The sequence below is a fragment of the uncultured Maribacter sp. genome, assembly GCF_963975365.1.
GTDB lineage: Bacteria > Bacteroidota > Bacteroidia > Flavobacteriales > Flavobacteriaceae > Maribacter.
The window spans coordinates 115,343-173,013 of the sequence record NZ_CAXBGF010000006.1 but is presented as its reverse complement, the minus strand read 5'-3'; the positions used below and the strand labels follow the sequence as shown (position 1 = coordinate 173,013).

General features: G+C 34.7%; 59 protein-coding genes (2 of these 59 running past the window's edge). 25 read left to right on the top strand and 34 right to left on the bottom strand.

From position 1 onward, the window contains the following. The 7 genes in view from AACZ49_RS09485 to AACZ49_RS09455 are tightly spaced (at most 10 nt apart) and all read right to left on the bottom strand, a layout consistent with a single transcriptional unit that may run on beyond the window. Positions 1 to 345, bottom strand: partial view of an ABC transporter permease gene (locus AACZ49_RS09485; protein WP_099569351.1) — the 5' end (the start) only. Its footprint begins 762 nt before the window's first position; only the first 345 of its 1,107 coding nucleotides appear in the window; the start codon lies at positions 343 to 345; the stop codon falls past the left edge of the window. Next, on the bottom strand, positions 342 to 1,070 hold the full coding sequence (locus AACZ49_RS09480) for an ABC transporter ATP-binding protein (RefSeq protein WP_099569352.1): 729 nt from the start codon (positions 1,068 to 1,070) through the stop codon (positions 342 to 344). The genes AACZ49_RS09485 and AACZ49_RS09480 overlap by 4 nt, the downstream gene beginning before the upstream one ends. Continuing rightward, positions 1,070 to 1,972: an ABC transporter ATP-binding protein gene (locus AACZ49_RS09475; RefSeq protein WP_339653950.1), complete on the bottom strand. Its 903-nt coding sequence runs from the start codon at positions 1,970 to 1,972 to the stop codon at positions 1,070 to 1,072. Before AACZ49_RS09475 ends, AACZ49_RS09480 begins: the two co-directional genes overlap by 1 nt. Then, the gene (locus tag AACZ49_RS09470; RefSeq protein ID WP_339653948.1) at positions 1,973 to 2,443 is read right to left on the bottom strand and encodes a hypothetical protein; all 471 of its coding nucleotides are present in this window, start codon (positions 2,441 to 2,443) and stop codon (positions 1,973 to 1,975) included. A 10-nt stretch (positions 2,444 to 2,453) separates the two neighbouring features. Further along, complete coding sequence (locus AACZ49_RS09465) at positions 2,454 to 3,356, bottom strand: HlyD family efflux transporter periplasmic adaptor subunit (RefSeq protein ID WP_339653946.1); 903 nt, start codon at positions 3,354 to 3,356, stop codon at positions 2,454 to 2,456. A 10-nt stretch (positions 3,357 to 3,366) separates the two neighbouring features. Then, on the bottom strand, positions 3,367 to 4,617 hold the full coding sequence (locus tag AACZ49_RS09460) for a TolC family protein (RefSeq protein WP_339653943.1): 1,251 nt from the start codon (positions 4,615 to 4,617) through the stop codon (positions 3,367 to 3,369). 1 nt (position 4,618) lies between these two features. Next, complete coding sequence (locus AACZ49_RS09455; RefSeq protein WP_099569357.1) at positions 4,619 to 5,233, bottom strand: TetR/AcrR family transcriptional regulator; 615 nt, start codon at positions 5,231 to 5,233, stop codon at positions 4,619 to 4,621. Between the two features lie 1,302 nt (positions 5,234 to 6,535). Here AACZ49_RS09455 and AACZ49_RS09450 point away from each other — a divergent pair. Then, a complete protein-coding gene (locus AACZ49_RS09450; protein WP_339653936.1) occupies positions 6,536 to 7,006 on the top strand; it encodes an FKBP-type peptidyl-prolyl cis-trans isomerase in 471 nt (156 codons plus the stop codon). On the opposite strand, the gene AACZ49_RS09445 is transcribed toward AACZ49_RS09450, so the two are convergent. The 4 genes from AACZ49_RS09445 to AACZ49_RS09430 all read right to left on the bottom strand — a co-directional run bounded on the left by AACZ49_RS09445 (position 6,999) and on the right by AACZ49_RS09430 (position 10,281). After that, positions 6,999 to 8,261, bottom strand: coding sequence for a hypothetical protein (locus AACZ49_RS09445; RefSeq protein ID WP_339653933.1), 1,263 nt, complete (start codon positions 8,259 to 8,261; stop codon positions 6,999 to 7,001). The genes AACZ49_RS09450 and AACZ49_RS09445 overlap by 8 nt on opposite strands. Next, positions 8,261 to 8,770 (bottom strand): TlpA disulfide reductase family protein, encoded by a 510-nt coding sequence (locus tag AACZ49_RS09440; protein WP_339653930.1) that lies wholly within the window; start codon positions 8,768 to 8,770, stop codon positions 8,261 to 8,263. The genes AACZ49_RS09445 and AACZ49_RS09440 overlap by 1 nt, the downstream gene beginning before the upstream one ends. Before the next feature lie 17 nt (positions 8,771 to 8,787). After that, positions 8,788 to 9,675: a DUF1080 domain-containing protein gene (locus tag AACZ49_RS09435; protein WP_339653927.1), complete on the bottom strand. Its 888-nt coding sequence runs from the start codon at positions 9,673 to 9,675 to the stop codon at positions 8,788 to 8,790. 177 nt (positions 9,676 to 9,852) lie between these two features. Beyond that, entirely contained in the window at positions 9,853 to 10,281 is a 429-nt protein-coding gene (locus AACZ49_RS09430) for a peptidylprolyl isomerase (protein ID WP_339653924.1), read from the bottom strand. A 264-nt stretch (positions 10,282 to 10,545) separates the two neighbouring features. On the opposite strand from AACZ49_RS09430, the gene AACZ49_RS09425 reads away from it, so the two are divergent. Beyond that, positions 10,546 to 12,057: a biopolymer transporter TolR gene (locus AACZ49_RS09425; protein WP_339653922.1), complete on the top strand. Its 1,512-nt coding sequence runs from the start codon at positions 10,546 to 10,548 to the stop codon at positions 12,055 to 12,057. Positions 12,058 to 12,075: 18 nt separating this feature from the next. On the opposite strand, the gene AACZ49_RS09420 is transcribed toward AACZ49_RS09425, so the two are convergent. Together AACZ49_RS09420 and AACZ49_RS09415 are read right to left on the bottom strand one after the other, a co-directional pair. Then, the gene (locus AACZ49_RS09420) at positions 12,076 to 12,624 is read right to left on the bottom strand and encodes a DUF4251 domain-containing protein (protein WP_339653920.1); all 549 of its coding nucleotides are present in this window, start codon (positions 12,622 to 12,624) and stop codon (positions 12,076 to 12,078) included. A 99-nt stretch (positions 12,625 to 12,723) separates the two neighbouring features. After that, a complete protein-coding gene (locus AACZ49_RS09415; RefSeq protein WP_339653918.1) occupies positions 12,724 to 13,056 on the bottom strand; it encodes a hypothetical protein in 333 nt (110 codons plus the stop codon). A gap of 231 nt (positions 13,057 to 13,287) precedes the next feature. On the opposite strand from AACZ49_RS09415, the gene AACZ49_RS09410 reads away from it, so the two are divergent. Then, complete coding sequence (locus AACZ49_RS09410; RefSeq protein WP_091619746.1) at positions 13,288 to 13,590, top strand: HPF/RaiA family ribosome-associated protein; 303 nt, start codon at positions 13,288 to 13,290, stop codon at positions 13,588 to 13,590. A gap of 18 nt (positions 13,591 to 13,608) precedes the next feature. On the opposite strand, the gene AACZ49_RS09405 is transcribed toward AACZ49_RS09410, so the two are convergent. Further along, entirely contained in the window at positions 13,609 to 13,950 is a 342-nt protein-coding gene (locus AACZ49_RS09405; RefSeq protein ID WP_339653913.1) for a hypothetical protein, read from the bottom strand. A gap of 396 nt (positions 13,951 to 14,346) precedes the next feature. Between AACZ49_RS09405 and AACZ49_RS09400 the strand changes: the two genes are divergently transcribed. Beyond that, on the top strand, positions 14,347 to 15,285 hold the full coding sequence (locus tag AACZ49_RS09400) for a TerC family protein (protein WP_339653911.1): 939 nt from the start codon (positions 14,347 to 14,349) through the stop codon (positions 15,283 to 15,285). 8 nt (positions 15,286 to 15,293) lie between these two features. Here AACZ49_RS09400 and AACZ49_RS09395 read toward each other — a convergent pair whose 3' ends face one another. The 10 genes from AACZ49_RS09395 to AACZ49_RS09350 all read right to left on the bottom strand — a co-directional run bounded on the left by AACZ49_RS09395 (position 15,294) and on the right by AACZ49_RS09350 (position 24,458). Further along, on the bottom strand, positions 15,294 to 15,548 hold the full coding sequence (locus AACZ49_RS09395) for a phosphopantetheine-binding protein (RefSeq protein ID WP_339653908.1): 255 nt from the start codon (positions 15,546 to 15,548) through the stop codon (positions 15,294 to 15,296). A 61-nt stretch (positions 15,549 to 15,609) separates the two neighbouring features. Further along, positions 15,610 to 16,884: a beta-ketoacyl-[acyl-carrier-protein] synthase family protein gene (locus AACZ49_RS09390; RefSeq protein ID WP_339653905.1), complete on the bottom strand. Its 1,275-nt coding sequence runs from the start codon at positions 16,882 to 16,884 to the stop codon at positions 15,610 to 15,612. Next, the gene (locus AACZ49_RS09385; protein ID WP_339653902.1) at positions 16,877 to 17,329 is read right to left on the bottom strand and encodes a hotdog domain-containing protein; all 453 of its coding nucleotides are present in this window, start codon (positions 17,327 to 17,329) and stop codon (positions 16,877 to 16,879) included. Before AACZ49_RS09385 ends, AACZ49_RS09390 begins: the two co-directional genes overlap by 8 nt. Positions 17,330 to 17,339: 10 nt before the next feature. Next, positions 17,340 to 18,122 carry an SDR family oxidoreductase gene (locus AACZ49_RS09380; protein WP_339653899.1) on the bottom strand — a complete coding sequence of 261 codons (783 nt, stop codon included), beginning with the start codon at positions 18,120 to 18,122 and terminating at the stop codon, positions 17,340 to 17,342. Between the two features lie 21 nt (positions 18,123 to 18,143). After that, positions 18,144 to 19,199: a type III polyketide synthase gene (locus tag AACZ49_RS09375; RefSeq protein ID WP_339653896.1), complete on the bottom strand. Its 1,056-nt coding sequence runs from the start codon at positions 19,197 to 19,199 to the stop codon at positions 18,144 to 18,146. Positions 19,200 to 19,222: 23 nt separating this feature from the next. After that, positions 19,223 to 19,930: a methyltransferase domain-containing protein gene (locus tag AACZ49_RS09370; RefSeq protein ID WP_339653894.1), complete on the bottom strand. Its 708-nt coding sequence runs from the start codon at positions 19,928 to 19,930 to the stop codon at positions 19,223 to 19,225. Then, positions 19,930 to 21,054, bottom strand: coding sequence for an FAD-dependent monooxygenase (locus AACZ49_RS09365; protein WP_339653891.1), 1,125 nt, complete (start codon positions 21,052 to 21,054; stop codon positions 19,930 to 19,932). The genes AACZ49_RS09370 and AACZ49_RS09365 overlap by 1 nt, the downstream gene beginning before the upstream one ends. A 77-nt stretch (positions 21,055 to 21,131) precedes the next feature. After that, entirely contained in the window at positions 21,132 to 21,824 is a 693-nt protein-coding gene (locus tag AACZ49_RS09360) for an OmpA family protein (protein ID WP_339653889.1), read from the bottom strand. A 30-nt stretch (positions 21,825 to 21,854) separates the two neighbouring features. Beyond that, positions 21,855 to 22,334 (bottom strand): lipocalin family protein, encoded by a 480-nt coding sequence (locus AACZ49_RS09355; RefSeq protein ID WP_339653887.1) that lies wholly within the window; start codon positions 22,332 to 22,334, stop codon positions 21,855 to 21,857. A 147-nt stretch (positions 22,335 to 22,481) separates the two neighbouring features. Continuing rightward, a complete protein-coding gene (locus AACZ49_RS09350; RefSeq protein ID WP_339653885.1) occupies positions 22,482 to 24,458 on the bottom strand; it encodes a dehydrogenase E1 component subunit alpha/beta in 1,977 nt (658 codons plus the stop codon). Between the two features lie 121 nt (positions 24,459 to 24,579). Here AACZ49_RS09350 and AACZ49_RS09345 point away from each other — a divergent pair, with 121 nt between their 5' ends. From AACZ49_RS09345 to AACZ49_RS09325, 5 genes are all read left to right on the top strand, one after another. Next, positions 24,580 to 25,530, top strand: coding sequence for a 2-oxoglutarate and iron-dependent oxygenase domain-containing protein (locus tag AACZ49_RS09345; protein WP_339653883.1), 951 nt, complete (start codon positions 24,580 to 24,582; stop codon positions 25,528 to 25,530). A gap of 3 nt (positions 25,531 to 25,533) precedes the next feature. Continuing rightward, positions 25,534 to 25,866 carry a translation initiation factor gene (locus AACZ49_RS09340; RefSeq protein WP_339653881.1) on the top strand — a complete coding sequence of 111 codons (333 nt, stop codon included), beginning with the start codon at positions 25,534 to 25,536 and terminating at the stop codon, positions 25,864 to 25,866. A 107-nt stretch (positions 25,867 to 25,973) separates the two neighbouring features. After that, the gene (locus AACZ49_RS09335; protein ID WP_339653879.1) at positions 25,974 to 26,906 is read left to right on the top strand and encodes a DUF1835 domain-containing protein; all 933 of its coding nucleotides are present in this window, start codon (positions 25,974 to 25,976) and stop codon (positions 26,904 to 26,906) included. Between the two features lies 1 nt (position 26,907). Beyond that, positions 26,908 to 27,774, top strand: a complete 867-nt coding sequence (locus AACZ49_RS09330; RefSeq protein WP_339653876.1) for a nucleoside phosphorylase — start codon at positions 26,908 to 26,910, stop codon at positions 27,772 to 27,774. Positions 27,775 to 27,939: 165 nt separating this feature from the next. Next, positions 27,940 to 28,785 (top strand): substrate-binding domain-containing protein, encoded by an 846-nt coding sequence (locus tag AACZ49_RS09325; protein WP_339653874.1) that lies wholly within the window; start codon positions 27,940 to 27,942, stop codon positions 28,783 to 28,785. A 7-nt stretch (positions 28,786 to 28,792) separates the two neighbouring features. Here the strand turns inward: AACZ49_RS09325 and AACZ49_RS09320 are convergent, their stop codons facing one another. Both AACZ49_RS09320 and AACZ49_RS09315 read right to left on the bottom strand, forming a co-directional pair. Further along, on the bottom strand, positions 28,793 to 29,215 hold the full coding sequence (locus tag AACZ49_RS09320; RefSeq protein ID WP_339653872.1) for a response regulator: 423 nt from the start codon (positions 29,213 to 29,215) through the stop codon (positions 28,793 to 28,795). 81 nt (positions 29,216 to 29,296) lie between these two features. After that, positions 29,297 to 29,962, bottom strand: a complete 666-nt coding sequence (locus tag AACZ49_RS09315; RefSeq protein WP_339653869.1) for a uracil-DNA glycosylase — start codon at positions 29,960 to 29,962, stop codon at positions 29,297 to 29,299. Positions 29,963 to 30,168: 206 nt separating this feature from the next. Between AACZ49_RS09315 and AACZ49_RS09310 the strand changes: the two genes are divergently transcribed. Continuing rightward, on the top strand, positions 30,169 to 32,340 hold the full coding sequence (locus AACZ49_RS09310; RefSeq protein WP_339653866.1) for a DNA mismatch repair protein MutS: 2,172 nt from the start codon (positions 30,169 to 30,171) through the stop codon (positions 32,338 to 32,340). A gap of 189 nt (positions 32,341 to 32,529) precedes the next feature. On the opposite strand, the gene AACZ49_RS09305 is transcribed toward AACZ49_RS09310, so the two are convergent. Continuing rightward, positions 32,530 to 34,083: a thiol-activated cytolysin family protein gene (locus tag AACZ49_RS09305; protein WP_339653865.1), complete on the bottom strand. Its 1,554-nt coding sequence runs from the start codon at positions 34,081 to 34,083 to the stop codon at positions 32,530 to 32,532. 312 nt (positions 34,084 to 34,395) lie between these two features. Between AACZ49_RS09305 and AACZ49_RS09300 the strand changes: the two genes are divergently transcribed. From AACZ49_RS09300 to AACZ49_RS09285, 4 genes are all read left to right on the top strand, one after another. After that, a complete protein-coding gene (locus tag AACZ49_RS09300) occupies positions 34,396 to 36,297 on the top strand; it encodes a hypothetical protein (protein ID WP_339653864.1) in 1,902 nt (633 codons plus the stop codon). Positions 36,298 to 36,337: 40 nt separating this feature from the next. After that, complete coding sequence (locus AACZ49_RS09295) at positions 36,338 to 36,742, top strand: DUF393 domain-containing protein (protein ID WP_339653861.1); 405 nt, start codon at positions 36,338 to 36,340, stop codon at positions 36,740 to 36,742. Positions 36,743 to 36,868: 126 nt separating this feature from the next. Beyond that, positions 36,869 to 37,102, top strand: a complete 234-nt coding sequence (locus AACZ49_RS09290; protein ID WP_339653859.1) for a DUF1206 domain-containing protein — start codon at positions 36,869 to 36,871, stop codon at positions 37,100 to 37,102. Positions 37,103 to 37,220: 118 nt separating this feature from the next. After that, on the top strand, positions 37,221 to 37,592 hold the full coding sequence (locus AACZ49_RS09285) for a hypothetical protein (RefSeq protein WP_339653857.1): 372 nt from the start codon (positions 37,221 to 37,223) through the stop codon (positions 37,590 to 37,592). 154 nt (positions 37,593 to 37,746) lie between these two features. Here AACZ49_RS09285 and AACZ49_RS09280 read toward each other — a convergent pair whose 3' ends face one another. Both AACZ49_RS09280 and aroC read right to left on the bottom strand, forming a co-directional pair. Beyond that, entirely contained in the window at positions 37,747 to 39,054 is a 1,308-nt protein-coding gene (locus AACZ49_RS09280) for a dicarboxylate/amino acid:cation symporter (RefSeq protein WP_339653854.1), read from the bottom strand. A 61-nt stretch (positions 39,055 to 39,115) separates the two neighbouring features. Continuing rightward, positions 39,116 to 40,180, bottom strand: coding sequence for a chorismate synthase (gene aroC / locus AACZ49_RS09275; protein ID WP_339653851.1), 1,065 nt, complete (start codon positions 40,178 to 40,180; stop codon positions 39,116 to 39,118). A gap of 227 nt (positions 40,181 to 40,407) precedes the next feature. Here aroC and AACZ49_RS09270 point away from each other — a divergent pair, with 227 nt between their 5' ends. Then, positions 40,408 to 41,268: a UDP-2,3-diacylglucosamine diphosphatase gene (locus AACZ49_RS09270; RefSeq protein ID WP_339653848.1), complete on the top strand. Its 861-nt coding sequence runs from the start codon at positions 40,408 to 40,410 to the stop codon at positions 41,266 to 41,268. Here the strand turns inward: AACZ49_RS09270 and AACZ49_RS09265 are convergent. Further along, positions 41,265 to 44,183, bottom strand: coding sequence for an FAD-linked oxidase C-terminal domain-containing protein (locus AACZ49_RS09265; RefSeq protein WP_339653845.1), 2,919 nt, complete (start codon positions 44,181 to 44,183; stop codon positions 41,265 to 41,267). The two genes, AACZ49_RS09270 and AACZ49_RS09265, sit on opposite strands and share 4 nt — an antisense overlap. Before the next feature lie 90 nt (positions 44,184 to 44,273). Between AACZ49_RS09265 and AACZ49_RS09260 the strand changes: the two genes are divergently transcribed. Next, a complete protein-coding gene (locus AACZ49_RS09260) occupies positions 44,274 to 44,768 on the top strand; it encodes a hypothetical protein (RefSeq protein WP_339653842.1) in 495 nt (164 codons plus the stop codon). 103 nt (positions 44,769 to 44,871) lie between these two features. Next, positions 44,872 to 45,990, top strand: a complete 1,119-nt coding sequence (locus AACZ49_RS09255; RefSeq protein WP_339653839.1) for a TlpA disulfide reductase family protein — start codon at positions 44,872 to 44,874, stop codon at positions 45,988 to 45,990. Positions 45,991 to 46,058: 68 nt separating this feature from the next. On the opposite strand, the gene AACZ49_RS09250 is transcribed toward AACZ49_RS09255, so the two are convergent. Further along, entirely contained in the window at positions 46,059 to 47,681 is a 1,623-nt protein-coding gene (locus AACZ49_RS09250; RefSeq protein ID WP_339653836.1) for a hypothetical protein, read from the bottom strand. A gap of 164 nt (positions 47,682 to 47,845) precedes the next feature. Further along, complete coding sequence (locus AACZ49_RS09245; RefSeq protein ID WP_339653834.1) at positions 47,846 to 48,496, bottom strand: rhomboid family intramembrane serine protease; 651 nt, start codon at positions 48,494 to 48,496, stop codon at positions 47,846 to 47,848. Positions 48,497 to 48,510: 14 nt separating this feature from the next. Between AACZ49_RS09245 and AACZ49_RS09240 the strand changes: the two genes are divergently transcribed. Then, positions 48,511 to 49,449, top strand: a complete 939-nt coding sequence (locus tag AACZ49_RS09240) for a lysophospholipid acyltransferase family protein (protein WP_339653832.1) — start codon at positions 48,511 to 48,513, stop codon at positions 49,447 to 49,449. Positions 49,450 to 49,504: 55 nt separating this feature from the next. Here AACZ49_RS09240 and glmM read toward each other — a convergent pair whose 3' ends face one another. After that, complete coding sequence (glmM, locus tag AACZ49_RS09235) at positions 49,505 to 50,893, bottom strand: phosphoglucosamine mutase (RefSeq protein WP_339653829.1); 1,389 nt, start codon at positions 50,891 to 50,893, stop codon at positions 49,505 to 49,507. A gap of 94 nt (positions 50,894 to 50,987) precedes the next feature. Between glmM and AACZ49_RS09230 the strand changes: the two genes are divergently transcribed. The 5 genes from AACZ49_RS09230 to AACZ49_RS09210 all read left to right on the top strand — a co-directional run bounded on the left by AACZ49_RS09230 (position 50,988) and on the right by AACZ49_RS09210 (position 55,323). Further along, entirely contained in the window at positions 50,988 to 51,590 is a 603-nt protein-coding gene (locus AACZ49_RS09230) for an ACP phosphodiesterase (protein WP_339653826.1), read from the top strand. Between the two features lie 55 nt (positions 51,591 to 51,645). Then, positions 51,646 to 53,337: a gamma-glutamyltransferase gene (gene ggt, locus AACZ49_RS09225; protein WP_339653825.1), complete on the top strand. Its 1,692-nt coding sequence runs from the start codon at positions 51,646 to 51,648 to the stop codon at positions 53,335 to 53,337. A gap of 74 nt (positions 53,338 to 53,411) precedes the next feature. Beyond that, entirely contained in the window at positions 53,412 to 54,113 is a 702-nt protein-coding gene (locus AACZ49_RS09220) for a hypothetical protein (RefSeq protein ID WP_339653824.1), read from the top strand. Positions 54,114 to 54,262: 149 nt separating this feature from the next. After that, entirely contained in the window at positions 54,263 to 54,859 is a 597-nt protein-coding gene (locus tag AACZ49_RS09215) for a hypothetical protein (RefSeq protein ID WP_339653822.1), read from the top strand. 38 nt (positions 54,860 to 54,897) lie between these two features. Beyond that, complete coding sequence (locus AACZ49_RS09210; protein WP_339653819.1) at positions 54,898 to 55,323, top strand: GNAT family N-acetyltransferase; 426 nt, start codon at positions 54,898 to 54,900, stop codon at positions 55,321 to 55,323. Positions 55,324 to 55,332: 9 nt separating this feature from the next. On the opposite strand, the gene AACZ49_RS09205 is transcribed toward AACZ49_RS09210, so the two are convergent. Further along, complete coding sequence (locus tag AACZ49_RS09205; RefSeq protein ID WP_339654019.1) at positions 55,333 to 56,100, bottom strand: S24 family peptidase; 768 nt, start codon at positions 56,098 to 56,100, stop codon at positions 55,333 to 55,335. 140 nt (positions 56,101 to 56,240) lie between these two features. Here AACZ49_RS09205 and AACZ49_RS09200 point away from each other — a divergent pair, with 140 nt between their 5' ends. Together AACZ49_RS09200 and AACZ49_RS09195 are read left to right on the top strand one after the other, a co-directional pair. Then, positions 56,241 to 57,500 carry a putative DNA modification/repair radical SAM protein gene (locus AACZ49_RS09200; protein ID WP_339653816.1) on the top strand — a complete coding sequence of 420 codons (1,260 nt, stop codon included), beginning with the start codon at positions 56,241 to 56,243 and terminating at the stop codon, positions 57,498 to 57,500. A gap of 27 nt (positions 57,501 to 57,527) precedes the next feature. Further along, positions 57,528 to 57,671, top strand: the 5' portion of a protein-coding gene (locus AACZ49_RS09195; protein WP_339653813.1) for a hypothetical protein. Its footprint extends 27 nt past the window's final position; the window shows 144 of its 171 coding nt (coding positions 1-144); it begins with the start codon at positions 57,528 to 57,530; its stop codon lies off the right edge, out of view.

Genomic DNA, 57,671 nt, shown 5'->3' with positions numbered 1-57,671 from the left:
CGATGCTTTGTGTTCTTTAATTAGGTTTTTACTGAAATCTTTTTCAAAGTTTAAAACCGCTTTCACATGACCTTTTTGAAAAACGGAAGCAATATCTGCTTCACGAGTTACTATTTGTTTGATACTGAAATATTTTGATGCAGAAATTTTATTAATGATTTCTTTTGTAGTTGCATCTTTTGAATGGTCTAAAATAGCAATATCAACATTGTTGATTTCATTGGTAATAGCGAAACCAAACAATAAAATTTGGGCAATTGGCATACCGAAGAGAATAAACAATGAGCGTCTATCTCTAAAAATATGGTAGAATTCTTTTTTTATAAAGCCTATAAAACGTTTCATCCTCTTGCTAGTTTTAAGAACACATCATTCATATTTGCAGCTTTGAACTTCTCTTTTAGTTTTTTTGGTGTATCTAAAGCTTCTATTTTTCCATTTACCATAATAGATACGCGATCACAATATTCAGCTTCATCCATATAATGTGTGGTCACGAAAACGGTTGTTCCTTGGTTAGCTGCTTTGTAAATCATTTCCCAAAACTGTCGTCTGGTAATTGGGTCAACGCCTCCTGTTGGCTCATCTAAAAACACAATTTTAGGATCATGTATTAAAGACACTGAAAAGGATAATTTTTGCTTCCAACCTAAAGGCAAAGATCCAACCAATGTATTGGCTACTTTCTCTAATCCTAATTCTTGAATCAATATTTCTGATTTTTCTTTGATACGTTTTATTGACAAGCCATAAATACCTCCAAAAAACGTAATATTTTCTTTTACTGTTAAATCGTCGTACAAAGCAAATTTCTGACTCATATAGCCAATGTTCTTCTTGATATCCTCAGCATTTGTAAACACATTAAATCCTGCAACATTGGCTTTTCCTGACGTAGGATTAGAAATACCAATTAGCATTTTCATGGCTGTCGTTTTTCCTGCACCATTGGCTCCTAAAAATCCAAATATTTCACCTTTTTCAATGTCGAATGTAATGGCGTTTACAGCTGTGAAATCACCGAACATTTTGGTTAATCCTTCTACTTGTATGACTTTGTTATGATTCATTATTTTGCTAATTCCATAAAGGTATCTTCAATTGTAGCTATTGTTTTTTCAATTTCAATATCAGTTAAGTTTTTTGTTTCTAAATACATCTTTAATTCTTTCTGATTAAAATCTGCTCTCTTATCTGTATAATGAACGAACTCACCAAATGGATATACACTATGGTTATATTCATAATCATTTAAACTATTAATTAGCTGATACATATTATTTGCACGTACGTTATAAATTGGTTTGGAATAGTGTTTTACAATCGCTTTTGGTGTATCAATTTCTAGAATTTTGCCATCTTGAATAAGTGCAATTCTATCACACAAAGCCGCTTCGTCCATATAAGGCGTTGATACTAATATGGTAATTCCTTTTTGTTGCAAACGTTTCAACATGTCCCAAAATTCTTTTCGGGAAACTGGGTCAACTCCAGTTGTAGGTTCATCTAAAAACAACACTTTTGGTTTATGAATTAACGCACAACACAACGCTAATTTTTGCTTCATTCCTCCAGATAATTTACCTGCACGACGATCTTTAAAGGGTTCAATCTGTACGTAAATGTCTTTTATTAAATCGTAGTTTTCTTCGATTGTAGTTCCGAAAATAGTTGCGAAAAAGTTTAAGTTTTCTTCAACAGTTAAGTCATGATACAATGAGAATTTCCCTGGCATGTAACCAACACTATTTCTAATCATTTTATAGTCTGAAATCACATCAAAACCTGCAACTGTTGCAGTACCTTCATTTGCTATTAAAAGCGTAGTCAGAATTCTAAATAATGTTGTTTTTCCTGCTCCATCAGGACCAATCAATCCAAAAAGTTCATTTTCTTTTACTTCAAAAGAAATATCTTGTAAAGCTTTTACGTTTTTATAGGATTTTGATATGTTGGAAATTGTAATACTCATTTATTCAAAATAATCAGAATATGCATTCAAATTTTCAACTATACTTTGCTTTATTTTTGAAGCATCACTAATATCATTGGTTTCTGTTAAAGCAGTAACTTTTTCTATGAGTGGATACAACCAAATGTGTAAATTATCATGAGAAGCACCTTTCATTGTGCACTCTTTTACTACTTTGTTTTTCATTGCGTTTAGTTTGTTTGCTAAGAGATGATATTCTTCAATAGTTGTAGTTGCTTGTGTTTTTAATAACTTTTGCATTTTAATGACACCTTCAGTAGTTTCAATGTTTGCTTCCCATTTTGAACCATCATTTAATTGAATATCATTCATCCATTGCGTGCTTAAAATGGCATCTACTTGTTCTTGTACAGGTTCTTCAGAATTACTGTTTTTCTCTTTCTTTTCTGTGTTTTTACAACTTGCAACTACTGTTGTAATTATTAAGATAATGAATACTGACTTTTTCATAATTATATAATTAATTGTTATTAGAATTTTCGATCCATAGTTCTGCTGGCATACCAATTTTTAAGCTTCCATCATTGGTAACATCTATTTTCACAGCATAAACCAAAGCCACACGTTCTTCTTTAGTTTGAATAATTTTTGGCGTGAATTCGGCTTCTGAAGCGATCCAACTCACAACACCTTTGTACGATTTTATTTCGTCTGCATCATCAATTTTCACAGTAACTTCTTGACCTATTTTTAAGTCTGCTAATTGCGTTTCGCTAATGTAGACTCGTAATTGCATTGTGTTTAAATCGGCAATTTTATAGAGTGGTTTTCCAAAAGAGGTAATCTCATTTGGTTCGGCATATTTGGTTAAAACTGTGCCGTTTATTGGATTTTTAATTTTACTTTTTTCAATTTGGTCATCAATTTGTTTTAGCTGAACATCAATTGATTTCAATTCGTTAACAACAGGAGCATTCTGGATTTCTACACTTCTTATTTGATTTTTAATCACATCAATTTCTCCAGTAACATCATCTAATTGTTTTTGTGTGCCTGCATTATCTTTAATGAGATTTTCAGTTCTTGCTTTATTCGTGTTTGCCGTTTTCAATTTGGAATTTAAAACAGCTATTTGTGAGAGTACACCTTTAGATTTTGAACTAATTACAGCTTTTGAAACTTCTAATTGCTCTTGTTTTAATGCTAATGGAATCGTATCGATATAACCAATAAATTGTTCTTTTTGAAGAACGTCACCTTCATTAACATCAAACTGCATTAATTTTCCATTATTTTCTGCTGAAATAGTGATTTCTGTAGCTTCAAAATTTCCGTAACCATCTGCTTTTTTGTTATCGTTTCCGCAGGAAAACAAGCTAAAAGTTATGATGCTTAATCCTAATATATAGTTGTGTTTTTTCATTTTAATAAATTTACTGTCCTTTTATGACGTTGTAATTTACTTTAGCAAGTTGTAACTGAATTTGATGTTTTACCAAGGTGTTCTCATCTTCGTATAAGTTGGTGAGTTCTGTAATATATGCAGAAGACGTAATGACTCCATTTTTAAGCTGTGAATCTGCAATTTGTAAGACTTCTTTTCTAAGATTAATAATCTGAGTATCTGATGCAATAATGGTCTTCATTTTATCAATTTCTTTTTGTTGTTGATTCAATTTAATATTGGTATTTAGTTTGAAAGTTTCAGTTTCAGTATCTATAACGTCTTTGTTAATTGTTAATGATTTGCGCTGTTTTTTGTTAGAATTCCAATCGAAAACATTCCAATTCAATTTAACACCAACTGTATAAAATGTTTGAAATGAATTATCAAGCATATTTAATCCTGGGTTACCATAACCACCTACTGCAAAACCTTGAAATTTTGGAGCATTTTGTTTAGACATCAAGTTTTCTGAATTTTCAATTTCTTCTTTTTTAAGTTGAAATAATTCCAGTTCAGGTCTTTTTAGTTCCGTTTGCAATTGCGTTTCTATAAGAGGATTTTGAAATAGGGTAGAAGTACCCAATGGTTTACTTATTAAACTTGAAAGCGTTTCTATGAGTACTATTTTATTGCTTTCCAATTCTTGAAATTGTTGACTTATTTTCAATAATTCAGCTTCCAAAATTTTATCAGAAGAAGGTGAAATAACACCAAATTTAATACCAGATTGAACTTCTTTAAGTTTAGCTTTTAATTGTGTTTCTTTAGCGTTCAATAATAACTCAGATTCCTGAGACAATAGAATAGAAAAATAAAGTTGGTTAATTTGCTGTTTGAGTTGGTACAAACTCACTTCAACTTGTTTCTGCTTGGATTTTAACTGCGTAGATTTTACCTTTATTGAAGCATCGACTAAACCTCCATTATAAATCAACTGATTTACAGAAACTGTTGCACGATATTGGTCTTTGTTTAACGTTTCTATGTCAACATTTGGAATTGGAATTTCAATAACATCAGATTGATACGTTGCTTGAGCATCTAAACTAAATTGAGGCAGTTTTGTATTGGAAATAATTTCTGAATCTAATTTGTTTTGTACTTCAAAGAGATGTGATTGTTTTGCTAATGGATAATTTTGAGCCATTAAACTGTAACATTCTTCTAATGTGATGCTTTGTTGCGCCACACTTGTTAGTGTTGTTAGGATTGATATAATAATTATAAAGCGTTTCATTTTATGTGTTCTTTATAGAATTGATGATAAAGTTTGAAACTTCAGTTTTTCGATCAATCATAAGTTGTTTAAAAGCTTTTTTATTAGTGTTTGTAAACGCTAAAATTAAAGGCTTCGCAACAAACGGAAATATGTTAAGCGCTAGAATATTGATAAATAATTGTTCAGCACTTATTGGTTTAATAATGCCTTTTTCAACTTCAATAGCAACTTGTTTTTTAAATTTTTCTAGATTTGGAAACCCTTTGTTTTCTTTTAATTTTAAAATGAAATCGGGTTTTCTATTTAATTCCTGAATAATAAAATTGGGTAAATAAGGATGCTTAACAATAAACGATATATAGCTTGCTGTAAAATGTTTAATTTTGTTTTCAATTGAAGAATCGTCATTTAAAATAGCATTTAATTGAGGTGCTAACAATGAAAATGCATTTTTAAAAACAGCTTCAAAAAGTAATTGTTTGCTTCTATAATAATAATGTAGCATTGCTTTATTAATTCCAGCATTATCTGCTATTTCTTGCATACGCGCGCCTTCCATTCCTTTGGTTTGAAAGACGTTTTTTGCTGCATCCAATATTTGCTCTTCGGTATTTTCGTCTTTTGTTTGTTTCATAATTAACTATACGGTTTAACCATTTGGTTAACAAATATATCATGTTTTTTAAATTTATTATATGATAAATGTCATTTAAAATCAATTTTTAACTTGGCCTCATAAAATTTTGGTTAAAACAATAGGCGAAAAGAGCGTACATATTTTAGGGAGTTAGTAATACAGTTTTTCTAGGTTTTCAATTATACAAGGGATTTCAAAGCAATCTTAAGCAGTTACAATCTTTCCTAAAATATAGCGAATGAGCCGTTAATTGTTTCCAAAATTATATGCAGCCTTGAATTTTTGTTTCTTTTGTTTCAAGACAAAAGACAATGAAACTTTAAAAGAAAACTTCAATTAAAAGACTAAATATAACAAGTGTATGGAAATTTGCTCGCAGAGAAATTTTATACTCTTGTGGCAAGTTGACGAGAATCGCTTAAAATTTTTTATTGCTTACATTTTGTCGAATACGCGATTTTTAAAACATAGCAAAAAGGTTAGCTTTTATAATGCGCTGGCAAGCGGCTGGAAATTGCGTATAAAATAAATTACAATAGTAATTTGATTTTATCAAAGCAATCAACGTTGGCAGCGGATATTTTACATAACGTCAAATTATAGTTACATTTTAATTGCCTAAATGCTAATCGCTGAGAATCGCTTAAAAAATATAATCTTGATAATTGTACAGAATATTCAAGTTTACGAGAAGCTCTATTTTACATAGTATCATTATAGCTACATTAAATACGAACATTAATTGCCAACGCACCATCTGTGTTATAAATTGCTTCATCCACAGGATAAACCAATATTATAAAATGTACTATAATTTATATTATGTAAAATAGAATATTTAAGGTAGCCTCTCAATCATTCCGTAATTAACCATAGTAGTATACTTCTATAGTTTTACAAATAAGTCATACCGCAGCAGCTCACCATACTTTTTATATCCAATTTTAAAATAAAAACCTCAATAATTAGGATCACATAAAAAAATATTTTATTTTTATTTAATAAAATAATCAATTTGAACGATAGCCAAAATTTTGTTCTCCTTTCTGAAGACAATACCTATTACGTGGAGTATCTTATTGGACACCTCGTTTTAGCAAATAGCATTACCGAAGCCGTCATTTTTGATTCTCAGGTTCAGGCTATAAAATTTCAAAAATACCTTTACAAACACTGTAGCATTAAGTTTTCAGTGAACACCTTTATCCAATAACATCTTTCCATTTCATTTAATGGTTAATAGAACTTAAAATTATAGTCAGCTATTTAACTAGATGATATCTTCACCAAAAAATAATTATGAAATACGCTGTATTCCTTTTTCTTATGACCTTAATGGTGTCATGTAATTCCAATGATTCTAATGCTCCGCTTCAAGAACCTTTCGATTATTCTGAGATTAATGAGCAAGATATCAATGCCTACCTCACTGCCAATGATTTAGTTTCCGTAAAAACGGCATCTGGATTACACTACATCATTGAAAATCAAGGAGATGGAGAAAAACCAAATACCTCTTCTAATGTAACGGTTGCCTACAAAGGATATTTTCTAAATGGTACTGTTTTTGACCAAAGTGCTGGTGAAGGTCTAAGTTTTGGACTTAACCAGGTTATTGAAGGTTGGACAGAAGGAATCCCCTATTTTAATGAAGGTGGCAACGGTGTATTGTTAGTGCCTGCACACTTAGGCTATGGCAGTTTCGATTATAGCACCATACCTGGCGGTTCTGTTTTGGTTTTTGATATCAACCTTATTTCAGTTAATTAAACGTAAATGCGCCTACTGGCATCTTTGCTGTTTGTATTTTAGACGTTGATGCCGATTGCTCCGTCCAAGCAAAATAAAGGGTTTCTTCAACAATTTCCATTTGGGGAAATCCTGATTTTCGAGAACCATCCAGTTCTGCAATAACTTGTTTACTAGACATGGTGCCTTCTTTTGAAACAACCATCGCATTAAAAATGGCCAGTTTGCCTTTCGATTCCACCCAACTTACGACGACCTTATCTTCATCCATCCAAAGTACATCTACCCTGCCCATAACCATGCCTTCTGTGATGAGTATTGGTTCTTGAAAATTCGCTCCACCATCGGTTGAAAATACCAGCTTTACTTTTGGGTCATTTTCAGCACCTGTAAACCAAGCAACTGCGACCTCGTTACCCAAAACCGCTACTTTTGGTCCGTTTACCGGGCATCCTTTTATTTGCCAATTATCTTCATGTATTACTTTAGGTGCTGTAAAGCTTCCATCTACCCACCGAACAATACTAATATCACGAATTTCCTCTTCCGAGCGACTGCGATAAATAACGATTGGTCCATTATCGGTTATGGCCGATGTAGTCTGGCAACAATCGCAGGTACGCGTATCTAATTCATACTCTTGCAATAGCTCACCTGTGGTCGATACGACCCCTGCCCTTAGTGTCATCGCTCCGCGCTCCCCTACTTCATTTTCTTGGGTATTTCGACCATCGAGCCAATTCACAAAGAAGTTGTTGTTATAGGGTTCTATACTTACAAAACCATGCTCTGTTGGTGTACCATCGGTATGTAATAGCATATCGGTTTTCCATACTGTAGCGCCCTTTGGCTTTACGTTCATCTTAATATCATAGGAATACGTGCCTGCGGTAGATTTCTTTAATACATGCGACCATAAACTGCCGTTATTCTCACTAATCATTGGGTAATCGGCCCAATTCACGAACCAATCGCTACCACTTAGAATTGTCTGCGGTTTTTGCCATACGCCATCGACCAATTCTGCATAATACATGGTATGTAATGTGTCGCCTACGGTTTCTACCCAAGAAAGTAGCGAAACGTCTTTATTCGACATTAAGTGCGGTAAAGAGCTCGATTCGCCCGCTGGAGAAATCATTTCTTGAACTACCGAAACTTTTGCTTCTGGTATTTCTTGCTTTGTTTCCTGTTTTGCTTCTTGTTTTGCTTCTTGTTTACAACCGATAAGGGTTAATGCTATAATTAGTGTATAGAAATATGAAGTTGTACGCATTATTGTATTTTTCTTAGTTGTTCTATCATTTCTGGACTATCCCACGTCATTCCGCCATCAAATCGTGATACCTGCTCCCCTGCTTCGTTATATATCAACGTAACGGGTAAGGCACTTATTTTTTGTTCGGCATATACTCCGTTGTACTTAATGTATTTAAAATCGAATCCTCGAGCTTCCTTAAAATCTGATATTTTCTTCAACGATTGGTCTGAAGCGAATAGAAAAACATAGTTCTCTTGTTCTAAAATACCTTGTAATTTTAATAAAGCCGGCATTTCTTCAATACAGGGTCTGCACCACGTTGCCCAATAATTTAAAAGTATCCGTTTTCCTTTATAATCGGTCAATTCAACAGGGGTACCGGCTAAATCTTCATATACCGATGTTGACGTTTTTTCTTTGTCAACCGTTATCGCTTCTGGTGCTACGTTCTGTTTTTCCTTTACCTCTCTGCAGCCTAAAAATAGTATGCTCAAGACTAAAAAAAGTAGGATTGGTTTCTGCATTGTTTTTGGTGATTTTTCTATTCGTAAATACATGTGCTATTATCTGCTTTTACATAGTAAGACTTATAATTTTTGGCTTTTTCGTCCATACAACCACAAAGATTCAATACTTCTATACTTTTAAAATCAATGGGATGCGATTCTGCCTGAATAGATATATAGCCTTCTTTTAACGGTTTTCCTACCTCATATACACTTTCGTTATACCCAGAGATATTACCCCCACCAATGGTTGGTGATTTAAATTCTAAAACAACTTCACCTTCCATAATATGCTGTACTAAAGAATCACCAAGAACCAAAGCTTCAGCAGTCACCCATTGGTCGCCGTGATAGGTTTTTGAGGTAGCGTTGACACAGTGTGGGGTAAACAGGCTATCATTCATTACCACATTCGTGCCCGGTGTGCACAAATTGGCCGTGGTACGTTCATGGATACCATCGCCTCCCAAAAGTTGATACTCTAAAGAAATTGGAAAATCTTGGTCTAAACCCAATGTTGCAGGCTCTTGACAATGTAACATAAGTCCATTATTTCGAAAAGCCCAAGCAGGCCCATTTGTCATTTGCTCCCCAACAAACCGATAGGTTGCGCGCAGTTTGTAATGCGAGAATTTTTGTTTGTAGAATAAGTGCCCAAAATTACCATTAAAAGTATCTGTTTTAGCGTACCTGACGCTTAAAAGACTATCCTGATACACAAACCTGTTGTTATGGTTAATACCAAGTTCATATCCCGCAAATTTTGGTGTCCAGTCGTCATAATTGGCCCCATTGAACAAAGCCACCCATTCTTCATGTTCAGGTTCTTCTGCGCAAGATATAACCACTAGAAACATTGAAAATAGTGCCACAAAGGGCATACAAACCCTAAAAGTGTAGTAGGTATTTTTTAGAATGTTCATAACACTAATATTCTTGTAAGCGTTTTTAAAAATAAGCCTTGTTAACCATGTAATAATATAAGAAATATAAAGGGTTATCCTCTTATTAATATCAAGGTACGAACATACTTCAAATCACCTATCAAAACAAAAAAAACCACCCTTAATAGGGCGGTTTTTTTATAAAACGAATTTTATTTATTTAATTTCAACCAACTCTAACTCGAAAGTTAAATCTTCGCCGGCCAAAGGATGATTTGCATCTACTACAATTTCATCTTCCAATACTTCAGCAACACGTAGTTGTTTTTCGCTTCCATCAGCATTTGTAGCCATAAGCGCCATATCGACCTCTACTTTCAAATCTTCCGGTAAATCTGATTTTTTTACCGATTGAAAAAGTTCCTTACGCTTTTCACCATATGCTTCTTCCTTAGCAATAACGATAGTCTTTTTCTCGTTCGGTTGCATATCGATCAATCCTTTTTCAAAACCAGGTATTAAACTACCTTGCCCTAATTTTACCTCTAAAGGCTCTCTATTTACAGAACTATCAAACACTTGACCATCACTCAATTTACCTGTGTAATGTACACTTACTAACGAATCTGCTTTTACTTTACTCATACTATTAAATTCTACTATTTAACTTTATTGAGCCGCAAAGGTATTGTTCTCAATACCCAATAACGAATAATAGAACAAAACCTTCTCCTGTTAGGCTTCCTTTAACTTAAAACAGAGTGATACGGTAATAAAAACAGCAATTAATAATCAATTTCGACTACGTAGTAAGTTGCCTTCTTATGATTTCATAAAGATCTATATGACTAAGCAAAAGAATTATAGAGTATATTTAAATACAGTTACCAACAATAACAACTACGCATCATGAAATTACGTTCATTTACCCTATCCTTTCTATTTGTATGTATCACGACCACTTTTCAAGCACAATATAGAATCGGAATTTTCGATGGCAATACTGCTATCGGGAATCCAAAAGTAAAGGGTTCTGCAACTTTCGATGCTTTAAACCAAGCATATACCTTAACAGGTGCAGGTACTAATATGTGGTTTGGTACCGATGAATTTCAATATTTATGGACGACCATACAAGGTGATTTTATTCTTCGTGCGACGGTAAATTTTAACGGAAAAGGAAACGACCCTCACCGTAAAGCAGGGTGGATAATCAAAAACAGTCTTGATGCTAATTCTAATCATGTAAATGCCAGTACCCATGGTGACGGACTCACCTCTTTACAGTACCGGAAAACGGTTGGCGGACTTACCGAAGAGCTAAAATCTAACGACCAGTCCCCTACTATCATACAATTAGAAAGGCGGGGCACAACCTATATCATGTCTACCACAAAATTCGGAAAGGAGTTTACAAGTGTTGAGCTGGTAAATAATGAGAGCCTCGATAATGAAGTTTATGTGGGCTTGTATGTATGTTCTCATAACCCAGACATATTGGAAAGTGCCACTTTTAGTAATGTACGCATCATTAAACCTGTAGCTGAAGATTATACCCCCTACAGAGATTATATTGGCAGTAATCTAGAATTGATGGATGTAGAAACCGGACATAGAAAAATCATTCATCATTCCGCACACTCCATACAAGCACCTAATTGGACGGTCGATGGTAAAAATTTGATTTACAATTCTAAAGGTCATCTGTACAATTATGAGTTAGAAACAAATGCCATTACTCCACTAAATACTGGTTTTGCTGTTAACAACAATAATGATCACGTGCTTACTTTTGATGGTCAATTACTAGGTATTAGCAATCATAACCAAAAAGATAATGGCACTTCTGCACTTTATTACTTACCTACAGAGGGTGATTCATTACCTAAAATGGTTACCAAGCCAGGTGTTGGTGCCTCTTACTTTCATGGTTGGTCTCCAAACAATAAGGAGATGCTGTTTACAGGTAACAGAAATGGAGCTTATAATATATTTTCGGTCAATGTTAAATCGGGAAAGGAGGAGCAACTCACCGATTTACCGACCCTAGATGATGGCCCGGAATTTAGTGAGAATGGAAAATTCATCTACTTCAATTCGGTTCGCTCGGGTACCATGCAGCTCTATCGAATGAAAGCAAATGGCAAGAAACAAGAACAATTGACCTTTGATGAATATAACAATTGGTTCCCCCATGTAAGTCCTGATCAAAAATGGATAGTCTTTATTTCCTTTCCGAAAGATATAAACCCTAGCGAACATCCATTTTACAAGCATTGTATGTTACGTATTATGCCATTTAAAGGAGGAGAACCCAAAGTACTTGCCCATATTTATGGAGGTCAAGGAACTATAAATGTACCGAGTTGGTCACCAGATAGTAAAAGAATTGCTTTTGTAACCAATACAGATAGTTACTAGAAAAAGAATAAAATTCGTTTACTGCTTAGTGTTGCCTGCCAATGCTTTAATTGCGCCTTCATAACGAATAGAATTTCGATTACTGAGACTTATCGATACACTTGATGTTTTATTTGGATAGATGGCCATTATAACAAAATAACTATCAGACTTTTCACTGATATTGAAGGTGATGTTGTATTTACCTTTATCTGGATCGAAAGTCTGGCTATAAGTTGTAGGAATTCCATTAAACTCAATTCCGGTTGCTGAACCATAGCCCCCACCTAATTGCCGTTCTCCATAATATGGCAAATTAGCGGTTACGCTATCGCCATTTACTTTGATAAAATTAGGATTTCCTACTAAATTAATACGGGATACATTACTTCCATGTGGTATAAGTCCAGAATTCGCTACAGCATTCATACTTTGAGTAACCATAGGGTTAGCCCAATCAGCAGTAAACTCAAAAGATTTTGATGAAATTAATGAATGAATTGGGTGGGTATCGCTTATACTGTTTTTAGTAGAAGTACAACTAAACAATAAACTAAGGACCATAAAAGAAGTAACTATTGTTTTCATAGGTTATATTCCATTAACTATATTTAAATCCACTAAATCTATGCCAAAGACTCAAAATAATTATCCTCAAATTCGGAATTCACCAAGAAATCACCAAATTCAAATACTAATAGAATGTTGAACATATTTTCTAGATTTTTGGGTAAATTCAATTACATCAATTTCTAGATCTGCTGTTTCCTTAATGTGAAAGTTTACAGATTGGTACTGATCTGGCAATAGCTCATTGGTAAGTTTCATATAGTCTAAAAGGTTTTCGTTTACCGCTGCCAACTTCCTTATTTTATCTTTGAGATATGCTTTAGTATCAAAAAGAGCCATCGTCGAAGGTTCATATAAATATGAATCTATAAGAGTTCTAAAATATTGAAGCGTATTGTAGCAACGTTCCAATTTACCTAAACATTTAAATTTATCCAGTTCATTTTCCATAGCGTAAAGTTTTAAAATGAAAATGTGGGGAATTTGATTCAAATTAAGGTAAGAAGTTTGAATATCAACTATGTTTGTAATAGTTTAACTATACTTTAAAAATTAAAAACTTTCGTTAACGATTTAGAAACAAAACGATTAGCTATTGTTAACTCAAAAGTCCGGTTATTAAAGCTTTTTTTAGTTGCCAAGAAGATTTGAATTGAGTATCTTAATCTAAACTTTGAACCTATGAATATCAATTTTGAATACGACGATGTGAAAGCCAGTAACCGATTGGAAATTATGGCTGCCCAAAAATTAGAAAAATTATTGGATAAGTTTGATTTTATAGTTAGATCCGATGTTTTTTTCAAGAAAGAGAATACTTCATCACCAGATACCGGTATGGTATGTAATATACGTTTGAGCGCCCCTGGACCTCGTTTGTTCGCTCAATCGTCGACAGGAAGTTTTGAAGCTTCTATAGCTTCTTCGGTAGAAGACTTACAAAGACAGTTAGAGAAACGAAAAGCTAAAATGCAATCTCATTAAACTGTATTTTAACGAGGTTTAATCTTCAGAATTATCCTCGGATTTAGTTTCACTTGTGATAACATTTTGAATTTTATCGGAAAATGGATTGCGCTTTAATTCTTGAATTAGGCGCTTTCTTTTTTTATCGGAAATATTAAGTGAATCCAATATCTGTTTAGTTCGATATTGAAATGCAATTCTACTTTGCTTTAACGCAATACGTTCAGAAACAGATAGTACATAATCAGACTCGAATTGGTTAAGTAGAGTTCTCTTGTTTATTTTAGCATTAATCGATGCAACATCTTGTGCGAAAGTAGTGTTTACACCTAAAAGTAGGTATATGAAAACACCACCCAATAACGTTAGTTTTTTCATTTCAATTATTGTTCTATGAGAAATGTAGTACTATATTTTTGAACAATCGATTTATATGTTGGTAAGTTGCTATTAATCGATAGAACCGCACAGGTTATCCCCTTAAATAATTTACAATCTTTCTAAATATTCTTTCCATAAAATCACTCTTAAATTAGATTTTATCTATACCATTAGTTTGATAAACCAATTTATTAAAAGGCAAAACTTATTTTCTAAATTATCATGTTATTGGTTTATAAGTAACTACAATAATTAGGTGCTATCGTACAATCATAAGTGAAATTCATCAGATAATAGGAAACCTAAAATCTTGATTATCAATCCGTAAACATTTAAATAAAATAAAATTCCAAATGTCAAAATTTAATATCTTTGCATGTTGAAAAAAATGATATGATAGTCTGGATTGTTTTTATTGTATTTGTACTTATTTTTCTTGCTTTAGACCTTGGTGTATTCCATAAAAACGATCATGTTATAAAATCAAAAGAAGCAGGTATTTGGACTGCAATTTGGGTTACTGTAGCTTTTAGTTTTAGTGGTGTTATCTATTGGCTGTTCAATTCTGGAATGATTGATAACCCTACCGGACTAACACCTAACAATGCTGTTTTAAAATACATTACAGGGTATTTAATAGAACTTTCTTTAAGTGTAGACAATATTTTTGTCATCGCAGTAATCTTCAGTTCATTCAAGATTCCTCCTTTATACCAGCATAGGGTATTATTCTGGGGAATTTTAGGGGCAATTGTTTTTAGAGCTTTAATGATTTTCTTCGGGGTTGCATTGATCACTAAGTTTGAATGGATTATTTACATTTTCGGTATCTTTTTATTGTATACCGCTTTTAATATGCTAAAGGGTGATGATGACGATTTTGACCCTAAGAAGTCATTTGTTTTTAAAATGATCAAAAAAATCTACCCTGTAACATCAAAAATGAACGGTCATGCTTTTTTCGTAAAAAGGATGGGGGTAAATGCTGCTACTCCCCTATTCGTTGCACTTATAGTAATAGAACTAACCGATATTCTATTTGCTTTAGATAGTATACCGGCCATTTTAGCAATTACGGCAGACCCTTTTATTGTATTTACTTCTAATATTTTGGCAATTTTAGGGTTACGATCAATGTATTTCTTGATTTCACGAATGTTGGAAAAATTTAGATACATTAACTATAGCCTCGTTGTGATACTCGCTTTTGTGGGATTAAAAATGCTTTTCTCCCATTATATAGAGTTACCAGAATGGGTTTCTCTTACTGTAATATCAGTAGCTTTGGCATCAGGGGTCTTAGCTTCCATGTTTATTAAAGAAAGAGAATAAGGAAGCGATTATTTACTTTTCAGTTTAGTATCGATAATTGCCATCGCATCATTCACGGTTTGCATATGATCCATATCATCGTTTTCTAATCGAATATCAAAAGCATCCTCAACATCTAGTACAATGTCTACTAGGTTAGCGGAATTAATATTTAAATCATTCATAAAATGACTATTCTTTTCTATGTCTGCAATTGTAACGTCTTCAGGTAGATATATTTTTATAATATCCTTTAATTTTTGATATTTTTCTTCTTCTAGCATTGTTGTATTTTTTATACCAAAAAGTATATTTTATTGTTTTTTATTAGCGTGCTACTAAACTTTAATTAGAATAGGCTTTAAAAATAACACATGCATTAACATCGCCAAAGCCAAAACTTGCTTTGGCAATTATTTTAGGATTATGGCCCATTGTTTTTCTCGGAATACGATCTTCTGAAATTAATGACTGTATTTCAGTATGAATATCGTCACAATTTATATTCTTAAACACAACCTTTTCTTGAAATTGTAAAATAGTCGCTACACTCTCTATACTTCCGGCTGCGGCTAAACAATGTCCAACAGTCCCTTTAAAGGAATTGATATATGGAAAATCTTTTCCCGAACGATTCAAGGCCTTACTCCAATTCTCAATTTCTAAAGCGTCTTTAGATGTAGCAGTTAAATGCCCATTAATCACATCTACGTCAGATGCTTCAATTCCTGAATTGTACATTGCCTGACGAATACAACGCTGAACGGCAATACTGTTGGGTGCCGTCATAGAACCTTCTCCTAATTGGCCGCCACTATTAATTTCTCCACCTAAAACTTCAGCATATATATGCGCACCTCTTTTTTGTGCACTTTCCAAAGATTCTAAAACTAGAGCCCCTGCCCCACTACCAGGAACAAATCCGCTAGCCGAAGCACTCATTGGTCTACTTGCTTGTGAAGGATTATTATTATAGTCTCTTGGTAAAATACGCATTGCATCAAACCCACCCCATACATACGGACCGCTATCACTACAGCTCCCCGTTAATATTATTTCTGCTTTTCCTAAACTAATGCGTTCAAATGCCATTATAATACCTTCCGTACCCGTTGTACAAGCAGCAGAATTAGTTGTTACTTGGTTCCCACAACCTAACAAGCCGCCTAAATAAGCGCTAATACCACTGGCCATTGTTTGTATAACAGAGGTACTGCCCAATCTTCGCACGCTACCATCATCAATAAGGTGAATGGCTTCTCTAAATTTATCTACGCCCAATATACCAGTACCGAATAGTATACCTCGTTCCCAGCTAGGCTCTTCTGTCTTGTTCTTTTCTAAACCAGCATTTTTCCAAGCATCTACACCGGCTATTACACCGTAAACTATTCCTGTTGCATTTAAACCCCTTCTTTCTAACGGTGTAAAGTAATTATCTATAAAATTATCTTTCACCAAAGGTTCGCCTGCAATTTGACAACCAAATCCTAATTTTTCTAAAATAGGCTGATGTCGAATACCACTTTTACCGTCTAACAGCGATTGGGTAAAATCGGAAAGACCCACACCATTTGGCGCACAAACCCCTAACCCCGTAACAACAACACGTCTACTCATTATTTATAACCATCATGCCCGCCAACGTACCTTTACAGACCAATTTATCTTTTTCATTAAACATTTTAACATTGCACTTTAATTTATGAAACCTATAGTAAATAAGTTCTGAGGTAACCCGAACCCTTTCTCCTGGAAAAACTGGTAGTAAAAATTCCATTTGAGAACTACTCATTCCTATTTTTAAGTCTTCTATGTTATTTTCTTCCCCCAAAAGATAAATTCCCAAACATACTAGACCTATTTGTGCACAGCACTCTGTTAAGAGTACTCCTGGGGTAACTGGGTTATCCTTAAAATGTCCATTATAAAATGTAGCCTCAGGCTTAAATCTATATGTTCCTTCTACACTTTTCTCACTTACATTTAAAATTTCATCAACAAACAGAAAAGACTCCGAGTAAGGCAATTTATTCACTAAGCATTGATATGTATTCTTGGTCATTTATTTAATCTTAAATCAGACTTTCACCGCCATCTACTTTAATCACTGTTCCGGTAATCCATTTTGCTTCATCGGTAGTCAGCAAATAAACAGCATTAGCTACATCATCAGGCGTTGTTAATCGATTATTCGGATTCCGTTTCAATGCATTTGCTTTAATCTCCTCATAACCCGGAATCATAGATAATGATTTGGTCATCGTTATACCGGCTTGTATACAATTCGCCTTTATACCGATTGGTGCAAATTCTAATGCAATACTTCGTGTTAATGCCTCTAAAGCCACTTTTGCTACAGAAACGGCACTATAGTTAAGTAAAGCTTTGGTATTCCCCTCACTTGTAAACGAAATTATTCTAGTATCTGAGGCAAATAGCTTTGTAGCGACCAATGCCTTTGTCCAATCATAGAGACTCAATGCCATCGCATCGAAGGTAATTCTGAAATCTGTATCGGTAAGGGTTGATTTACTTATTGAGTACATAGGCTTCAATGTTCCTTTTGCCACACTATGCACAAGCACTTTAATTTGATGTCCTTCGGGTAATTGGTGTTCTATATCGGAAATAATTACTGCACGCTTTTCGATATTTAAAGCATCGGCATTCAATGCAATCAATTGATTGCCGAACGCTCTTATTTCATTAAATGATGTTTCTATATCATCCATATCAGAACGCCTATCTCTATGTACGATTATAATGTGATAACCTTGACTTGCTAATTTCTTTGCCGTAGCTAAACCAAGTCCGCTACTACCACCTAAAATCAATGCCCAAAAATTAGTTTTCATCTTTCTAATTACTTTTATAAACTACCATTCGATAAGAACTCGCTGTGCCGAAAAACCAGGACCAAAACTTAAAATGAGTCCTTGTTCTCCTTTTCGTATCTCTTTTTCTAAAAAACGCTCTAAAACGTAAAGAACAGTAGCACTGCTCATATTACCATACAGTCTTAAAACTTCCCGTGTATCATCAATATTCTTTCCTAAAGCACCGAATAACGATTCTACGGTCTGTACTATTTTTTTACCGCCGGGATGAAAAATTAAGTGGTCTACTTTCTGTATATCACTTCCATATTTTTCCAGAAAAGGATGAACAATATCCGAGAAATGGTTGGATATTGTTTCTGGGACCGCTGGATCTAGAATCATTTTTAATCCGTAGTTGGTTAAGTCAAAACCCATCATATGTGTAGCATCTTTAAAATGGTACATATCTTCCCCAATAATTTTAGGCCCTACAGCGCCTTCCTCCGATGACAACAATACGCAAGCCGCACCATCACCGAATATTGCTGCACTTACCATATTGGCCATGGAATAATCATTTAGTTGAAAAGTTGCAGTCGGACTCTCCACTGACACCAAGGCAATACGTTTCCCAGGATTAGATTTAAGGAAGTTATGGGCATAAATAAGTCCCGATACTCCTGCAGCACAACCCATTTCAGTTACAGGAAGCCGAACAATATCTTGACGCATACCTAGCTCATTGATTAAATAGGCATCTAGTGATGGAATCATAATACCCGTACAACTTACCGTTATGATATAATCGACGGAACCTGCTTGCCAGCTAGTTTTATGCAGAGCATTTCGAAGCACATTGGCTCCCATACGCTTTGCCTCTCTAACGTAAATTTTATTTTTATCTTCAAAAGAAGTGGCTACAAATACCTCTTCTGGAGGCATTATGGAATATCGCTTGTCGACCGCAGCACCTTCAAAAATTTTAACGACCTTACGTGTAAATCGTTCTTCCTGACCGCTTAGCCAAAATTCAACTAACGGTAGAATATCCTTGGTATATCTAAAATACTCAGGTAATTCTTTGGTAACACTAACAATTCTTGTTGGATTCATAGTTGTTCTTAGTCTTCAATCTACTACTTCTTTTTTAAAACCCATACATATCTAAAGGCCCATTTCCATTCAATTTGGTGAGATGCATTTTTTACTTGAGTAGCATACCCCATTAAGTCTTTCTTTTTAAATGCTCTTCGTATCGATAATAGCCCATCTTTTTTAGCAATTACTGTTCTAATAAAAAAGAAACTAAATGCCTTGAACAAATAGAAAGCTACCGGGTTACGATCTAAATCATTGATAACAACTCCTAAAGATGCAAGTGAATTAAACTTATTTACGAATTGAACTACACCTTTATTTGTGAAATGATGCATTGTTAACGTGGTCATCACAACATCAATATTATAAGTAGAGAAATCAGCAGTTAAAATATCTGCTTCCAAATATGTTATTTCGGGATAATCGACCGAATAATATCTTGCTAGTTCTATCCCTTGTTTGTTTAGGTCCACACCTATAAATTTGAGAGAAATATTTCGTTTTCTAGCTTCTTTGGCCAGCTTTCTGAGCATGGTACCTTCTGCACAACCCATATCTAAAATCGTATACGATTCTTTATTTTCTAACGTAAGTAATTTAAAAACAGCATTTAAAGTAACACTATAACCGCCTAGTAGTCTATTTACCCTATTAATATCTTGTAATATGGTATACAGTTCTTTGGTAGTACCAGTATAAGTATCCATAATCTCAATTTCAGTACTTCGCTGTGTTAAATCTACCATTAGGATATCATTTCTCCGTGTGTCTTCGTTATAATATATTTTAGCAATGTTTTCCATTTTCCTACGGTAAGGATTCCTATTGAAACCATTGTTTTATTCATTAAGATACGCTGCAATCGTCTACCGAACCATAATCGCTTGCTAAATGATTTGGTCCATATTTTTTTATAATCCCGCTCTAACTGATTTCGCTCGTATTTTGAATCATAAAAATACTGCAATACCAATTCAGAGGCAATTTTAGCACTATGTATTGCCATTGCCATTCCATTGCCACAAAGAGGATGTATTAAACCCGCTGTATCACCACACATGAGCATATGATCAACCACTGTATCTTTCTTATCAAAGGAAATCTGGGCAATGGTCATAGGTTGTTTGAATAATGGTTTGGCATTTGATAAAAACGAATTTAAAAAAGGGTTTTTCGCCACTACTTCGTTATTAAAAGCGGTGATGTCTTTATATTTTTTAAAAGTTTTATAATGAACTAGATAACAGAAATTGATTGCGCCAGATTCCGTTGTGGAGAGTCCGCCGTATCCACCATTAAAATTATGCAAACCAACTAATTCATTGGGGAAATCGGGCATTTGATAATGTGCTTTAACAGCCAGCCAAGAGTTCTTTTTAAGACTAAATTCCCTATCCATATTTTTATCTAATATAGAACGCTTACCATAAGCCCCTAAAACGATTTTGGAAGTGTAGGTATTAATTGCTGTAGTAATCGTAAAAGTATCATCCTTAAATACTGTTTTAATTACTTTTTCGAAATAAAAAATCACTCCCAGTTCCTTGGTACGATTATAAAGTAAATTATCTAAAGCATATCTACTTATCCCAAAACCACCGAGCGGCAATTCTGTTTCTACCGAATAGCCTTTGTGATTAGAAATTTGAAACTGTGTAATATCAACCGCTCCAACCGACCTAGGAAAAATCCCCAATCTATTAAAATAGGGCAATATTTCTTTAGACACGTATTCACCACATACCTTATGATGCGGGTATTCATTTATCTCAAAAACACCAACATGCTTACCTTCCAAAGCCAAATGAATAGCCGCAGTAAGCCCTGCAAGTCCTCCCCCTAGAATAAGTACATCGTATTTTTTCACCATCGGGAAGTTACATCAAAAACAAAAAGCCCTGCAAATGCAGGGCTTTTATTTTAACTCAAAACCAATACAAGTTACTCTTAATTGGTTTGTGTTTTTGCTTCTTGTTTTAAAGCCTCACTAGCAACGATTGCTAGTTCAACTCTTCTGTTCTTTGCTTTACCTTCTGCAGTTGTATTATCGCCAACAGGTTGAGTTTCACCGTACCATTTTGTATCGAAACGACTTGCATCAACTCCTTTGCTAATTAAGTAATTGGTTACCGATTCTGCTCTTTGTTTAGATAAGTTCATGTTATACTCATCAGCACCTGCGCTATCTGTATGGCCTTCAACCAAAACATTAGAATTAGGATATTCGTTAAAAATACCAGCTAATTTATCTAATGTTGTAGCAGAAGTTCCTTGAACGTTCGACTTATTGGTTGCGAAGTATACACCTGCATCTTCATTGAAAGTAACATTAATACCTTCACCAACTCTCTTCACTTCTGCACCAGGAATTTCTTCTTCTATACGCTCTGCTTGTCGGTCCATTCGATTTCCGATATATCCACCAGCTGCACCACCAATGGCAGCACCTAAAATTGCTCCAAGAGCTGTATTGTTACCACTACCAACATTATTACCCAAAACGCCACCAATAACTGCACCACCTGCAGCACCTATAACAGCTCCTTTTTGAGTTTTATTTGCGTTTTTAACCGTACTACAGCTTATTACCATTGTAAGAGCGAATATGTAGCTTGTTTTACGTATTATCATTGTTTTCATATGCTTAAATTTAATTTTAAAGTAGGTTTATTATTTTTTTGTGAACTCATAAACTACGTTTATCGCAGTACCATCTACCATAACGTTAGATTTCAAAATCATTGCATACTCAGTCAAAGTTTCAATATTTAAACGGTAACCAGCTCCACCAGAAATATCCTTATTTTTTTCATTAATGAATTTGAACTGCAACTGACTGGTATAATTTTCTTCACGCTCAACAACAGACCATCTTATATAACGGTCTCCACCATTACATAGAGTTGACGGACTAATAGTATATCTACCAGTACTGTTATTGTCGCGAAAGAACCACTCACTACCTTCAAGACAAATATCTTCTACATCATTAAATAAGACTGCTTTCATGTTACCGGTATTGCCTTCAAAAGCGATATTGTTCAATGTCCATGTTCCACTTAATAAGTTTCTTTTTCCACGTGCATCTTTTGATATAGAGCAAGAAGATACTAAAAGAACAATACTAAATAGCCAAATCATTTTTTTCATAAGTAAATTTATTAGGTTTGATTCTATATACGTTAATTCTTACTTTTTGGATGGATTACTATCCTTTATATTTCAATCTATAACGCAAATATCCACCCAAAGTATATGCCACTTTAGCCCTTTTAATAATAATGTTAACCGATATACTTAATAAGCTATAAGTTCAAGCAAAGCAGACTCAAATCTAGATTTGGCAAGGTATTGTTGTTCTAATTTTGCGTCAAATGGAATTGGAGTCTCCAAACTACCAACTCTTCGAATGGGCCCGTCTAAATATTCAAAACAATTTTCCATTACTAAAGCTGAAATATCGCTTGCAATACCTCCAAATAAACTATCTTCTTGTAGTATGATAAGTTTACCCGTTTTTTTAACGGAATCATAAATAGCATTTATATCTAAAGGCTGCAAGGTTCGTAGGTCTAATAAGTCGGCCTGAATTTCCATATTATTATCTAAACACTCTAAAGCCCAATGCACTCCAGCACCATAAGTAACAATAGTAATCGAAGAACCTTCTCTAAGGAGACTAGCTTTACCAAAGGGTAATGTATAATAATTAACGGGTACTTCTTGATACATACTTCTATACAAGCCTTTATGCTCAAAGAACAATACAGGGTTAGGGTCCTCAATAGCAGTTGCCAATAAGCCTTTAGCATCATAAGGAAATGCAGGATACACCACTTTAAGCCCTGGCGTCTTGGTAAACCAAGCTTCATTGGTTTGAGAATGAAACGGACCAGCAGCTACTCCACCACCACAGGGCATACGTATAACCACATCAGCTTTTTCACCCCATCGATAAAAACTCTTGGCTAAATAATTTACAATAGGATTGAATCCGGTACTGGCAAAGTCGGCAAATTGCATTTCCATTACCGCTTTTGCCCCATTGATGGACAAGCCCATAGCGGCTGATACTATTGCCGATTCACAAATTGGTGTATTGCGTACGCGTTCCTTTCCAAAATCTTCAACAAAGCCATCTGTAATTTTAAACACACCGCCATATTCAGCAACATCTTGCCCCATGATAACTAGGTTATCGAACTTTTTCATCGATGCCCTTAATCCATCAGAAATCGCATCAATCAAACGTATGTTCTTAGTATGTATACTAGGAGTACTATCTTTAAAATCAAAGTTTTGATATACCTCACTTAATTCTTTACTTTCATTAGGAGTTATCGATTCTTCGACGTATGCTTTTTGCAAATGCTCATCAATTTCGGCTTGAATTTCAGTTCTAATACGGTCAATTAATTCAACTGTAAGTATTTTTTCTTTCTTTAAAAAAGAGGTGAAATTCTCCAACGGATCTTTCTCTGCCCAGGTATCTAAAAGCTCTTGTGGAACATATTTTGTACCACTGGCTTCTTCATGCCCTCGCATACGAAAAGTTTTAAATTCCAGTAAAACGGGTCGTGGATTATTTCTCATATCCTCCATCAATTCCGATACTTTAGAATAGACCTCTAAGATGTTATTACCATCAATAATATGAGATTCCATTCCGTAGCCAATTCCTTTATCGGCTAGGTTTTCACATCTGAATTGTTCGTTGGTAGGTGTTGATAATCCATATCCATTGTTTTCAACACAAAACAAAACAGGCAACTCCCAAACGGCAGCAACATTTAAAGCCTCATGAAAATCACCTTCACTGGTAGCTCCTTCCCCCGTAAATACTGCGGTTACTCTTTTTTCATTTCGCAATTTATGCGCAAGGGCAATACCATCTGCAACACCTAACTGCGGTCCCAAATGAGAAATCATCCCTATTATCTTAAATTCTTGTGTACCAAAATGAAAACTACGGTCACGCCCTTGGGTAAAGCCACTTGCCTTACCTTGCCATTGTGTAAAAAGTCTGTATAATGGTATTTCTCTAGTGGTAAACACCCCTAAATTCCTATGCATCGGTAAAATATACTCATCATTATTTAATGCGCTGGTAACCCCTACCGAAATAGCTTCTTGCCCAATACCACTAAACCATTTAGAGACTTTGCCCTGTCGCAAAAGAATTAGCATTTTCTCCTCTATCATTCGTGGCTTAAGCATTGATTTAAAAAGGGTTAACTTAATATCGTCAGCTACTTGAAAATGATTATAATTCATAAAGGGTATATAAGTTGATAATAAAATATAAATGTAACAAAAATGAGTTCAACTACTAACATTTATAACACTGCTTATTAATCCACAATAATTATTAATTTTACATTAAATCCATAAAAATATGAGTTTGGTACCTAGTGTTGATTTGTCAGATTTTCTTTCGGAAGATCCAAAAAGAAAACAAAAGTTTATTAATGAAATTGGTAAGGCCTTTGAAGAAATTGGTTTCGTTGCTTTAGGCGGACATTTTCTTTCGGACGAATTGGTTGATTCATTATATTCAGAAATTAAAAAATTTTTCAATTTACCTGAAGAGATAAAAGATGGGTATCAAATAGAAGGTATTGGTGGTCAACGTGGATATACTTCATTTGGAAAAGAACACGCCAAAGGCAGAAAAGAAGGAGATTTAAAAGAATTCTGGCATTTCGGACAGTATGTTGAGGATAATGACGCATTAGAAAAAGAATACCCAGACAATGTTATAGTCAAAGAACTTCCAAAATTTAACCAAGTAGGTAAAGAAACCTACAAAATGTTGGAAAAAACAGCAAAATACGTTTTACGAGCACTGGCATTGCATTTAAAATTGGATGAATTCTATTTTGATGATTTTATAAAAAATGGAAATTCAATCTTACGACCTATACACTACCCACCTATTATATCAGAACCTAAAAATGCAGTTAGGGCGGCAGCACATGGCGACATCAATTTAATAACTTTATTAATGGGTGCTCATGGTAAAGGACTACAAGTAAGGAACCATGATGGAGAATGGGTAGATGCCATTGCCAAACCTGATCAATTAATGATCAATGTAGGCGATATGCTTTCGCGTTTAACCAACAATAAGTTATTATCTACCATACATCAAGTGGTAAACCCTCCTAGAGAGCTTTGGGGCACTTCTAGATATTCCGTGCCATTTTTTATGCATCCGGTTAGTGAAATGCCACTTAACTGTTTAGAGAATTGTATTGATAAAGATCATCCTAAGTTATATACCGACATTACTGCAGGTGAATTTTTACATGAGCGATTAATTGAATTAGGATTGATAAAAGGATAGAAAATGGACTTACAAGATCAACTAAAAAATCTTTTTCCCAATCATGAACCGCAAGATGTTCCAACCGAAATGGAGAAAGATGAAAATAACATTTGGCTTCAAGACGACCCTATTATCTGCAAGTATGAAAAGCGTAAGGGAAAACCAATTACAATCTTAGAAGGATACACCGGTGCTGATGAAGATTTTAAGAAGTTGGCTAAAGAAATAAAGATGAAATTAAGTGTTGGTGGTAGTTTTAAAGATGATAAAATTATTATTCAAGGGGATTATCGCGATAAAATCATGACAATTTTAAAAGATAAAGGCTTCAAAGTTAAGCGTGTGGGTGGATAAAAAATTCTTTTAATTTATATGTTAACTTCTATTTGTTTTCTGTTAAATTATTTTATAACGTTGTTATAAATCTTATTTTTAATACAATCAAACTAAATCAGGCCGGTATGAGTTCTCTTTTACACATTACCAATGGTGATAATTTTACCCAACGTCTTCAAAAATTAAACCTCGATGGCGATGTAATCACATGGAACGAAATGCTATGTGAAGGTAGGACTCTACCAACCGTTGGGACAGAAACGTTTTGGAAAGCAAGATTCGACTTCCTTCATAAAAACTATAAAGTTTCAAAATCTTGGTTTATTGAAAAAACCTTAAAAGAATATAGGTCTTTGTGCAGTCATAAACAGCAAGACCATATTATTTTATGGTTTGAGTACGACCTTTTTTGTCAGGTAAACATGCTTGCCGTAATCAGTTGGTTATTAACGCATCGTAAATATGCTCAAATTTCCCTAGTTTGTAGCGGAAAAGAAGATGATTCAGATAAAATGTATAGTCTAAATGAGCTTACCGACGAACAATTATTGAATTTATACAAGAATAAAAAAGAATTAACACAAGATGATGCTGAATATGCCGACTATGTTTGGCAATTGTACTGCAGTAATAATCCTATACGTTTAGAGAATTTAACCGATTTTAAAGATTATCAGTTCGATTATTTAGGAGAAGCCGTAAAGTCGCATTTAAAAAGGTTTCCTAGCATTAGCAATGGTTTAAATGATATGGAAAATACCATTTTACGTTTGGCTCTTAACGAAAAGCCTAAGTCAAAAACAGAGTTCATGCAGATTATGTTAAAAAATCAAGGGAACTTAGGTTTTGGCGACACACAGTATGATAGGGCAATTACTCGTTTAAAGCCTTTAATAACTAGCTTTAATCCTGTCCGGTTGTCTAAAAAAGGAAAAGATATTTTAGAAGGTAAAACAAGTTATTATTCATGTATTCAAGATAATGATGTGTATTTAGGAGGTGCTTTGAAGTATAGTTTCCTTTATAACACCGATACGAACCGAATTTTAAAGCTATAGCATGCAATTAAGGCCTGCTGAGCTTATCATAAATGAAGATGGTAGCATATACCATCTTAACTTACTCCCACAAGACTTAGCCACTACCATTATTACTGTCGGTGATCCCGATAGGGTTAGCCAGGTTTCTGGTCATTTTGATAGTGTAGAAGTAAAAAAAGGCAAACGAGAATTTGTTACCCATACCGGACATAAGAACGGAAAAAGAATTTCGGTTATTTCTACTGGTATTGGGACTGATAATATCGATATCGTTTTAAATGAACTTGACGCTTTGGTCAATATTGATTTCAAGACCAGAACACTAAAAAAAAATCATACTCCATTAAAAATTGTTCGAATTGGTACGAGTGGTGCCATTCAAAAAGATATTCCGGTAGATTCATTTTTAATGAGCGAATATGCAATGGGTTTCGACGGACTTTTGCATTTCTATGAACATGAGAATATTAACAATGTTCAAATTGAAGATGCCTTTATTGCATATACTTCTTGGGATAAGAACAAAGCGAGGCCATATGTGACTTATTATTCTGAAAAATTAGGGAAAAAATTTAAAAACAATCGTATACGATTAGGCTTCACCGCAACAAACACAGGCTTCTACGGACCACAGCAGCGTCAATTAAGACTAAGGCCTAGTCAAATGGAATTGATGGAAAAATTATCGTCATTTAGTTTTGACGGTCTGTGTTTAACTAATTTAGAGATGGAAACGTCTGGTATATACGCCCTTTCTCAGCTATTAGGTCATGAGGCAGTTTCTATGAATTGTATTTTAGCCAATAGATCAACCGGTGAATTTTCAAATAATCCGACAAAGTCAGTCGACGAACTAATTAAATTCTGTCTAGATCGGTTGACTTAGTATGTTTTAAAAGTTAGTTTACCAGTCCATATGTTTACGGGAAGTACTATTAAAAAATAAAAGCTTTAGATTTGAATTCATCAAATAGAAAAGCGAACCCCAATAAAGAAATTACTCCAATTCAAAAACAATATATCTTTTACAACCACGATTAAAAAATAGTACATGAAAACCGTTAAAATTATTGGGGTCCCCGAACATTTCAATTTACCTTGGCATTTAGCCATAGAAGAAGGTGCTTTTGAAGAAAGAGGAATTGATTTAACTTGGACAGACATACCTGAAGGAACCGGTAAAATGTGTGAGCTTTTAAAAAGTCAAGAAACCGATTTAGCTATTATTCTTACCGAAGGAATTGTCAAAAGTATTACGGAAGGAAATAAAGTTAAAATTATTCAGGAATATATTGCTTCTCCCCTACTTTGGGGTATTCATGTAGACGCCAATAGCACCTATAAAACGCTTGAAGAACTAAAGGACACTACGGCAGCCATTAGTCGTTTTGGTAGCGGAAGTCACCTTATGGCTTATGTACAGGCGAAACAAATGGGTTGGAATACGGAAAAGTTGAAGTTCAATTTAGTAAACAACCTAAATGGAGCAATAGAAAGTCTAACCACCTCTAAATCAGACTATTTCATGTGGGAACGTTTTACGACTAAACCATTGGTTGATAGCGGCATATTTAGACATCTTGGAAATTGCCCAACACCATGGCCTTGCTTTGTATTGGTCGGAACCAATGATTTTCTATTCAAAAATAGAAGTTTAGTGAAGCATATTCAAGAGGTCATTAATACGTATACTGTAGAATTCAAACAAATACCTAGTATAGACCGCACATTGGCAAATCGTTATAAACAAAAATTAGAAGATATTCAAGAATGGTTACATTTAACACAATGGAGCCAACAACAGCTACTTGAGCATAAATTGGTTAAAGTTCAGGACACACTAAAAGAATTGAACTTGATTAATGGCTCTATTAAAACGACCGAAATATTATATTGATCTAATTTTAATCTAAACTAAAGTGCTTTTGAATCAACTCTTTAAAAGTATCATCTGATAAAGGTTTCTGCGAAAAGTCTGCTATAAATGGATTAGTAATGGCACGATCTTTATCATCTTGATTATCACTAATCGTAACAAGTACAATTGTAATTTGGTCTTTTAGTTTTTTTGGAACAAGGTCTTCATAGGCTTCAATAAATTGCCATCCATCCATAATCGGCATTCTTAAATCAAGCATAACCATACATGGCAATTCTAATTCTTCTTGACCTTTACCCAATATAAAATCTAATGCTTCCTGACCATTTAAGGCAGAATTTAAATTGACATCTAAATCAAGTTTATTTATGAAGATGGAATGCAGAAAGTTGCTTGCCTCATCGTCATCTACTAGTAAAATAGAATTCAACCTACTTAAATTGCTCATTTGTTTATTCTTAGTTATGATCGCTTTTAAAATGCTCAAATAAATTATACGCTAAAATTAGAGAAAAATTAAGTATTTAACTTACCAAATAATAGATTTATTGCCTGAACCATTCAATATTTTATTACAATTTGAAAAATGCTTGTTATTGAACCAATATCCACGGTTAGCACTTAAAGGCGAAGGATGCCCTGATGTTAAAATGTGATGTTTGTTTGAATCTATTAATTTTTCCTTTTTCTTAGCGAAACCTCCCCATAACATAAACACAATGTCTGTCCTTTTTTCAGATAATTTTGAAATAACTACATCTGTAAACTTCTCCCATCCTTTCTTTTGATGACTTCCTGGCTCATTCTCTCTAACCGTAAGTGTAGCATTTAACAAAAGTACGCCTTGGTCAGCCCATCTTTTTAAGTTTCCACTTTCGGGATAAGCAGCACCGATGTCGGACTGAATCTCCTTAAAAATATTGATTAATGAAGGTGGGTGCTTTATACCTTCTTGAACTGAAAAGCATAGACCATTAGCTTGGGTAGCACCATGGTATGGGTCTTGGCCTATAATAACCACCTTAGTTTTGTCAAAAGTGCTATGGTTAAAAGCAGAAAAAATATTTGAATAACTTGGGTAACACCTATGCTGTGCGTATTCTTGATTTACAAATTCAGTTAGTTTTATTATATATGGCTTATCAAATTCTTCCTGTAAATGTTGCTTCCAGCTAGGATGAATGTCTGTAGTCATAAAAATGATGATTTATGTTGAACATCACAAAACTACCAATTACTATCCTATTTGTTCATACTAAACCTTCTTTGGAAAATAAAAAGTTTCTAGTTTAAATAGAAATTACTTGTTTATAACATTGTCATGATTTCATATAATGTAGGCAATCTCGTTTTCCGCATATCGCAGCCAATCCGTACCTTTGCCGCTTATTTTAACAGAACGTGGCGAACATACACTACAAAACATTACAAGACCTTGAATTTCCTTCTGTATTAAAGCAAGTTTCTGCTCGCTGCCATACCGAGTTGGGAAAGGAAGCCGCATTAGAAATTGCTCCACTAATCAAAGAAGAACATATTAGATTAGAATTGGGCAAAACTGCTGAATATCTTTCATCACTTATCAGTGAGAATCGTATTCCAAATCATGGTTTTGACAGTATCAATGGCGACCTAAAGCTACTGAAAATTGAAAATACCACATTAGAACTTCAAGGCTTCAAACGTATTGCCAACATCTGTACGACCGTAGTGCAGCATCAAAAATTCTTTAAGAAATTCAAAGAATATTATCCATTGTTTTATGAATTTGCTTCCACTCTAGAACCTAATTCTGAAATACCAGATTTAATCAATAATGTAATTGACCGATTTGGTGAAGTAAAAGACAATGCTTCAGATAATCTATTTACCATTCGTCGACAGATAAATTTGGTGCGTGGAAAAATTAGTCAGAGTTTCGGTGCGGCTTTGAATACCTATCAAGCTTCCGATTATTTGGATGAAATTAGGGAGTCAGTAGTTGAAAACAGAAGGGTACTTGCAGTTAAGGCCATGTATCGTAAAAAGGTCAAAGGATCTGTGATGGGTACTTCAAAAACTGGCAGTATCGTTTACATTGAACCAGAAGCCGCTTTGAAGTATAGCCGTGAACTAAACAATTTGGAGTTCGATGAGAAAGAGGAAGTTCAACGAATACTAAAACAACTCACAAATCAAATTAGGCCATTTAGAAGCCTCTTAAGGGATTATCAAGATTATTTGACCCAAGTAGACATTACAGCGGCGAAAGCAAAATATGCGGAGGATATTGATGCTCTACTACCTAAAATCAACAACAACAGTAGACTTTATTTACGAGATGCCTACCACCCACTTCTATTTTTAAATAATAAGCGAAAGGGAGAAAAAACCTTCCCGCAGACTATAGAATTGCATCCAGAAAATAGGATTATTGTTATTTCCGGACCAAATGCAGGAGGTAAAAGTATTACCCTTAAAACAATAGGTCTTCTACAAGTCATGTTGCAAAGCGGGCTTTTAATTCCTGTTCACGAACGTAGCGAAGTATGTTTCTTTAAAAGGATTTTAACTGATATTGGTGATAATCAAAGTATTGAAAATCATTTAAGTACGTATAGTTATCGATTGAAGAACATGAACCAATTTTTAAAACGATGTGATGATCAAACATTGTTTTTAATTGATGAATTTGGCACCGGTAGTGACCCAGAATTAGGAGGCGCATTGGCCGAAGCTTTTTTAGAAGTATTTTATGAGCGAGGTTCTTATGGCGTAATTACTACCCACTATGCGAATCTTAAAGCACTTGCTAATGAGTTACCTCATGTAACCAATGCAAATATGCTTTTTGATGGAAAAACTCTTGAACCTACCTTTCAATTAATTCTAGGGCAAGCAGGTAGTTCCTTTACTTTTGAAGTTGCACAGAAGAATGGCATTCCCTACTCGCTTATTAATAAAGCCAAGAAGAAGATTGAACGCGGCAAAGTTCGTTTTGACGCTACGATAGCCAAATTGCAAAAAGAACGTAGCAAAATGGCGGAAACCGGTTCTAGATTGAAAGAAGAAGAGGATAAGGCTCGTGAAGAAGCTTCCCGTTTAGAAAAATTAAACGCGAAAGTCAAGTCGAAATTAGAGAATTACCAAGAATTGTACGACCACGACCAACGCATGATTCAATTAGGCAACAAAGTAAATGTTGTGGCAGATAAGTATTTTCAGGACAATAAGAAACGACCTCTGGTTTCGGAATTATTACGAATTGTTGAAACGGAAAATAGTAAACGAAAAAAGAAAACAGCTCATCAAGCGAAAGCTGAACGCACTAAAAAAGTTCAAGTAGCAAAAGAAGTTCAAAAAGAGGTAGCGGTAATTCGAGAAAAGAAAAAAGTCGAAAAGAAAAAAGCCATTTATAAAGAAAAGAATAAACCTCGACCCGTTTTTAACATCGGAGACCGTGTTCGTATGCTAGATGGTAAAGCTGTCGGTAGCATAGATTCTCTTGAAAAGGGTAAGGCGATTGTTAATTATGGAATCTTTACAACCAATGTAAGTGTCGACCAGTTAGAAATGGTAGAAAAAAAGAAATAACCTCATTAAGCTATTGATAAAAAGCTAATTACATGTAATCGTATACGATAATTACCAATATTAAACACTATATACTTATACTCTTTCATTCATCGAGAACCAATTTTTTTTTATAAAAACAGCCGGCATCAAGTTGTTGAACCCAACCTGAGCGGCCAGCTGCCATACACTAACTCCTACTTTATCTTTTTAATTACAAGAGACTGGGGTCAAATATATGCGGAATCCTTGCAAAATGCCATCATTGGTAATTTCAAAACATTTCTGTGAGCTTATATAGCCGTAACTTTTAGTATCTCCAAATTTGGTCCATACAAAAGCATCTTGAAACTGAAATTCCACCTTTACATCATGGGCTCCGTTTGGTGGGCTTATTACCTTTCGTTGCCCATTATTAACGGTTATATACCCTCCAACGGTAGTGTTATTACCGTTTTGGCTTTTGTAGATAAATCGAAATCTAACGTCAAAAATAGAATTATTATCTACATCTAAACTTTCATGATCATATGCATAGGTACTACAAGTCTCCAATCTATAATCGGTATTATACCCCATCTTTGCAATCCTATTGTCTTTCAAATATTTAACGGTATATGCTATAGGGGCACCAGGGTTTTCCCTACTGTACAAAGCCCCTTCTGATATAACATAATTGAGTCCCCCAGATTCAGCAACATCACTACCAGTAATTACTTTTGAAGCGATTTCGGCATTGCCACCAATAGTAACAACGTTTATCGTCGATTTCTCCAAGATAGATTTATACTTCGCTTCAACAGAAGCCTCAACATCTTTGCCAATACTTGCATACTCCAACGCCGCATCTAATTCTACACTAGTTTCTGTGCTAGTGGTTTCCATACGCACCATGATTATTCTACCATATTGCACAGAACTAACGTAGGCAGGCGGTATCGATGAGTTCATAGCAGATTTTACTTTAGACAAATCTACCTGTGCTCCAAAAACCTCTGCAGGTGTTTCTGGGGTTTCCATAACTATTTCATAAAAAACTTGACGATATAAAATAGCGGCGACTCTCTTGGTTGTGGTATTATCATAACTGAACTGAGATTCAAAAGAAGAACCTGATGCCCATTCAACACCCACTCCCAAATCCAAACTCATTTGCTGTGAAGAATAGGCTGTCGTAGATTCATAAAATGCATTGGAGGCTATTTCATACCCTTGTGGAGCTATTTCTTGGTTCCAATATTCCAATCCATCATCTATCGCCGTTTGTACATTAGTGAATGTAGGATTGTCCACCATTAAAGTTCCTCTTTCCCCAATTCCTGGAAGGTCTAAACGTAATTTCATAGGCGCTCTCTGAATCTGTAATGGTTCTGGAGCACCATCTAACATTTCCGTATTTCCAATAACTAAAGCTCCGGGGTAGACCACACCCAAAGTCGGATCAAAAATTGCCACATCTTCAAAATTAGAACGGATACTATAATCGTTCGTTCTACATTCCTCAACAGATCCCAAATCTGTGTCTTTCACAGGATTTCCTTCTTTAACATTCTTTCCAGTATTTGATTGGACGTTCAATAAATTGTCAGGATCATAGGAAAGGTTGGTCAAGTAGGTATTAATACTATCTGCTTCTACCCCTGTTATCGATTTGTTGTCCAAAACAGGATCAATACTATCCTTTCCACAAGAAGCCATTAGTACAGTTATGATTAGAGCATAACCCGTTTTTGATAAATTAATTTTTTGCATGAATGTTTTCATAATTTCTTGGTTTTATAGATTCAACACTTTAAAACTATCTAGCAATCAACTGCTTATCAAATTTTGTCCATGGACAAACTATGGACAAGTACATCAAAATTCCTAACATTTAGAAATGGACAATACTATTATTTATACATACACTAAATCTCGGTAAGACCAATTAGAATGGGACTTCCCTTCATTTTTGCATAAACAAAAGCGTTCAAGATATTATGGACTTGGTATGGACAACAAGGTTTTAGTTCAATTCTTACCTTTTTTAAAAAATGCATAATCCTTATCTTGAGTTAGTTATCTAAATCAAGTTTTATGAAACCAACCCAATTCACCATATTATTACTAGTATTTTCTGGTATATGGTTACAAGCTCAGGATAGACAAAAAGAGCTAGATAGTCTAATTCAACATGCCGCATCGCTACCTGAAAATACCATGAAAGCTAAAGTGTTATCTAGAATACATGAGAGAATGATGTTTATGGATAATGAAAAAGCTTTCATTTACGCCAAACAAGCTCAAAATCTATCGCGAAAAATCGGATATAAAAAAGGGGTAGCTAATGGTTACTTACAGTTCGGAAATTATTACTACAACCAATCTAAAAATGATTCAGCATCATTTTATCACAACCTAGCACTCAAAGAATTTAGGAGTTTAAATTCTGTCAAAGGCCAAATATTTGCACTACACTCACTGAGTACCATTGAAAGGGAAAAAGGTGAATATGATAATGCTATCCGCCTAACCAATTCCATTTTGGACATGTATACCGATGAAAATCGAAAAAATTCAGATTTAAGAGATTTTGACCTAAGAGGCTCTGAGTATGAAGTATTGGGAGGTATATATTTTGAAAAAGGAAATTATAGGATTTCCCTAGAAAATACGTTAAAAGCTTTGCGCTTTTTTGAAGATATTGGCGATATGGTTAGAAAGGGAGATGCATTAAAGCAATTGGCCGATATTGAATATCAATTAGGAAATTATAAAACGAGCCTCGATTATGCTCTGGGGGCTAAAGCAATTTATAAAGAAAATAATGACAAAATTTATTCTAGTTATGCTGCTAACGCTGCCGGTTTAGCGGCTGAGCAGATGAACAATTTAACTCTTGCTCGCAACTTGCTAAAAGAATCGATTCAATTAGCAAGAGAAATGAATATACGTTCTATGATTTCCCAAAATCTCAATGCATTAGCCAGACTCGATTATAACGAAAATAATTTTAAAAGCGCAGAAATCTATTTAGTAGAGTCTATACAAATAGCCAAAACGGAGGACATAAAGTTTGATTTAACCGAAGCTCTTAAGGAAATGGCAAACCTGAATACAGCCAAAAATAATTTCACTGTTGCATTAAAGAATATTAATGATGTTATACAAATTGCAAGGAATATAGAGGCAGTGCCGACATTGAGGGATGCTCTAATGATTAGAGCAACCATTAGAAATAAGTTAAATTATGGTGATTTAGCTTATCAGGATTTAAAGGAATTTCAAACACTTCATGACAGTTTATTTAATGAGAAAAAGACACAACAAATTGAAGAGCTAAAAACAATCTACGAAATTGAAAAAAAAGAAGCCGAAATTACCTTGCAACAAGAGGAAATTAAAACTTTAAATGAAAAGGCCAAAGTAGACAAATTGACCAAATGGCTTTATGCTGGTGGTATGGTCTCAGCACTTACCTTGTTTGTGCTTTCTGTTTTTGGATTTCGTCAGCGAATGAAGAAGAATCGTATCGCTAGGGAAAAACAAGAGGAAATCTACAAGCAGAAAATTGAACATAAACAAAAGGAACTTGCAAGTCAGACACTCCATCTAGTACAGAAAAACACCTTTATCCAAGAACTGATGGAAAATTTGGAAAACATTAAAAACTCGCCTGAGAAGTTTAAAATGGAATTTCGTCGTATTGTAATGCTCTTGAAAAAGGAAAATGCCTCAGATAAGGATTGGGAAATTTTTAAAACATACTTTGCCGATGTTCATAACGACTTCGATCAAAAATTAAAAACGTTGTATGCAGATATCTCAGAAAAAGAGATAAGGTTGGCGGCGTTTTTACGTATGCATTTGACCACCAAAGAAATAGCTGCGACATTAAATGTTTTACCTGATAGTATTCTTAAGTCTAAATATCGTCTAAAGAAGAAATTAGGTCTAGATAAAGAGACTGATTTAACCAGTTTCTTAAATACATTATAAAATTGCAAGTTTTAATTCAGACCCATTGTATCTTTAATCCGTGGAAAACTATAAGAAAATAATTCTTTTTGATGGCGTTTGTAATCTATGCAACACTTCTGTTCAATTTGTCATTAAAAAAGATAAAGAAGATTTATTTCGATTTACTGCCTTACAAAGTGACACCGGTAAAAAGCTTCTAACCGAAAGAAATATTGACATAGCAAATATTGATTCCATAATTTTGATAGAGCCCAATGTTGCTTATTACACCAAATCTACCGCTGCCTTAGAAATAGGTAAAAATTTAAAAGGCCTAAAGACTCTCTCCTCTATTTTATTATGGCTCCCAGAGTCCATAAGAGATATCGTATACGATTTTGTGGCGAAGAACCGCTATAAATGGTATGGTAAAAAAGATTCTTGCATGATACCTACCGAAGAATTAAAAAATAAATTTATTTAAGATTGCCGAAGTATTGTGTTTGTGTATTTATTTTAACACAATACTTAATACTTTTATCGCTAAGCATCATTACACCTTTTAACATAAAATTAATGGTATATATTATCAACTAGTACCTCTTAAACGTTGAATAATATAGACCAAAAATTCAGGAAACTTGCTGTTTTAAGATATACTTCTAAAGGTATAGTTTATACCCTAACCGGTTTTTTAGCCTTTTTTAGCACCTTTAATATGGGTGGACAAAAAGCAGGTAAATTAGAAGTTATAGATTATTTGGAAAATCAACCACTAGGTAATATTTTAGTTTTTACTTTAGGAATTGGACTTATCCGCTATTTCGATTTGAAAAATATTTGAGAGCTCAAAGGATTCAGACAAGGTTGGTAATGACGGAAAAGGGACAATCAAAAGAATCGGTTTTTTTATAGGCGGTTGTGTTTATGGATTTATTGGATTGATGTCTATTATCGATGTCTTGAACTTAATTACATTATTTAAGTCAGGCAACAGCACCACCAATTCCTTATTGACAAGAACCACCGGAACACTAATATTCATTGTGATAGGTATTAGACTGGCTGGAAAAGGAATCTATCAATTTATAAAGGTTTACCAAGGTGATTTTCTCCAAAAGTTTAATATAAAATCCAAGGCAACTATAGCCAACAGAAAATATATCGAACGAATAGAATATTCAAGTTTAATTTCACGAGGGCTCGTTACTACTATTATTTCATACTTTTTCCTCTCTGCAGGGCTAACCTTAAATAAAGCAACGTCATCATCAAACAATATAAAAGGAACAGCTGAGGCCTTTTCATTCATTCAAGAAACAGCAGATTATTAAGCCTTGTAGCCACTGGTTTAATCTGCTATGGCCTTTTTATGTTTACCACTGCAGCATACCGAAAATTTGAAACTTAGCCTTAAGTAATATTTTAAAATAGGTTTAAACCAGTAATTAGATTCATTTCTTAAAAATGAATCTAAAACCCCTATTACTAGGCTGACTTATTATAATTATCATCCCAATTCTTTACTTTGGGAATCCCCAACTTACCAACAGATTTAGCCACCATCATAGAAACTGTAGCATCTCCCGAAACATTAATTACGGTACGACACATATCCAATGGTCTGTCAACGGCAAAAATCAATGCCAATCCTGCTTCCGGAATTCCTGCTTGCGCTAGCACTATCACCAACATAACCATTCCAGCACCGGGCACTGCAGCACTACCAATAGATGCTAAAGTTGCTGTTACAATTATCCCCAATTGGGCAGATAAACTTAAATCCATTCCAAAAGCTTGCGCAATAAAAACTGCAGCAACCGCTTGGTATAAGCTGGTACCGTCCATATTTATGGTAGCACCAATTGGAAGCACAAAACTTGTCACCTCTTCGTCTACACCTAAATGCTCTTCTACCCGCTCCATAGTAACCGGAAGCGTTGCTGCACTTGAACTTGTTGAGAAAGCAAGTAATTGAGCTGGAGACATCCCTTTCATAAATGTGTTAGGCGAGGTTTTTGTAAAAACCCAAACCAACAATAGATACACTCCTAACATTAAAGTCAAGCCAAGAATTACACAGAAAGCATACCAAGCCAAAGCTTTGAATAAATCTAAACTTGGAGATTCTACCACCAATGCAGCCAATAAAGCAAATACACCAAAAGGAGCTGCCAACATTATAAGGTCGATGAGTTTTAAAATAACTTCATTAAAACCATCAAAAAATTTCTTAACTGGCGAAGCTTGTTCTTCCGATATGAGAATTAGACCAATACCAAAAAATATAGCAAAAAAGATTACCTGCAGCATATTTCCATTGTCTGAAGCTGCCTGAAAAATATTACTAGGCACTAAATCTTCCAACGCCTGCAACGGTCCAGATTCCTTTTGTTTATCAGCTTTAGATTTTATCGCTTCGGCATCACCCTTATAATTTTCTACTAATTCGGTTCGGGTTTCTTCACTTATTGAAGCACCTGGCTTAACTATATTTACAACTCCCAACCCAATGGTAACTGCAACTACGGTTGTAGCTATATAAATCCCAATGGTACGACCACCCATTTTAGAAAGCTTTGAAATGTCCTTTAAATCAGATACTCCTTTTATCAAGGAGGCCAATATCAATGGAACGGCAATAAGTTTTAAGGAGTTAATGAAAATATTGCCAAAAGGCTTGATCCAATCAGAAATAAATTTAGGACCCCATTCTAGTTGAACCATCGCCATAGCAAATAGAACACCTGCCAACATACCAATTAGAATTTGCCAATGCAACTCAAGCTTCCTCATATAACATATAGTTTAGGGAAGTAAGATAGTATTTTGATAGGAAAAGTACTAGGAAGAAACCTTATAATTTAATGGTTCTATTTAATAAGGCGTAGTCCGCCAAAACCATAGCGGTCATTGCTTCTACGATAGGCACAGCTCTTGGCACCACACATGGATCATGCCTACCCTTACCTTGAGCCTGAACTTTATTACCTTCTTTATCTATGGTTTCATAACCTTGTATGACAGTAGCTACAGGTTTAAACGCAACATTGAAATAGATATCCATTCCATTACTTATACCGCCTTGTATTCCTCCGCTGTAGTTGGTTTTAGTAGAACCGTCGCTATTAAATTGGTCATTATGGTCACTGCCTTTCATTTTCACACCCTCGAATCCACTGCCATATTCAAAACCCTTGACTGCATTTATAGATAGCATTGCTTTTCCCAATTCGGCATGAAGTTTATCGAATACAGGCTCTCCTAAACCAATTGGTACATTTTTGGCAACACACGTAATAATACCTCCAATAGTATCACCTTCTTTTTTGATAGACTTAATATATTCCTCCATCTTCATCGCCATTTCTGGGTCGGGACACCGAACTGCATTCGTTTCCGTTAAGCTCAAATCTAAATCCTTATAATTTATATCTAGCTTCATATTTCCAACTTGAGATACAAATGCTTGTATTTCGATACCTTTTAAAAACTGCTTTGCAATGGCACCGGCTACAACCCTACTAGCTGTTTCTCTTGCTGAACTCCTACCCCCACCACGATAATCTCTAAAACCATACTTTTGGTCATAAACATAATCGGCATGAGAAGGTCTATAAGAATCTTTAATATGACCATAATCTTTAGATTTTTGATTGGTATTATGTATGGCGAATCCAATAGGAGTACCTGTTGTCTTGCCCTCAAAGATCCCAGAGAAAAATTCAACTTCATCAGGTTCCTTTCGTTGCGTAACAATTGCTGATTGGCCTGGCTTACGACGATCTAAATCGTGTTGAATGGCTTCTAAGTCCAAATCAATTCCCGACGGACAACCGTCAATCACTCCACCAATTGCCTTTCCGTGAGATTCTCCAAAAGTGCTTACTCTAAATATGGTTCCAAAGGTATTTCCGGCCATTATATGTACTTTCTTAATTAGTTGTTACTGCTTGCAATACTTATTTTATAGCAGGATTCAAAGGTAAATGTTAAATGCATGAAAGAAAAATTTTAAAAGTGCTTAATATGCTGATAACCTTTAACAATTGTGATAATACTAAATTAACCTAATGATGATGGATTATTGACCTCAATATTAAGTGATAAATCATTTGCTAGATTTAATTTTGTCTCAAAATCACGCCTTTGAAAAAACGCCGTCTTGAAATTGTAGTCCTTTCTGATGTGCATTTAGGCTCTTATGCCTGTCATGCAGAAGAACTACTTACCTATTTATCTAGTATCGACCCAAAAATCTTAATTCTAAATGGCGACATACTTGATTCAAAAAAGATGCGTAATAATTACTTTCCTCCATCACATTTAAAAGTGGTCAAGAAAATTTTTGATATCGCTTCAAAAGGCACCATAGTTCACTTTATTACAGGTAACCGTGATGAACCTTTTCGTAAAATTGACAGCATTTATATGGGGGCAATTAATATTTCCAATCGCCTTATCTTAAAACTAAACGGAAAGAACACCTTATTTTTTCATGGAGACATTTTTGATTTCTCATTTCGACACTCACATTGGCTTCTAAATCTTGGTAGCCCAGGGTTCGATGCGCTACTTAGGCTTTCTAAACTAAAAACAAAAACACTTGGTATATTTGGAAAGAAAAACAAACCTTTTGCAAATTCTCAATTAGAGCACGGAGAACGTGACCCGATACAGATTGCTCGATTTGAACAAAATGTTGCCAAAATGGCTATAGCACAGCATTACGACCATGTGGTATGCGGACACAGCCATTACCCGAACAAACAAGTTATTGCAACCAAAAAAGGTGAATGCCTTTATTTAAACTCTGGTGATTGGGTAAAACATATGACGGCTTTAGAATATTCTTTTAAACGTTGGAAACTCTATCGATACGAAAATGATAAGCTAGCTTCATTTTACATGGATGAAGATCTTAAATCAATGGATATGAATGAGCTCATTGCTTCAATTACATATCGAAAATCTAAAGAAACACAAGATGAAGGTGAAGCCGATATTTAATTTATCAATGCTTCTTTTAAAATACTTACCGGATGTTTTGCTATTCTTTTTGTACCATCGAATATTTGATGTCTACAACTTGTACCGTTTGCAGCGATTATAGTTGTGGAGGCAGATTTTGAAACAGCCGGAAACAATTTTAATTCTCCTATTTTCATACTTGTTTCATAATGCTCTTCTTCATAACCAAAAGATCCTGCCATGCCACAACATCCAGAAGGAATTATGGATACCTTATAATTTACAGGAAGATTTAAAACATCAAAAGTTACTTTTTGATTACTCAATGCTTTTTGATGACAGTGATTATGAATTTTTATTTCCTTAGTCTCATTGGTAAATTCTGTTGCACTCAAACGTCCTTCTAAGATTTCCTTTGCCAAAAACTCTTCAATTAAAAATGAATGGTCTGCAATTTTTTGAGCTATCTCTTTATCTGCTGTCATACGTTTGTATTCATCCCTAAACGAAAGAATCGCTGACGGCTCTAAACCTAAAATTGGCAATCCCAAGTCAGCAAATTTCTTTAACTCTTTCGTGTTCTTAACTGCCAACTTCTGCGCTTGTTTCAAAAACCCTTTAGAAAGAAATGTTCGTCCACTTTCAGCAAAATATAATTCAACTTCATAACCCAAAGAAACCAATAATTCTATAGCATCTTTACCAACTTCTACATCTAAATATCTTGTAAATTCATCAATAAACAAAACCACCTTATTTTTTTTCTTAATATCCTTATTATAAGAATTATGAAGGTGCTTATTGAAATTAAAGCTATAAACCTTAGGTAAACTTCTTTCTTTAGCTACTCCGCTTGCTTTTTTTAGCAAACCACCTAATAATTTAGATTCATAAACGGCATTGGTAAGACCAGAAACTTTACTGCCTAATCCATTTAGCTTGGTGTTATAAGCAAATAATTTTCCTCGTAATGGGTACCCGTTCGTTTCTTGGTATTGATATAAAAATTCAGCTTTTAAAGTTGCTACATCTACATTACTAGGGCATTCGCTAGCACATGCTTTACAGCTAAGACATAAATCAAACGCCTCTTTTATTTCCGGGCTATCGAATTCGTTTTTCGAGATACTTATAGGGTTCGTTAAAAATTCTCGTAATGCGTTCGCTCGACCACGTGTGGTATCTTTTTCGTTTTTTGTGGCATGGTAACTTGGACACATGCCACCACTCATATGGTGTGTTTTTCTACAATCGCCACTTCCATTGCACTTTTCAGCCGCTTTTAAAATCCCTTCACTGTCAGAAAAATCTAAAAATGTTTTTATCTCTGGTTCTACGCGGTCAACTTCATATCTAAACGACTTATCCATTGGGTAAGCATCTACAATTTTACCTGGGTTGAAAATACCTTGTGGGTCAAAGTAAGATTTAATTCTTCTTAGAAGTTGATAGTTCTTATCCCCTATCATTAATGGAATAAATTCCGCACGAACAATACCATCACCATGTTCACCACTAAAAGAGCCTCTATATTTTTTTGTAAGTTTAGCTACATCAGTGGTAATGTTCCTAAATAAAGCGACATCAGAAGATTTTTTTAGATTAAGTATAGGTCTCAAATGCAATTCACCGGCACCAGCGTGCGCGTAATACACAGCCTTTTGGTCATACCCCTTCATGATTAAGGTAAACTCAGCAATAAACTCCTTTAAATCGGTTAATGCCACCGCAGTATCTTCTATGCATGCTACTGCTTTCATATCACCAACAATATTCCCCAAAAGTCCTAATCCGGCTTTACGAAGCTCAATGGCTTTAGCAATGTCATCACCTACCAAAGTTGCATTTGCATAGCTTAAACCAGAATCTTCAACTGTATTAATTAATGAAGCAATTTCCTTTTCCAGTTCCTTCTCGCTATGTGCGTTAATTTGCAGCATCAATAAAGCCTCTGGATCACCTTCTACGAAAAAGCGATTAGCCATTTGCGCTCTGTTATTCTTAGTACAATCTAGAATTACCTTATCCATCATTTCACACAATTGCAGAGGATGTTCCATTACAGGAACAACATCCATCAAACAATCTTCCAACGAAGTATAATGAGTGACCACCATTGCAGAATATACAGGTGGTAATTCATCTAATTGTAGGGTAATTTCTGTCGTGAATGCTAAAGTGCCTTCGCTACCACACAGCAATTCTGCCATGTTAAAATATGGTTGTTCCCCTCCAAAAAGTTCAGCTTTCAACAATTCGTCAACCGCATAACCAGTATTTCTTCTATGTATTTCTGGCTTAGGGAAATTATCAGTAATTTCTTTAGCTATCTCTTTATTATTTAATTCTTTATAAACACTATTATAAAGTGATGATTCAAATGTATTATCCTGTTGTTTTTGTTGGAATTGTTCTTTAGAAACACGACCAAATTCGGCCTCACTACCATCTGCCAAAATTGTTTTAAGCGAAATAACTTTATCCCTGGTTACCCCATATTGTATCGATGTAGTTCCGGAAGAATTATTACCCACCATACCACCAATCATACATCTATTTGAAGTTGACGTATTAGGACCGAAAAACAATCCGAAAGGTTTTAAATATTGATTCAGTTCATCTCTAATTACACCTGGCTGCACTGTTACCTGCTTCTTTACTTCATCTATACTAATAATTTCAGTAAAGTGCTTAGAAACATCCACAACCAAACCATCACCTACGCACTGCCCCGCTAATGATGTACCGGCTGTTCTTGGTATCAATCCTATTTGATGCTCTTTAGCAAATAGGACGATTTTTTTTATATCAAATACTGTTTTCGGAAAAGCCACACCAACAGGTATTTTTCGATAAACGGAAGCATCTGTAGCGTAGAGTCCCTTTGTTAGATCATCATATTGTAATTCCCCTTCTAAATCTTGTTGTAACTTTGACAGTAAATTATTTTTCAATGTAGCACAATTTTGACCGCTAATTTAAGTTTTATTGTGTGAGCTACATTACAAATAAGCTCATTTTTCATCACAAAAATCATGAACTATATGAAGATTTTAAAAGGTATTTCAGTTTTATTATTTATGGCTACCTGCTCTCTATCAGCACAGGAAATAGCCGATCATGCATTAGGATTACGTTTAGGGGATAGTGACGGATTTGGCGCTGAAATCAGTTACCAAAAATCACTAAGCCAGAGCAATAGGTTGGAATTCGACCTAGGTTGGCGCGATAGTAGAAATTTCAACGCCTTTAAAATTGCTGGCCTTTACCAATGGGTACGCCCAATTGAAGGTGACTTTCAATGGTACTACGGTGTCGGAGGAGGTTTAGGAAGTGTAGATTTTCCAAATAACCCAAATACCAATAACGATGGAGGCTTATTCGTTTTTGCCGCTGGTGATATAGGAATAGAATATAATTTTGATATTCCTTTAATTCTTTCGTTGGATTTTAGACCCGAATTAGGGGTTGTTGGATATGACGGATTTTCTGATAATTTCGATTTTGATATAGGTCTTGGTATTCGTTACCAGTTTTAATCACTAGATTAAAACTAATTTAAAGACCTCTGACCATTGCGTTAGGGGTCTTTTTTTATATCTCATATATAAGTACATTTGCAACTTAAACTAAGTGAATTTTATGAAAAATAGCATTGTAATTTTACTAACTGGAATTTTAATGTTCAGTTGCAACACAAATCCAGAAGGCTTTACACTTAATGGAAAATTAAGAGGTGAAATTCCTGATGGAACAAAAGTATTTCTTAAAAAGATAGGCGAAAACAATCAACCTGTAGAGGTAGATACAGCAATAACTACCAATGGTGATTTTAAATTTACTGGTATAGCTGATATACCTGAACTGCATTATATTTTTGTTGAACAATTACCTGGCTATACTGCAGTGATTTTAGAAAACGGAGATATTCTATTTAATGCCGAAAGAGATAGCATGGGCTTTGCTGACATAAGCGGGACTTTTCAAAACGATGCTTTTGCTGATTATATGGAGCAATCAAGAGAAATTTCAATGCAAGCCCAATCTATACAACAAGACATGAAAGCTGCCTCTGGCGAAGCGGCCTTGGCTTTGCAAGATGAAATGAATGAATTACAGGATAAGTATAAGACTTTTGAATTGGACTATGTGAAAGCCAACCCAAAAGCATTAATATCTGCGTTAGTTCTCGACAGAGCAATTGCAACAAAAGCAGTTTCTTTATCAGAAATTGAAGGTATATACGATACCATGTCAGAGGAAATTAAAAACTCACCAGCTGGAAAAAAGGTTTTAGAAGGTATTGAGAAACTTAAAAAATCTGAAGAAGCTGGCAAGAGCACAAGTATCGGTGCAATTGCACCTGATTTTTCAGGTCCAAATCCTGAGGGTGAAACAATAGCTTTAAAAGATGTAATGGGTAAGGTAACCTTAATTGATTTCTGGGCAGGATGGTGTAGACCATGTAGGGCTGAAAATCCTAATATTGTTACTGTCTATAAAAAATATCATGATAAAGGCTTAAACGTTTTAGGTGTTTCCTTAGATAGAACAGAGGAAGCTTGGAAAAAAGCGATTACTGAAGATGGTTTGGAATGGAACCACATCTCTAACATTGCTTATTTCGACGATCAAATTGCAAAACTATATAATGTAGAAGCAATTCCTGCAGCATTCTTAATAGATGAAAACGGAGTAATAGTGGCTAAAAATTTAAGAGGTCCAGCACTTGAAGAAAAGGTAGCCGAACTATTAAACTAGTACTTTCCTTTAAATAAAAAAGCCCCAAGGTTTTCACCTTGGGGCTTTTTTATTTATTGCTTGATATGTTAAAATTTATTGAAATAATCATTAAAAGTACCTGTTACAGTAGCACTATTTGCCTTGGTTACTTTACCCCAAATAACTGCTATTGTACTTTCGCCTAAAAATTCTATTGTAGCACCATCTTCTAGTATTAAATCGCCATAAATTGACATACTACCTTCGATACGAAGGGTAGCTCCGGCTTTTACAACAATATCTCGTGATCTATTTGCCCTACCAACAACAATAGTTCCGTTCATTTCAAAAACACCGTTCTCATTAATAGTAATATCATCTCTAACGGTCCATGAACCACAAAGCAATAGAGTACCATCAACATTTAAAGAATTGAAACGTTTTGACCCTGAATAAGCTTGATCTTCACCAACGGGAACTGTATATCTTGAATTTCCGTTGAATGAAACCAAATTTTCACAACTACTTACCAAACTCTGAGTAGGTCTGTTCAATTTTATTATTTGAAATCCTGATTTACCTGAAGCCGCAAAAATATAATCTCCTTTAGATGCTACATAATTAATAGAACCTGTTAACTCTATAACACCAACACCTTGAGTATTATCCGTTGCATTCTCATTAAGACTAAGTCCTCCTGCACCATTTGCCATTAGCAAAACACCTTCATTCACTGCAACACCATATGTTACAATATCACCTTGTTCTGCGTTTTCAGGACTTGTTAGAATAGGCAAATACTCAACAAAGCTACCTGAAGTTGCATTATATATACCAGCGCCTTTAGAACCTTCTGCCACAACTATGTTATCGTTAGAAAAATCTAATGTACGCTTAGCATCTATTCCAAAATCTGATTCAATACTTATACTTCTAGTCACATTAAGACTTTGGTCTAAAAAACTAACACCTTGTGCTGCATCTAATACAGCTATTTCGTTTCCATTATAAGTAACGGAACGTAAATCTGCGAAAGCAACTTCATTCAAAATACTCATTTCATTCTTATCATAAATAACAACAAAACCATCTTGACCACTAGTAGCAATTACATTATTGTTCATAATACTTACATCTGTAGCGTTAAAACCTTCTTGAAATCCGAAAGTAATGTCCGAGGTATTAAGCCTACCACCACTTACTGCTATTTTTATTACTACTGAGTTCGCGGTAGCGGTTACAGATTTTTCAGCATCTACACCACCAGCTACATAAACATAGCCTTCGTCATAAGCAATTGAATTTAGGTCTGCGTTTGTAAAATATACTCTAGATGTAACTCTTGGATTATTAGGATCGCTTATATCAATGACATCGACGGCACCTACATAATCTTGACCAACAGTATTATAAGATACAAAGCCATAATCACCATTTAAGGCTACATGCGTAGCAGTTAAATTTTCTCCATTTTCAAATGAAGGAGGTGCAATTTGCGCAACCAAAGTAAGCGGATAATCACCAGCTTGTTCTACTTTACCAGTCGTATTGTATCTTTTTGCGCTTGAAATTGGATCCTCGTAAATATCTAGAACACCAGCACGGTCGAAACTCACACTATTGTCTAATTTTAACTGATTGATTTCCTTTATTAAATTATCTTCAGGGTTTTCAAAAATTTTAGTTTTAGCACTACAATTTAACACTAAGAAAAGTAGTAGATATGGCAATTAACCATATTTTTCTAAAAGATAGGGTTGAAATCATTTTTAATTCGGGTTTTTCCAATAACGACTTGTAGTGCCCAATTAATCTATTTCTATAGAGAAATCCGATGAATTACATCCCTTTTTAGTTCAAACAATCAAACGGAATACTTAAAACACAAAATCTTTTAAATCTTACCCATCTTCTCAAGAGCGAACAGCAAGATAATTGGGAGCGCTAATAAGCCAACCATTAGAGTTTCAGTTTGTAACAAACTTGGCATAAGCAATAACGTACAAGCATAACCTCCTATCGCACCACCAAAATGTGCCGTATGACCAATATTACCCAAACGTTTTTTCATTCCGTAGATAGAATAGAGTAAATACCCTATGCCAACTACATATGCTGGCACAGGAATAGGAATAAACATAATACCTAGCTGCATAGTTGGCTGCAAAAGTATTGCCGTATACAAAATACCGGTAACCGCACCACTAGCACCAACAGCAGAATAGTAGGGTTCGTCTTTATGAAAGCTTAACGCCAATAGACTACCCGCCAGAAGACTTACAGCATAAATTATAAAAAATTGAACAGGACCGAACCAATTGATTACAACACCCGCAAAAAAATAAAGGGTAAGCATGTTAAACAATAAATGCGAAATATCTACATGTAAAAACCCAGAAGTCGCCATACGTTCCTTCTGCCCTGCTTTTATAGCTCCAATACTGAATTTATAACGCTCAAAGAAAAAGGTATCATTGAAACCTTTAAGTGAAACCAATATGTTTGCCGCGATTATTGCTATTGTAGCTATATCAATGTTGTACATTATCTACTATTTATTTGGCGTCAAATATAACTATATTTGCCCATAATTTTTTGAGAATGCAACTATTGGCCTTTGTTTTAATCTACCCATTTCTATGGGTTATTTCCATTTTGCCACATCGATTATTTTATGGTATTTCTGATATCGCTTTTTTCTTTGTTTACCATATTTTTGGCTACAGACGCAAAGTTGTTCAAAACAATCTGAATTTGGTATTTCCAGATAAGCCGATGGAAGAAATAAATCGCATTGAAAAAGAATTTTACAAACATCTTTGCGACACCTTTTTAGAAATGGTAAAAACCATGAACTTAAGTAAAAAGGCGGTAGCCAAAAAATACCGAGTTGTAAATCCTGAGGTTTTACTTGAAATTGAAAAAGAAAGAAGTATTATAATTCTTTGTGCACACTATGCTAATTGGGAATGGAATGTTAGCATCAATAATTATGTAAATTCTAAAGGATACGCCGTTTACCAACAAGTTAATAATTCTTATTTTGATAATTTCATAAGAAAAACTAGAGCTCGATGGAATACTACCTTAATAACACAAGGCCAGACAGCAAAAACGATTATTCAAAATTTCAGAAATAATGTTCGCGCTACCTACGGTATGGTTAGCGACCAATCACCACAAGCACATAGAGCACACTACTGGACAGATTTCATGGGCATAAAAGTCCCGATTTTTAATGGCGGTGAAGCATTGGCTCGCAAAACAGGACTAGCTACCGTTTTTTTAAAGGTAAGCAAAGTAAAACGAGGTTATTATAAAGCTGAGTTTATTCCTATAGCACTAAATGGTAAAGAAACCGAAGAACATGAAATAACTAATAAGTTTCTACGATTAACAGAGGAACAAATACATGAAAAACCTGAGTACTATTTATGGACACATAAACGTTGGAAACACAGGGATAAGAAACCCGCAAACTTCGCGGAAATCGTATAATATTTTGAAGTATTAAAAAGCCGGAAGTAACTATTTGCTTCCGGCTTTTGGTATTTTATAAGCCCGCTACGGTTTTTATTTCACCAATAATACGATCGGCTAATTTATCGGCCTCTTCCTGGCTTTTAGCTTCTGTATAAATCCTAATGATAGGTTCTGTGTTCGACTTACGAAGATGAACCCAATTCTCGAAAAAATCTATTTTTACACCATCTATAGTAGACAATTCCTCATTGGCATATTTTTCAGCCATTGATTTTAAAATACCGTCTACATCTAAACCTGGTGTCAATTCAATTTTCTTCTTGCTCATGAAATAACTAGGGTAACTTGCCCTAAGATCTGCAACCGTACCACCTTTTTCTGCCATCAGCATTAAAAATAATGCTGTACCTACTAAAGAATCACGACCATAATGACTTTCTGGGTAAATGATACCTCCATTCCCCTCTCCACCAATTATTGCCTTGTTAGCTTTCATTGTAGTCACTACATTTACTTCACCAACTGCGGCAGCTTCATAAGTACCTCCATGTTTTTGAGTAATATCACGTAAAGCACGTGAAGAAGAAAGGTTGGACACTGTATTACCTTTTGATTTACCAAGCACATAGTCTGCACAAGCGACCAAAGTATATTCTTCACCAAACATTTCACCATCATTACTTATAAATGCCAAACGGTCTACATCTGGATCTACAACGATTCCGAAATCGGCCTTTTCTTTTACTACTAAATCACAGATATCTTTTAAGTGTTCTTTTAAAGGTTCAGGGTTATGTGGAAAATGTCCTGTTGGTTTACAATACAGTTCCACCACCTCTACTCCAAATTCTTTCAAAAGTTTAGGTATAGCGATTCCACCCGTGGAGTTAACACCATCTACAACAACTTTGAACTTGGCTTTTTTCACCACTTCAGCATCAACCAAAGAAAGATTTAAAACTTCATCGATATGAATATCAATATAGCTATCGTTCCTAGTAATTTTACCTAATTCATCAATATTAGAAAAATTAAAATCTTCCTTTTCTGCAATCTCTAAGATTTTTGCGCCTTGATCCGCATCTAAGAATTCACCCTTTTCATTTAATAATTTAAGAGCGTTCCACTGTTTTGGATTATGGCTTGCAGTTAATATTATTCCACCATCAGCTTTCTCCATAGGAACAGCGATTTCAACTGTTGGTGTTGTAGAAAGGTCTAAATCAATAACATCTATACCCAAACCTATTAAGGTAGAAACCACAAGATTCTGAATCATTTCTCCAGATAAACGTGCATCACGACCTATAACCACTTTTAATTTATCCTTTTTAGAATAGTCCTTTAGCCAAATACCATAAGATGCGGCAAACTTAACTGCATCTATCGGGGTAAGATTATCCCCTGGCTTTCCTCCAATAGTTCCTCGTATTCCTGAAATAGATTTTATTAGTGTCATATATTCTTAATAAGTTTTTGCAAATATAAAGGGTTAGTACTTACCTCTATGGTCCTTCTTTGTAAATTCGATTTAAGAAGTATAAATTAGGCGAATGAACTTTTTAGCACATATATATCTATCTTTTAATGATAAAGAAATTACAATAGGCAATTTCATCGCCGACAGTATTCGTGGTAATAAATTTGAACATTTACCCATAAGAATTCAAAAAGGAATAAAATTGCATCGTTTTATTGACACCTATACCGATACTCACGATATACCTAAAATTAGCAGTAAACGATTACATGCCAATTATAGTCATTATAGCAGGGTAATTGTGGATATTTATTACGACCATTTTTTGGCAAAGAATTGGTCAAAATATTCAGACACACCCTTAGACATTTTTGTGGATAATTTTTATGACCTTTTAGAGGATAATTATAAGATATTGCCTGATGGGGTGAAACGAATGATGCCGTATATGATTGCCGACAATTGGATTTATAACTATTCTAAAATGGACGGTATAGCGCGCGTGCTAAATGGCATGAATCGTAGAACTAAAAATAAATCTAAAATGAATTTTGCTATTTTAGACCTTGAAGAACATTACGATGCCTTTGAAGAAGAATTTTCCGATTTTTTCGAAGAGCTAATTACTTTCTCCAAGCATAAATTGATTTCATTGGAAATTAAAAATAACAAATAACACCTCTATTACAATAAAATACCCTCATTTATATAAACTAATAATTCAACTAACTATGAATCAACTAAAATTTATACTGACACTTACTGTAATTGTAATACTTAGCAGTTGTAAAGAGAATCCTGCCAGCCCAACGGGAACTGTTACCGATAAAGCCATGGTCGTTTCTGCACGAGAAGAAGCCTCAAAAATAGGCAGTGATATCATGCAAAAAGGAGGCAATGCTTTTGATGCTATGATTGGTACACAGTTAGCCCTTGCTGTCGCATATCCACGCGCAGGAAATATTAGCGGTGGCGGATTCATGGTATACAGAAGTGCAAATGGCGAAATTGGCTCTTTGGATTTTAGGGAAAAAGCACCTAAATCCGCCCATAGAGATATGTATTTAGACTCTTTAGGCAATGTAATTCCCAATATGAGCACATTAGGCGCTACCTCTGTTGGTGTACCCGGTTCGGTAGCAGGTATCATAGAAGTCCATCAAAAATTCGGAAAACTACCCTTAAAAGATATTTTCGATCCTGTAATTGCCTTAGCGGAAAATGGGGTTATTGTTACGGCTAAACAAGCCGAAATGCTTGATAATTACCGAGAAGTTTTCATTAAAGTGAATGGCGACAGTACTAAATTCGCTTCAGTTTATAAAGAGGGTGAACTTATAAAGTATCCTAAACTCGCAAAAACGTTACGTACGATAGCTGAAAAGGGAAGAGATGGGTTTTACAAAGGCGAAGTAGCTCAAAAACTAGCAAGTTTTATTCAGGCAAATGGTGGATTTGTAACCGAAGAAGATTTAGCAAATTACCAAGCTGTTTGGAGAAAACCAATTACGTTTAAATACAGAGATTTAAACATCATTTCTATGGGTCCACCAAGTAGTGGAGGTGTTACCATGAATCAAATTTTTGAAATGATTGAACCTTATGATATCGCATCGTTCGGACATAATTCAGAGAAAACCATTCAACTATTCACTGAAGCCTCGCGCCGTGCCTATGCCGACAGAAATTTCTATTTAGGTGATCCTGATTTTGTCGAAATTCCTTTAGTTGAATTACTTAAAGACGACTACATAAAAGAACGAATGTCTAATTTTTCATTTGAAAAAGCCACAAAGTCAGAGGATGTTTCTCAAGGTATGGTGGAAATTGCAGAAAGCATGGAAACAACCCACTACTCTATAGTTGATACAGATGGTAACGCGGTTTCAGTAACCACGACCTTAAATGGCAATTTCGGATCGAAATTATATTCTGATGAACTTGGCTTCTTCTTAAATAATGAAATGGATGATTTCAGCTCCAAAGCAGGTGTCCCCAATATGTTCGGACTGGTTGGTGCAGAAGCAAATGGAATAGAAGCTGAAAAAAGAATGCTTAGTAGTATGACCCCTACTATTGTTGAGCGCGATGGCAAACTATGGATGGTTGTTGGCACCCCAGGTGGGTCTACTATTATTACCGCTGTTGCACAAACCATATTAAATGGATATGAATTTAAAATGAGCATGCAAGATGCCGTAAACGCTCCGCGTTTTCATCATCAATGGCTACCAGATATGGTCATCTTTGAACCAAACGGATTTTCACCTACATTAATGGAACATTTAAAATCTAAAGGCTATTTAATTAATGAAGAACGCACTCCAATAATAGGTAAGGTTGATGCCATTAGAGTTTTATCAAATGGTAAATTAGAAGGTGGGGCAGATAAGCGTGGAGATGATGCTGCAATTGGGTTTTAGATGAGTCTAAACTTTTGAACTCACCATTATAAAATATCACTTAATTAATTGTAAATGAATTATTTAAATAACCCATGTTAAATAAATTATTTAAAATATTAGCGCTTCTGATTTTGTTAGTTACCATAGGTTTTGGTGTTCTATATTATCTCTACAACAAGCCTTTACCAACTGGCGAATTAGGGCCGGAAGCTGATGCTTTAGCCTACAGAATGCTTGATGCCCTACATTATAAGAATTTTAATAACACAAAGATTATTGAGTGGTCTTTTAGAGGAGATCACTCCTATAAATGGAATCGAGAAAAAGCTATGGTAAAAGTTTCTTGGGGAGATAATGTTGTTGAACTAGATTTAATAACTCCCCACTCAAGCAAGGCATATGTAAATAATGAGGCCGCTTCATATGAAACTACCCAAAATCTTATTGAAGTTGCACAGCGTTACTTCAACAATGATTCTTTTTGGCTTGTTGCTCCTTATAAGATTTTCGACCGAGGCACGGAACGTTATTTGGTAGATATGGAAGATGGTTCTGAAGCCCTACTAGTAACCTATACACAAGGTGGTGATACACCGGGAGATTCTTATTTATGGATTATTGAACCTAACGGAATGCCGAAAAGTTTTAAGCTTTGGACCAAAATAATACCTATAGGTGGCTTAGAAGCTACTTGGGAAGGTTGGATAGAAACTGAAAGTGGTGCTTTACTACCTGCCTATCACAAATTTGGTCCAATATCAATATCTATGGGAGAAGTGAAAGCATATAATTAATTACATGGCTTTTCAGCTTATTTTCTGAATTTTAGAAATTAACCTTAAATCAAAGTCATATAATTTTCGAATTCAGATTTAATATGATATCCATTTTTGAAAAAAGGATTAAAAGTAAGCCATAAAGCCAACAATCTAACTGACCACATATGCAAGATTATAAATTTCCACTTGATTTTACTTTTCACATAGGCACCTTATCCAATGACTTTACTGCTGTTGATGCCGATAAGAAAACAGTGGCTTATGTTAAACAAAAGCTTTTTAAATTCAAAGAAGATGTTGGGGTTTATGAAAATGAAAGCAAAACCAAGCTACTTTACACCATTAAAGCAGATCGGTGGATCGATTTCTCTGCCTGCTATTCGTTTTCAGACCCTATGGGACAAGAATTCGGTAAAATAGGCCGCAAAGGTTGGGCTTCTATTTGGAAAGCACATTATGAGATTTTCGACAAGAACAAGCAATTAAAGTACACCATACGAGAAGAAAATGCTTGGGTTAAAGTTCTAGACGGCCTAGTTGGTCAAATACCTCTTATTAATTTGTTTACCGGCCTATTTCTAAACCCTGCCTATTTAGTCATTAACGGCAATAATGAAACCGTGGTTAGACTTTCTAAAGAAAAATCTTTGGTCGGTCGTCGTTTTAAGGTTAGTGAATTAATAAAATTGAATGGAAACGATGATGATATCATTATACTCGGACTAATGATGATGGTTTTACTAGAAAGGCATAAAGGCTAGTGAATACTATTTAGCACTATATAAATTATATACTATTTATGACTATTCAACTACTAACTAAAAATGAAGTAACAGCTGCATTGCAATTACAGCTTACTGAGCTATACAAGCAACTTAATGCAGAATTAACCCAGTTGGACCTATCCACTGTTTTGTCGGATTACAAAACAACCGATGTAGTAATCTGTATGGACGGAAACGTTTTAACGGGAATAGCAATGATGGCAAAATATAAAGTGGTTTCAGGCCACAAGGGAATGATAGAAGATGTAGTTGTATCCTCTGAATACCGTGGAAAAGGTATTGGAAGAAAGCTAATGGAAAAACTTTTAGAACAAGCTGAAAAAGAAAATTTAAACGATGTACTCTTATTCAGTGGACACCATAGAACCGCGGCAATCGCTCTATATAAAAGCTTAGGATTCAAGTTGAAGAATAGTGGGTTATATATTAAACAATTCTAAAGCAAAACTTTAATTAACCTTCTTAACATGCTGTAATTGATTCTTTAACTCTTGCATAGACTCCTGTAGTTGGCGAAGTAATCCACTATCTGTTGTTGCATCTACATTAAAGGTTATTTTACTACTAACTTCCCAAATTTCCTGTATTTGAAAAGGTTTAATATCGTAAGGCGGGTAAGTTTCATTTAATGAAATCAAAGTTACATCATTTGAATTAGGTCGTTTCTCAATTTTCTTAACCATGATAGAATCTTGTAAAACCACCACATACATTTTATTCGCACTTATATAATCGATATGCTCAATTGCTCTTGCCAACACCCATTCACCAGGGTGCAGATTAGGCAACATACTATCACCCTCTACCTGAAACCCACGATAAGTTGCATTTCTGAACTCCGGAATGGGCAAATCAAATGCAGGAAGTTGTTGATACCAACTGGTATCTGAAATATTTTGAGGATAACCTGCGGCAGCTTTTGCATTTACAAGTACCATGTTGTCCCTATTCGCAGAATCAACAGTTACAACTTTAGGGATTACACTAGTTCTAGAAGTTTCTAAATATTGTTCTTCACTTTCCCCGAAAAGCCAAAGCGGATTAATCTTAAACTGTTTCAATAACTCTAAGATCACTTTACCAGAAAGTTTAGTTCGGCCTCGTTCTATATCAGCAGTTGTATTAGAGACACCAATAAGTGCCGCAAAATCTGCTTGCGTATATCCTAATTCTCTTCGTAAATCTGTAAATCGCTTTAAAGTCAGTTCGTTTTCCATGGCCTTGAAATATTCTGTAGAGACAATCCAAATCTCAATCTTCATCAAATATAATGATTATGGATTATTTCCAAAATATAATTTGGATTATTTCCATAATTAGGAATATATCCATATTTTTGGATTAATTACGTATTGCTATGGATTTTGATAGAATTAAAGAAAAATTGAGCATTTTGGCAGATGCGGCCAAATACGATGTATTATGCTCTAGTAGTGGTAGTAATCGAAAAAATAAGGACAATGGACTTGGCGATACAGGTAATGGCATTTGCCTTACGTATACCGAAGATGGTCGTTGTGTTTCACTCTTGAAAATTCTACTAACCAATCATTGCATATTTGATTGCGCCTATTGCGTTACGCGTAAGAGTAATGATATTAAAAGAGCCGCCTTTAAAATTCAGCAGATGGTTGATTTAACCATAAACTTTTATAGAAGAAATTATATTGAAGGTCTTTTTTTGAGTTCTGGTATCTTTAAAAGTGCCGACCATACGATGGAACGCCTTATTGCTGTGGCAAAAAAAATTCGAGAAGAAGAAAATTTTAATGGCTACATCCATATAAAATCTATACCTGGTACAAGTGATGAATTAATGTATGAGGCCGGATTATATGCAGACCGGTTATCGGTGAATATAGAAATCCCCACAATATCCGGCCTTAAATTACTTGCTCCAGATAAAAAACATGAAGATTTCATAAAACCAATGTTTAAGGTAAAAAATGAAATAATACGATATCATGAAGAACGTAAAATAATACAAAGCACAGCTAAATATGCTCCGGCAGGACAAAGCACACAAATGATTATTGGTGCTACTGGGGAAAGCGATAAGGACATTATGTATGCTGCCTCTCATTTTTACAAAAATCATAAAATGAAACGGGTATATTATTCTGGTTATGTTCCAATATCTACTGATAGCCGGTTACCATCCTTAGGAGCAGAGGTTCCTATGTTACGCGAAAATAGATTATACCAGACCGATTGGCTTTTACGCTTTTATGGTTTCAGTGTGAAGGAAATTTTAGATACCGATAATCCGAATCTTGAAATGGATATAGATTCCAAATTAATGTGGGCTTTACGAAACTTAAATTATTTTCCTGTAGATATAAATAAAGCAGAAAATCACATATTAGCCCGTATACCGGGAATCGGCATGAGCTCTGTGCAAAAAATCATTAATGGAAGAAAATACAGAAACCTAAGTTGGGACCATTTAAAGAAAATGGGCGTTGCCCTTAATCGAGCCAAGTATTTTATCATTTGTAATTCTAACGATTGGGAACGAAGAGATTTAGATGCATTTAAAATAAAAGGAATGATATTACAAACTCAAAATAGTAAATTCAAAAAACACTATAGCAATGAATTATCTATATTTAATTAAAGTTATACTTTATTAATTTCAATCATCATGGAAAATTTAAATACCGCTTTAAATGCACGTAAGTATAAAAACTCTAGTTCTATTTTAGCACGAAGTCAGGTACAAATTTTAGCCGTAGGCTACCAAGTGGTTATGCTAAAAAGCAAGCTCAAAAAACAGCTTAAAATTTTT

Excerpts from the sequence above, each read along its gene's own strand:
- AACZ49_RS09380 (WP_339653899.1), bottom strand. The coding sequence starts at position 18,122 with ATGAAAACTAATTTTTGGGCATTGATTTTAGGTGGTAGTAGCGGACTT.
- AACZ49_RS09410 (WP_091619746.1), top strand. The coding sequence starts at position 13,288 with ATGAATATCAATTTTGAATACGACGATGTGAAAGCCAGTAACCGATTG.
- AACZ49_RS09375 (WP_339653896.1), bottom strand. The coding sequence starts at position 19,199 with ATGAATCCAACAAGAATTGTTAGTGTTACCAAAGAATTACCTGAGTAT.
- AACZ49_RS09415 (WP_339653918.1), bottom strand. The coding sequence starts at position 13,056 with ATGGAAAATGAACTGGATAAATTTAAATGTTTAGGTAAATTGGAACGT.
- AACZ49_RS09350 (WP_339653885.1), bottom strand. The coding sequence starts at position 24,458 with ATGAATTATAATCATTTTCAAGTAGCTGACGATATTAAGTTAACCCTT.
- ggt (WP_339653825.1), top strand. The coding sequence starts at position 51,646 with ATGAATCAACTAAAATTTATACTGACACTTACTGTAATTGTAATACTT.
- AACZ49_RS09450 (WP_339653936.1), top strand. The coding sequence starts at position 6,536 with ATGAAATACGCTGTATTCCTTTTTCTTATGACCTTAATGGTGTCATGT.
- AACZ49_RS09385 (WP_339653902.1), bottom strand. The coding sequence starts at position 17,329 with ATGACCAAGAATACATATCAATGCTTAGTGAATAAATTGCCTTACTCG.
- AACZ49_RS09400 (WP_339653911.1), top strand. The coding sequence starts at position 14,347 with ATGATAGTCTGGATTGTTTTTATTGTATTTGTACTTATTTTTCTTGCT.
- AACZ49_RS09320 (WP_339653872.1), bottom strand. The coding sequence starts at position 29,215 with ATGAGCAATTTAAGTAGGTTGAATTCTATTTTACTAGTAGATGACGAT.
- AACZ49_RS09325 (WP_339653874.1), top strand. The coding sequence starts at position 27,940 with ATGAAAACCGTTAAAATTATTGGGGTCCCCGAACATTTCAATTTACCT.
- AACZ49_RS09480 (WP_099569352.1), bottom strand. The coding sequence starts at position 1,070 with ATGAATCATAACAAAGTCATACAAGTAGAAGGATTAACCAAAATGTTC.
- AACZ49_RS09330 (WP_339653876.1), top strand. The coding sequence starts at position 26,908 with ATGCAATTAAGGCCTGCTGAGCTTATCATAAATGAAGATGGTAGCATA.
- AACZ49_RS09460 (WP_339653943.1), bottom strand. The coding sequence starts at position 4,617 with ATGAAACGCTTTATAATTATTATATCAATCCTAACAACACTAACAAGT.
- AACZ49_RS09230 (WP_339653826.1), top strand. The coding sequence starts at position 50,988 with ATGAACTTTTTAGCACATATATATCTATCTTTTAATGATAAAGAAATT.
- AACZ49_RS09440 (WP_339653930.1), bottom strand. The coding sequence starts at position 8,770 with ATGCAGAAACCAATCCTACTTTTTTTAGTCTTGAGCATACTATTTTTA.
- AACZ49_RS09245 (WP_339653834.1), bottom strand. The coding sequence starts at position 48,496 with ATGTACAACATTGATATAGCTACAATAGCAATAATCGCGGCAAACATA.
- AACZ49_RS09430 (WP_339653924.1), bottom strand. The coding sequence starts at position 10,281 with ATGAGTAAAGTAAAAGCAGATTCGTTAGTAAGTGTACATTACACAGGT.
- AACZ49_RS09445 (WP_339653933.1), bottom strand. The coding sequence starts at position 8,261 with ATGCGTACAACTTCATATTTCTATACACTAATTATAGCATTAACCCTT.
- AACZ49_RS09465 (WP_339653946.1), bottom strand. The coding sequence starts at position 3,356 with ATGAAAAAACACAACTATATATTAGGATTAAGCATCATAACTTTTAGC.
- AACZ49_RS09220 (WP_339653824.1), top strand. The coding sequence starts at position 53,412 with ATGTTAAATAAATTATTTAAAATATTAGCGCTTCTGATTTTGTTAGTT.
- AACZ49_RS09305 (WP_339653865.1), bottom strand. The coding sequence starts at position 34,083 with ATGAAAACATTCATGCAAAAAATTAATTTATCAAAAACGGGTTATGCT.
- AACZ49_RS09425 (WP_339653922.1), top strand. The coding sequence starts at position 10,546 with ATGAAATTACGTTCATTTACCCTATCCTTTCTATTTGTATGTATCACG.
- AACZ49_RS09365 (WP_339653891.1), bottom strand. The coding sequence starts at position 21,054 with ATGGTGAAAAAATACGATGTACTTATTCTAGGGGGAGGACTTGCAGGG.
- AACZ49_RS09405 (WP_339653913.1), bottom strand. The coding sequence starts at position 13,950 with ATGAAAAAACTAACGTTATTGGGTGGTGTTTTCATATACCTACTTTTA.
- AACZ49_RS09210 (WP_339653819.1), top strand. The coding sequence starts at position 54,898 with ATGACTATTCAACTACTAACTAAAAATGAAGTAACAGCTGCATTGCAA.
- AACZ49_RS09355 (WP_339653887.1), bottom strand. The coding sequence starts at position 22,334 with ATGAAAAAAATGATTTGGCTATTTAGTATTGTTCTTTTAGTATCTTCT.
- aroC (WP_339653851.1), bottom strand. The coding sequence starts at position 40,180 with ATGGCCGGAAATACCTTTGGAACCATATTTAGAGTAAGCACTTTTGGA.
- AACZ49_RS09475 (WP_339653950.1), bottom strand. The coding sequence starts at position 1,972 with ATGAGTATTACAATTTCCAACATATCAAAATCCTATAAAAACGTAAAA.
- AACZ49_RS09200 (WP_339653816.1), top strand. The coding sequence starts at position 56,241 with ATGGATTTTGATAGAATTAAAGAAAAATTGAGCATTTTGGCAGATGCG.
- AACZ49_RS09395 (WP_339653908.1), bottom strand. The coding sequence starts at position 15,548 with ATGCTAGAAGAAGAAAAATATCAAAAATTAAAGGATATTATAAAAATA.
- AACZ49_RS09435 (WP_339653927.1), bottom strand. The coding sequence starts at position 9,675 with ATGAACATTCTAAAAAATACCTACTACACTTTTAGGGTTTGTATGCCC.
- AACZ49_RS09315 (WP_339653869.1), bottom strand. The coding sequence starts at position 29,962 with ATGACTACAGACATTCATCCTAGCTGGAAGCAACATTTACAGGAAGAA.
- AACZ49_RS09335 (WP_339653879.1), top strand. The coding sequence starts at position 25,974 with ATGAGTTCTCTTTTACACATTACCAATGGTGATAATTTTACCCAACGT.
- AACZ49_RS09470 (WP_339653948.1), bottom strand. The coding sequence starts at position 2,443 with ATGAAAAAGTCAGTATTCATTATCTTAATAATTACAACAGTAGTTGCA.
- AACZ49_RS09370 (WP_339653894.1), bottom strand. The coding sequence starts at position 19,930 with ATGGTAGATTTAACACAGCGAAGTACTGAAATTGAGATTATGGATACT.
- AACZ49_RS09455 (WP_099569357.1), bottom strand. The coding sequence starts at position 5,233 with ATGAAACAAACAAAAGACGAAAATACCGAAGAGCAAATATTGGATGCA.
- AACZ49_RS09420 (WP_339653920.1), bottom strand. The coding sequence starts at position 12,624 with ATGAAAACAATAGTTACTTCTTTTATGGTCCTTAGTTTATTGTTTAGT.
- AACZ49_RS09260 (WP_339653842.1), top strand. The coding sequence starts at position 44,274 with ATGAAGATTTTAAAAGGTATTTCAGTTTTATTATTTATGGCTACCTGC.
- AACZ49_RS09345 (WP_339653883.1), top strand. The coding sequence starts at position 24,580 with ATGAGTTTGGTACCTAGTGTTGATTTGTCAGATTTTCTTTCGGAAGAT.
- AACZ49_RS09360 (WP_339653889.1), bottom strand. The coding sequence starts at position 21,824 with ATGAAAACAATGATAATACGTAAAACAAGCTACATATTCGCTCTTACA.
- AACZ49_RS09280 (WP_339653854.1), bottom strand. The coding sequence starts at position 39,054 with ATGAGGAAGCTTGAGTTGCATTGGCAAATTCTAATTGGTATGTTGGCA.
- AACZ49_RS09215 (WP_339653822.1), top strand. The coding sequence starts at position 54,263 with ATGCAAGATTATAAATTTCCACTTGATTTTACTTTTCACATAGGCACC.
- AACZ49_RS09255 (WP_339653839.1), top strand. The coding sequence starts at position 44,872 with ATGAAAAATAGCATTGTAATTTTACTAACTGGAATTTTAATGTTCAGT.
- AACZ49_RS09300 (WP_339653864.1), top strand. The coding sequence starts at position 34,396 with ATGAAACCAACCCAATTCACCATATTATTACTAGTATTTTCTGGTATA.
- glmM (WP_339653829.1), bottom strand. The coding sequence starts at position 50,893 with ATGACACTAATAAAATCTATTTCAGGAATACGAGGAACTATTGGAGGA.
- AACZ49_RS09340 (WP_339653881.1), top strand. The coding sequence starts at position 25,534 with ATGGACTTACAAGATCAACTAAAAAATCTTTTTCCCAATCATGAACCG.
- AACZ49_RS09390 (WP_339653905.1), bottom strand. The coding sequence starts at position 16,884 with ATGAGTAGACGTGTTGTTGTTACGGGGTTAGGGGTTTGTGCGCCAAAT.
- AACZ49_RS09205 (WP_339654019.1), bottom strand. The coding sequence starts at position 56,100 with ATGGAAAACGAACTGACTTTAAAGCGATTTACAGATTTACGAAGAGAA.